Below are 44,161 nucleotides of genomic sequence, written 5' to 3'. Positions count from 1 at the left end.
CATTCTGTGTTTGTGTACTGATATTCCCAACAACATCTTTATAAGTCCAGGTAACAACAGTAGTTCCTTGTGTAGTTATTGGCAAACTTGCATCGTTAGTTACTGTTACAGCAGAACAATTATCTGTCGCACTTGGTGCAGTTAAAGTCGTTACCTCACACTCTGCAGTTACGTTTGGCAATGAAGCCAAATCTGCAACCGGTGCTGTAGCATCAGTAATGATTACATTCTGTGTTTGTGTACTGGTATTCCCAACAACATCTTTATATGTCCAAGTAACAACAGTAGTTCCTTGTGCTGTAATTGGCAAACTTGCATCATTAGTTACAGTAACTGATGAACAGTTATCTGTTGCACTTGGTGCTGTTAAACTAGTCACCTCACACTCTGCAGTTACGTTTGGCAAAGAAGCCAAATCTGCAACCGGTGCAGTAGCATCAGTAATGATTACATTCTGTGTTTGTGTACTGATATTCCCAACAACATCTTTATAAGTCCAGGTAACAACAGTAGTTCCTTGTGCAGTGATTGGCAAACTTGCATCGTTAGTTACTGTAACTGATGAACAGTTATCTGTTGCACTTGGTGCAGTTAAAGTCGTTACCTCACACTCTGCAGTTACGTTTGGCAAAGAAGCCAAATCTGCAACCGGTGCAGTAGCATCAGTAATGATTACATTCTGTGTTTGTGTACTGGTATTCCCAACTACATCTTTATAAGTCCAGGTAACAACTGTAGTGCCTTGTGCAGTGATTGGCAAACTTGCATCGTTAGTTACTGTTACGGCAGAACAATTATCTGTTGCTGTTGGTGCTGTTAAACTAGTCACCTCACACTCTGCAGTTACGTTTGGCAATGAAGCCAAATCTGCAACTGGTGCAGTAGCATCAGTAATAATTACATTCTGTGTTTGTGTACTGATATTCCCAACAACATCTTTATAAGTCCAGGTCACAACAGTAGTTCCTTGTGTAGTTATTGGCAAACTTGCATCGTTAGTTACTGTTACAGCAGAACAATTATCTGTCGCACTTGGTGCAGTTAAAGTCGTTACCTCACACTCTGCAGTTACGTTTGGCAAAGAAGCCAAATCTGCAACTGGTGCAGTAGCATCAGTAATGATTACATTCTGTGTTTGTGTACTGGTATTCCCAACTACATCTTTATAAGTCCAAGTCACAACTGTAGTTCCTTGAGTAGTTATTGGTAAACTTGCATCGTTAGTTACTGTTACAGCAGAACAATTATCTGTTGCACTTGGTGCTGTTAAACTAGTCACCTCACACTCTGCAGTTACGTTTGGCAAAGAAGCCAAATCTGCAACCGGTGCTGTAGCATCAGTAATGATTACATTCTGTATTACATCAATATCATTTCCATGACCATCATCAAAGTTCCATGTAATTACATGAGTCCCTTGCGTTGTATAAATTAATGGATCACTTGTTGTTCCTGTGATTGTACCTCCACAAACATCTGTCGTAGTTGGTGCAACCGCTGTTGCTGAACACTCACCTGTTATATTGGCTAATGTTGGTGTTACTGGATCGGTTACATCTTCAACCGTTACTGTTGCAGTACATGTGGAAACCTGACCATTATTATCGGTTACCGTTAATGTTACTGTATTAGGTCCAACATTTGAACAACTGAATGTGCTTGGGCTTACACTTAAATCTGAAATCCCAGAAGCATCGCTTGATCCATTATCTATTTGTAATGCTGTAATACTAGCATTACCACTTGCATCTAGCTGAATTGTAATATCTTGACAAACCGCCGTTGGTGCCACATCATCTTCAACCGTTACTATTGCATCACAAGTAGATACATTACTGTTATTATCAGTTACTGTTAATGTTACTGTATTTTCTCCAACATTAGCCGCGGTGAATGAGGTCATACTTGCAGTCATACTTAATATTCCACAAGCATCACTTGATCCTCCATCAATATCACTGGCTACAATACTTGCATTTCCTGTTGCATCCAATTGAATTGTAATATCCTTACATATCGCCGTTGGTGCAATATTATCCTCAACAGACACGTTTGCACTACATGTTGAGGTATTCCCAGAATTATCAACTACTGTCAGTTCAATGGTATTAGGAGATGATAATGGTGAAGATATAGTTTGATCAGGAATACCGGGTCCATTAATTTTTATAGAAGCATCTGTACAACCCAAAATCTCAGGTGTGATTGTTGCACAATCAGAAGAACTCCTCCAATTCTGTGATGTCTCAACCGTTCCACTTCCACCACCATTAGGTAAATTAAAATAAGTATTACCACAATCTAAAGTCCCTTGTAGTGTATACAAATTTGATGGAATATTTGAACCAGAAAAACTTATATCATAACCAACCGTTACTTTATAATTATAGCCATATTCGCAAGTAGTGCCAACAGGATTAACTGAAATAGGCCATACTTTTATACTAACAGCATAATCGTCAGTTGAAGCAACAACCAAATTAGTAGAAACATCATCACAATTAAAATCTGTCTTTGACAATGACATTGATGCGATACCACAGTTATCACTTGATCCATTATCTATTTGCGCTGCTGTTATTGTAGCATTTCCACTTGCATCCAACTGAATCGTTATATCTTTACAAATTGCAATAGGATCAACTAGATCTTCAACTCTTACCGTACTTAAATCATCCAATTCTACTCCACAATCCGAACTAGCTCCTTTAGCATATACATTATACACTGTAGTAACTGCAGGAGTTACAGCGAAAGTAATAGTACCTCCTGTTCCTGCAACAACAGATCCAACATTACTATCATCACTATTTAAACGCAATTGATAATCAACACCTAATTCACTATTGGAAAGTAGTATTGATGCGGTTCCTGAAGGACAAATAGAAGGATCGCTTAAGCTAAGACTTTGATCAGGTAAATCACTTACAGTAACAGTTAACTCCATATCAGACGAAACACATAGACTCGATGTTTCTTCATAAGCTGTAAGCTTATAATCTCCTGCCGTAACATTCCATAAAATTCCAATTATACTTTCACCAGACACAACAGTCTCGCTGTACTGAATTCCAGATGCGGTTGCATCCTCATCAGCAACAGGAGAACCTCCATTATATATAGCTCCCCCTTCTACGGACCAATAAATTGTCGAACCAGCTAATCCTTCTACTTTATATTGTCTCAACTCACCAGCACAAACATCTTCCGTAGAAGATAATACTGTTTGAGCATAAAGATCAACTTTTACCAAAGTAATCAGAATAACCAGTATGAAAATTTTTATGTGTAAAAGTCTTATCAAGCGTTATATTTTTAAGATGAAACTTATTTGTCAATTAGCAAAGCAACTCATTTTTCATTACAACTACTCATTGATACGGCAATTGTTAAAAAGTGTTTTGTTTTTTTATAATAAACAAGGCTTTTATTAACTTAAATCATCAATAAACATATATAAATCAATGATTTCGGACCTGTTTTAATACTCTTTTTATTCCCTTATCTACAAAATAATCATTTTAATCAACAAACGAACAACTTTAATCTAAAATGAGTAAAGAAACACAATTCAGTACATTTAAACTTTCATATTCCTTTTCGTTCGAACTCTTTTTTATTAGTTAGCCTCCATTTCTCGAAATGTTAAACTCTCTACTCATGATAGATTCCTTTAGGTTCTGGTTCGGTCGCAACATCATAAGTTGCAATACTTGAACATGATTTTGCATCGGTAACAGTAATTGTATAGTTCCCAGCACCAAGTCCTGTAGCATCTGGTGAATTTAAAGAACCATTATGACTCCAAGAAAAATCATAGAATGGACTAGTACCCATTCGAGTGCCACCCGTAACATTAACATTCAATACCCCATCACTTCCATTAGAGCATGTATTACTGCTTGCTTTAAGAGACAAAACAGGATGCGGATTAATTAATACTCCCGATATGTACTCTGTATTTTTACAACCATTCGATTTCGTAATTGTAAGAGAAAAATCTTTAGCACTTAACACGGTTGTGCTATAACTCGCTGTAGTATTAGCCGAAGTTGGGCTATCAATACCACCAAGAGGAGTCCAAGAATAAGAATCGCCACCACTACTATTCAAAATAGTAGAAGACAAATTAATTACCTCACCACTGCAATATTCTGTTTTATCGGATATTATTGAGAAGTGTGAATTTTCGTTTACCGTAAGAACCATAAAATCTGTATCGACACAAGAAGCTGTTGCTGAGTTAGACTCTTTAACTGTTAGCGTAAAAGTATATGTACCAAAAGGGATATCAGCAGAAACAGTTGGATTTGATGCATTTATATTACTCAAATATGTCTCTCCAGATTTGGGGGAACATGACCATTCGTAATAGATACCTCCACTTCCATCCAGATTTACTGTTTTTCCCTCGCAAATAGTTTTAGAAGGACCAGCTTCTGCGGCAATTGGAGTAACAGCTGGCATAACAATTTCGAAACTAGCAGACTGACAAGCAAATCGATCCTGTACCGTCACTGTATGTGATTCTCCAACAGTAGGATTGCTCAAAGTAAAAACATTATTATCCTGAAAAGAACCACCATCTATACTATACTGATAGTCAGATGGATCTAATCCAGACTTCAAATCGATAGTAATTGTTGCAACTGGAGTGGCACCTAAACAAGACACCAGACTAGTTGGAGAAGCCTGAATTTCAGGAATATCAATTATTGTCACCACTTTTTCGTAATAATCTGGAGCAGAACAAGGACAATTCTTTAAAAAAGACAAGCGCAATTCTTCATCACCCTCAATATTTGAATCAGAAACGGCTTTGTAGTAATAAACCAATTCATCTAAACCTGCTGGTAAAGTTACGGTAGTTGGAATTTTACCATCACCAATTTGATTTCCATATTGATCCACATACAAATAATCAACTCCATTTGCAGCAGTACCTGAGATATTCAATTCGAAAGTCATTTCATCCTCAAAATCCTCTTTTCGAACAAATTTAATGTAACTACCGCCACAACCTTCATACATAAAATCAACATCGTCCTCAACACCAATTCCATTTTGAATTTCCACTTCGTTTGATTTAAAACTTTCTGCCTCAAGAAAAACGGCTGAATTTATCTTATTATCCGACACATCGGAAATAATTAAACGAATGTGATAAGTTTCGCAAGGAGTAACACTTGCACGAGCAGTTAAAACCGTTGTCCTTCCATCAAAGCTAGTGGCGAAATCAGCAGGAGTATCTACATAATACAAAGAATTTGAACTCCTATTTACATTATTTATCGATACATTATCAGTACTACTAGGGATTAAAGCAATATTTTCACCCCCATTTGAAAACGAACCATTAATTCCAGGACCACTTAAAATAAAACCGAACACATCATTATATGCACTTCCAACAAATTCATGATATTCATCAGATGCAAATATATAATTGAACTCTAATTGATCCCCTGCAGGAACAAAATCAAACTCTAAAATTTGCGCATCTTGCGCTGAATATCCTGCCAAACGAAAAACATCTGGATCATAAGCAGACCCATCAATATTATCACTTTTATTACCTCCATCATTTTCTCCCTCAGCATTTCGGACTTTACCTGTAGATATAATCACTCCTGATGATAATGGAAAATCAGAATCCCCTGCACTAAAATAACCAACTCCATCTTTGTCATCACCTGAATAAGTGATATTATCTGCTTTTAAACAGCCCGTAACTAAAACATCACTGACTAATTTTTCAGGCGTATCATAAAGTCCGTTTGCTTGTCTGTTAACTTCAATTGATTCTTCAGATGGAAAATCATCATCAACTATTGTGATCATCACCATTTGAGTTCCACCACCAGTACCTCCTGTAATACTTGAAATGTTAACATTCAATATTTCGTTTCCTTCAATAATAGCATCATTCACCGAACTAATCGTGACGCTAGCACTTAAACTCCCCGCAGGTATTTTAATTTGTAGTTTGGATATTGAATAATCTGAAGTTGAAGCCGTCCCAGACATAATTAGATTAACAAGAACATCGGTTGAAGCAATTCCTGTTAATGTAGCTGTAACAAAAGTGTTTCCACCATTCTCAATAATTGAACTTGGGGATACGGACAAAACGACTTCAGGAGTGGAAGGTTCAACAATTACTGTTACATTAATACTAGTAGAATTGCCACTATCATCTTTAACCGTTAATACTACCGTATTCGTTCCTACATCTGCAGTTGTAAAATTTGTTTTACTGAGAGTTCTAGAAGTTACCCCGCAATTATCAAGAAAACCTGGATCTACATCTGTCGCAGCAAGTGTTGCAGTACCAGATGTATTTAATTTCAAAGTAGTTTCAATTACAGTACTATTTAAAATAGACGTTTTAGAAAAAATCTGCTTGGAAACCCCTGCATCTACCGATTCCCATCTCAATTCAATAACTGCACCACCTGAATTTTCAAAATATTCCAACTTAATGGTGTGTTGTCCTGAAGCCAAATTTATAGTGCCCTGTTTTTCTGTTGGAGCTTGGTAATTCCAATTATCAACAACGGTGGTACCATCAACTACAAGTCGTACACCATCATCGGAGTTGGTATAAAAAGTATAATTTCCAGCTACTGGAACAACGAAAGTTCCACTGTAACGAATAGTAAAATAGTCAAGCCCTACAAGACTCTCATTAGGTGAGCCATATGCCCAACTATTATTAATCTCCGATACCGATTCTGAATATTTTAACTCGCCAAAATTTATTCCTGTGTAATAGTCGGCATTCAAATTTAGCAACGATGGAGCTACCTGATCTTGAACGGTAACTGTGGCGGTACAAGTTGATACATTTCCATCCTCATCCTCAACCGATAACACTACATCATTAGTCCCAATATCTGAACAATCAAAAGTACTTTTATCCAAACTTAAAATAAGACTAGCTGTAGAAGTTTCAACATCACTACTCCCATTATTTATATCTGCTGCACTTATACTAGCATTCCCTAAAGCATCTAATTGAATTGTTTGATCCTTACATTTTGCTACTGGCATTGCACCATTAGAAACTATATTTAAAGTATAATCTTCGACTTCACCATCAAAATTATTCTCACAAGCTGTTGGCTCGACATCCCATTTTGCAGAAATTCGCATACGAGTAGCACCCAACAATGCACTTGACGGAACAGAAATTGAATAAGGAGATCCACTTGTTGGTCCGTTAGTCGTATTATAGGCGGTTCCTAAATGATAAATTTCGGAATTCTCAAAGTCTGCATTTTGATTCCAGTCAATCCAAGCAACTGCATATACTGTATATGCGCCATAATCAGTATTTAAATTGACTGTTAAATTGTAAGAATTTCCAACAATAACATCTGTTGATTCTGAGGTAAAATCATTATAACCACTCGTTTTATTACTTGGTGTAACTTTATTTATCGTATTGATAGTTACTCCTGTGATGCTAGTATCATAACTTATATTTCCAGAAGAAGAACAATACGATAAAGCCCCCGCTACAAGACTTAAAGTCTCCTCTGAAATTTTCATCCAATTTTTTCCTACCTTCTCCCAATACTCAAATACGTAATCTCCCTCATCTAACCCGCTAAAATCCACTACATTTTTCACTTGCCAATCTCCATCTATCACAATTCTTCTTTTATTACCAGACCAATCACTTATCGTAATACTTCCATCCTTACTTACGCTAGTTGTAGGATGTACTAAAGTAGCAGTCTGCCCCAAAAGGGAACCACTTAGAGAAAGAAAGAAAATCAGTAAAGATAATTTTATAAAAATATTTTGAGTAGAATCTTTCATAGGCTAATTTTCAGAGATATCAGGCAGATTAAATAGTCGGGGCCAAAAATAGTTAATTATTCTTAATTGATACATACGCCTAAAAAACGATTTTGTTTAATTTTTTCTGAACTTTACGCTTGCCAAACAAATAGATTTAGATTGTTGATTAACAAAACATTACTCATGATATATTCCAGTTGGAGTTGGAATACCTTGTAATACAAGCACTGCAGTATTTGTGAGGTCGGAAAAACAAGCGCCACTTTGTGCTTTAAAACTAATTGTATTATTTCCTTCCGAAAAGCCTGTTGTGGAAATACTTAAAAGAATATCCGAACCATTTCCCGTTACAGAGCTTCCAATTTGGACTCCATCTTTATAGGCAGTATACACAACCCCACTCTCACTGGCTTGTATGGTAAGATCGGCATCGGAACCAACACATTCAGTAGCTCCAAGCACAGCAAGATCAATTGCTGGTCCTCCAATCACAATTACATCTATTACACAATTTGAAGAATTACCATTTACATCAGTAACCGTGAGAGTCACCGAATTTGCACCTAAATCATTACAAGTAAAAGTCGTTTTACTAAGAATTCGTGAAGCGATTCCACACTCGTCCGAATATCCAGGATCCACCTCATCTACGGTAAGATTATAAGAACCTGTAGTACTAACATCCACAGTAACATCTTGACAGACCCCTGATCCAGAACCATTACTAGTTACAAATTGACGTGAAACGCCTGGCCCCACCCATTCTAATTTGATAACTGCACCACCACCACGCTCATAATACTCCAATACAATTGGAGCAATTTGTCCTGCCGACAAAGTAATTGTACCAGAATTTGTAGTAGTTCCATGATCCGTCCAATTATTTACGACTTGTTGTCCTGCAACCCACAGACGAACACCATCGTCTGAAGTTGTATAAAAGGTATAAGTTCCTGCATTAACAGCCTGAACACTCCCTTGAAATCGCACTGAAAAATTATCAGTTCCAACCAAAGTCGATTCTGGTGCACCTGTTCCCCAAGAGTAGTTTAATTCATCAACCTCTAAGGTTTCTTTAAATGTATCGAAACTTCTACCATCATAATAATCTGCCCGTAAAGCAGAAATGGCAGGAGGAGTAATATCCTTAACAATTACACTAAAACTATGCGTTGCAGTATTACCAGCATTGTCGGTTGCTACAAACGTATTTACCGTAGTACCCACAGGAAATAAAGAACCTGAAGGTAATCCTGTGGTTTGCGTAACCAAAGCTCCTTCAAATTCTACCACATATCTTCTAGTGTATGTATCTGGCAAATCATTCCATTTACCAGTGCTGTACATTTCGGTATAGTCTTCGCCAGTACCATAATCATTTGGTTCAACACCATTCCAATTGGTAAAAGAAACAGCTTCTCCGTTAGACCAAACAAAAGTACCTTCGCTGGCAGCATCGTTTAAGCCTATCCAAACACCATCAACTAAGTTATCGACAAAATCATTTTCGGCCTGACTGGTAATAGTTACTAAATGGCCTCCCACATTAGCCGCCGCCAACATAGCATTTTGTGCCGTAGCTGTTCCATTGGAATAGTAATAGGTATGATTATTTAATTCTCCCAAGTAAGAAAATCCGGCTAAAGTTCCAACATAAGCAGAACAATTATCTGTAGCCACAGGAATAACATAATCAACGATCTCTCCACATGCATCACCAGATGCATTTATGGCAATATCTGTTTGAGGGTTTTGAAAAACAGGATTTTGAGTATCCGATGCAACAATAGTATGGTTTCCATTATAAATAATATTCCATGCATTTATTCTACGATACACGATAACTTGGTAAGTCGTTTCAGGCAAGTTTGAAAAAGTATGATTAGATGAAAAATACTCATAACCATACCAAACTCCACCAACCTGTAATCCAACAAAATATGTTCCAGATGGATTAACAGAAACTGATATTTCACCAGTACCACCTTTACATTGAGGATTTGTAACAATAACAGTTTGCGCTGTTACAGCTCCTACAAATAGAATCAATAATAGAGTGGTAATTAAAATTTTATTCATTTAAACAATCTTGGGTTCAAAATAAAACTCATTTATTACTTATTCTTACGCAAAATTATCATTTTTGTTTAATTATATTAAGGTAACGACTCCAAACGAAGTTTCAAAAAAAGCAGGTTAAATGACAAACTCAAAATACAAACACATATTTTTCGATCTAGACCGCACTCTTTGGGATTTCAATAAAAACTCTGAGGTTAGTCTACACCAACTATACCGAGATTACCAACTGCAAACAAACTTTGGGAGTTTTCTATTTTTTAAATCCCGCTACGAATATCATAACGGAAAACTGTGGAATGCCTACTATCAAGACAGAATAAAAAAGGAAGACCTGATGTATCGGAGGTTTTATCTAACATTAAAGGAAGCAGGGAATGATGATTTAGATTTGGCAAAAGAAATAGCGCAGGATTTCATTGATATAAGTCCCTTGCAAACAGCTACATTCCCAAATACACTTCTCATTCTCGAGTATTTAAAAAACAAAGCATACCAATTGCATATTATTACCAATGGTTTTAATGAGGTACAAGGGAAAAAATTAAAAAACTCAAAATTAGCTCCCTACTTCACCGAAATAATAACATCGGAAGATGCAGGGGCAAACAAACCAACTACACAAATATTTGAATATGCATTTGCTAAGACTGGTGCTACTGCAAACAATAGTATAATGATTGGAGACGATCTCACTACTGACATTGCAGGGGCAAAAAAGGTGAAAATGGATCAAGTTTTTTTTAATTCAAACAAAATCAAGCACAAAGACAAGCCAACTTTTGAGATCAATGATTTATTAGAAATTAAGCAGATACTATAACCTGCTCACCAACATACCCACATTGCAATTTGTAATCAAATTTTCATGTTATTCAACAATTCACAACGAAAAAGAACAATTAACCAATCAATAGTAAGAAAAGATCTATTATATTTGTATCGGTAATCAACAAGACTTGATATGCAAACAAGTTTTGTTGCCAACATCGGTTTGTACTGTGACTTTCATAAATAATTCTAAAGGGTTAGTGAAGTTACTAAGGTTAATAGATTACAAATGGTTAATAATATATTGAGTAAATCAGGTATTTAACCGATGTTGAAATTTGAAGGCTGCGTTTAGGGGACGCAGCCTTTTTTTTGCTTTAAATTCTGCAAAAAAATCTAAGAAAAACATAAAGAAACAAGGTTAAAGGAGGAAGTACCAAGAAAAAAGTTAAAAAACGAAGGAATATGAACCATTGATCATTTGACTTTGCGACCTTTCTAGACTTTTGAACTCTCCTTAGGTTTTACGTTTTTTCTTTTTTGCCGCTGGAAATAATACATTATTCAGAATTAGTCGATAACCTGCCGAATTCTTTTTCAAATTAAGATCGGTAGGTGGATCTCCAACCAAGTGTTGGTAATCTTCCGGATCGTGTCCACCATAAAAAGTCCAGGTTCCCTTTCCTAAGTTTCCATGAATATACCGAGCTTCGCCGGCAGCCTTATTTTCGCCCATTACAAGCACATTAGGCTTAATTAATTCTAATTTAAAAGCTGTTGTCTGCCCCATAAAACCTTTTATCAAATTTTTATGATTCTGACACAGCATACTTGGCACAGGATCCCATTTCGCCGAAAAGTCAAATAGAGAAAAATAGTCCTCCTCCTGCTTTAGCTTCCTGCTTAAAGTTACGTCGATATCCGAATACTCGTATATACCAGGATTTGTTTCGATGGTAAAATTCTGAAAAGCGAAAGTTTGTGAAAAATCAAGATGCGACTGAGCATCTGGTTCCATTGGATCTCCATCGAATACGGCATCACAAATATCATGATCTCCCGCAGCCAATGAGATATCAAAAGTATCGGTAGCAGAGCACATGGCAAACAAAAACCCTCCAGCCTCAACAAAGTTTCTTATTTTAATCGACACAGCTTTTTTTAAATCGGAAACCTTAGCAAAACCATAACGATTCGCCATTTCCATATTCGACTGCACTTCATCTTTATACCATTTCATATTCCGATAGGAGGCATAAAATTTTCCAAACTGACCCGTAAAATCTTCATGATGTAAATGCAACCAATCATATTTCGACAACTTTCCAGTCATTACCTCATCATCATATATTATATCGTAGGGAATTTCGGCATAACTAAGTGCCATAGTAACAGCATCATCCCAAGGTTTTTTACCTTTGGGAGAATAAACAGCTATTAAAGGTGATTTTTCGAGTTTAACAGCATCCATATTCACTTCATCACTCGAAATCTCTGTCAATATTTGCTGGGTTGAAATATCGCTGAGAACGGAAAAACTAACGCCACGTATCTGACATTCGTCTTGAATTTCTTTCTGGAAAGGCAATAAAAAAGACCCGCCGCGATAATTTAGCAACCAATGAATCTCATACTTTTTTTCCAGTGTCCAAAAAGCAATCCCATAAGCCTTCAGATGATTCTTCTGAGTATCATCCATCTGAATTAATAAACTTGCAGCATAGGAATTATAAGAAAATAAGCCTACAAAAAGTAAGAGTACTAATTTGCGACTATATTTTTTCAAGAATGTTTTATCTTCAATCATAAAAACAAGATAAGAAATTCTATTTGCTAAGTTGTTTTCGCAAGTAGTTAAAATGGAGGAGCATCATCAAAATCATTTCCACCATTAAAACCGGCATTAAAATCATCAAAACCGGAAGGTTCCTGATTCATACTAGAACTGAATGTTTTCACATCATCTAAACCCGGTGTCGCAAATGGATTGGCGGATTCCCCCTCCAAATCGGTAAATCGTGCCAATTGATTTCGGAATCGAAGCTGAATTTCTCCTACCGCACCATTACGGTGTTTGGCAATAATAATATCGGCAATACCTATTAGTGAATTTCCTTCCGCATCCTCGGTGATTCCATATCGCTCGGGGCGATGAATAAACAGTACCATATCGGCATCCTGCTCAATCGCTCCAGATTCACGTAAATCGGAAAGCATTGGTTTTTTTGCATCTCCAGTTCTTTGTTCCACACCACGGTTCAACTGAGAAAGTGCAATTACCGGAACGTTTAATTCCTTCGCAATAATTTTTAACTGTCGCGAAATTAAACTCACCTCCTGCTCACGATTTCCTCTCATATCGGAACCAGCTGTCATCAGCTGCAAATAATCAATTACAATACAACTAATGTCGTGTTTAGCCTTTAATCGTCGACATTTTGATCGCAATTCATAGATCGATAAACCTGGAGTATCATCCACATAGATTGGAGCCTCTACCAAGTCTTTAATTTTAACATGAAGTTGTTCCCATTCAAAATCTTCCAAGCGACCACTTCTCAGCTTCTCCGAACCCAATTCTGTTTCGCTGGAAATTAAACGTTTCACCAACTGGTCGCCTCCCATCTCGAGCGAGAAAATAGCGATAGGAGCTTTATGATCGACTGCCATATTTCGTGCCATCGACAAAACGAATGCTGTTTTTCCCATAGATGGACGAGCAGCAATAATTACCAAATCGGATTTTTGCCATCCAGATGTAATTCGATCCAAAGCAGTAAAACCAGAAGGAACACCACTTAAACCATCGGTACGTTTTCCTGCCTCAACAATTTGATTAATCACCTCATCGGCAAGAGGACGAATATGGGAAGATTCTTTTTTGATATTTCCTTCGGCAATTTCAAAAACATCCTGCTGAGCTCTATCTAATAAATCTGCAACATCAACACTCTCGTCGAAAGCTTGGGTTTGAATTTCGGAAGAAACCCGAATTAATTCGCGCTGAATAAACTTTTGAGCAATAATTCTTGCATGAAACTCGATGTGAGCAGCCGATGCAACCCTATTCGTAAGTTGGGTAATATAAAAAGGACCACCTACTGCGTCCAAGTTACCATGTCGTTTCAACTCCTCAGTGACCGTTAGAATATCAACTGGTTCCTCGTTAATTGAAAGAGATAGAATTGCTTTATAAATTTTTTGGTGGGCATCCTTATAAAAAGACTCTGCATTTAAAATATCTCCCACAGAAATCATGGCATCTTTTTCGAGCATTAATGCTCCCAGAACAGCTTCCTCAAGCTCTAAGGCCTGTGGAGGAACTTTTCCGTAATCAAGATCTACTTTATTCTTCGGTTGATTGTTATATTTATTTGCGCCAGCCATAAAAATATTAAATTCTAATAATACACTTTCCCTTTAAAATTAGCACTTTCAGCATTTTCTTAGAATCGAAAAAGATCTAAAAAAAAAATTTAGAATGCAAAAACAAAGATAGAAAATAAAAATGCTTCTAATTGATTTTTTTTGCTCTTATAAATCGAGTATTTTTACCCCTCAATCATAAAACTTATTACTTGTGCTTCATTTTCCAAATGCTAAAATTAACATCGGATTAAATATCGTTGCAAAAAGACCCGACGGCTTTCACAATATAGAAACCATATTTTATCCTATTCCACTTACCGATGGATTAGAAATCGCAACATCCGACAAGAAAGAAAATTACACATTTAGTTCCTCGGGAATACCTATTCGGATAGCCGATCGGGACAATATTGTTTGTAAAGCATATGAATTGCTACGTACCCAATATCAGATCCCGTCAAGCACTATTCATTTGCACAAAAATATTCCGTTTGGTGCCGGATTAGGAGGCGGATCTTCGGATGCTGCCTTTATGATTAAAATGTTGAATGAACAATACCAACTAAAGCTTTCGTACGAAAGCATGGAAAATTTAGCAGGACAACTAGGTAGCGATTGTCCATTTTTCATTCAAAACAAACCAGTTTTCGCAACAGGAAAAGGAGATATTTTCTCCGAAGTGCTTATTAATCTTTCGGGATATCATCTACTTCTAATAAAGCCAGATGTTCATATCAGCACTCCTGAAGCTTATTCAAAAGTTCAACCAGTACAACCATCTAAATCCTTAAAGGAGCTAATTAAAGAACCAATTCAAAATTGGAAAAATTCAATATTTAATGATTTTGAAAATAGTATATTCCCCGCTCATCCCGAACTGGAAAAAATAAAATCGCACTTATATAGCATGGGCGCATTATATGCGTCTATGTCGGGAAGTGGCTCTTCTCTGTTTGGAATTTTCAAGAACGAACCCATTTGTCCAAAAATATGGGAAGAGTACTTTTGTTGGAAAGGAAAATTATAAAAGCATAAATCTAAAAAAAAGAATGAGCCCAATCATTACGAAAGGGCTCATTTTTTATTTCAATACAGAAGAACTACTCAATTTCCACCATTAACAAACGGTTGGGAACCTTTTCTCCTTCAGCAACATAAATTTTGGCAATTTTACCATCAAAAGGCATTTTAATCTGATTCTTCATCTTCATTGCTTCAAGAATCATCAGGCTTTCACCTTCCTTAACTTCCTGCCCTTCTTTAACTAAAATTTCAACAATTGTACCAGGAATGAATGAATTGATGTGTTTTGGATTTGGTCGAACCCAAGGTTTTCTATTCTCAAACTTTTTGGTTAGTTCTGTTCTATAAACAGTACCATCAACATTGAATTTTTTAAAATTTCCCATATCGAATAAATTTTAAAATGGAGGAATACCGTGTTTTTTCGCTGGTCTACCATCAACTTTGTTGCTGGAAACCTCAATCGAGTGTAACAACATATTACGAGTCTCTTGTGGCTCAATAACCGTATCGATATACCCTTTGGCTGCCGCAACATAAGGATTGGCAAACTTCTCTCTATATTCAGCTACTTTTTCTTTTCTCATAGCCTCTGGATCGGCTGCTGCCAAAATCTCTTTTCTAAAGATAATGTTAGCTGCACCATCAGGACCCATCACTGCGATTTCTGCATTTGGCCATGCAAACATGAAATCTGCTTTCATATGACGAGAGTTCATAGCAATATAACCTCCACCATAAGCTTTACGCACAATCACAGTAATTTTAGGCACTGTTGCTTCACTATAAGCATACAAAATTTTAGCACCGTGACGAATAACCCCCATATGCTCCTGATCCACACCTGGTAAATAACCTGGCATATCCTCAAGAGTTACTATTGGAATATTAAAAGAATCGCAGTAACGAATAAAACGAGCTGCTTTATCGGATGAATCACAATCCAAAACACCTGCTAATACAAGTGGTTGATTTGCAACAAAACCAACAGTTTCGCCATTCATTCTACCAAAACCAATAACAATGTTACGGGCAAAATTCTCCATACTCTCGAAGAAATCCGAATCATCAACAATTGCTTTAATCACATTACGAATATCGTAAGGTTGAGTAGGATCAGAAGGAACAATCTCTTCAATTTTGTACTCTGGTCTTGGTGGCTTAGGAGGAAATGCTTTCGCTTTTTTAGCGTTGTGCCATGGTATAAAGGTGAGTAGCTTCTTAATTTGTTCGAAGCATTCGTATTCGCTTAAAGCGTAGAAATGAGCATTCCCTGTAATTTCGCTATGAACTTTAGCTCCACCCAGTTCTTCCATACTAATTTCTTCACCCAAAACTGTTTTAATTACCTCAGGACCGGTAATGAACATTTTAGAAATGTTCTCAACCACAAACACAAAATCGGTAAGTGCAGGAGAATAAACAGCACCTCCGGCACAAGGACCTAGGATTACTGACAATTGAGGAATTACTCCAGATGCTAACGTATTTCGGAAAAAGATTTCTCCATATCCGGCAAGTGAATTAACACCTTCCTGAATACGAGCTCCACCCGAATCATTAATACCAATCAAAGGTACACGCATTTTTAATGCATGATCCATGATTTTTGTAATCTTACGCGCGTGCATCAGACCAAGAGAACCTCCCGCAACGGTAAAATCCTGTGCGAAAATACACACTGGCTCTCCGTAAATTGTTCCGGTTCCAATAATAACACCATCGCCATGAAGTTCTTTCTTTTCCATACCAAAGTCGCGAGCTTCGTGCTCAACAAACATATCGTATTCATGAAAAGAATCTTCATCTAAAATAGATGTTACTCTTTCTCTGGCAGTCAATTTCCCCATCGCAACTTGCTTCTGAATGGCTTTTTCACCGCCACCTTGAAGCACTTTTTCTTTTCTCTTTCTAAGATCAAGAATGTTTCGTTTCAATGACATAATTTGTACATTTAGTTAGAAAATATATACTCTCATATATATAATTGAATTTCGTGAGCTCACAAAATTCCAAGATACAACGTTACTAATTTTTAGGATAGAAAAAAACTCTACGTAACTTCACCCTACAATTAGCTTTCTATAAAATAAGCTCTTTTGCTTGATAATCAAATATATTCGCGAAAAATAATTTGGATTTTTTTCTACTTTGGTGCAATTCGATATAAATACACCGCTATAACTGCGAATACAATATTAGGCAACCAAACAGCTAATATCGGATTCATACTTCCATTTGTTGCAAAAACTATAGATATCTGCATAAAAAGGATAAAAGAGAAACTTAGCAGTAGGCCTATACCAATATGCAAGCCCATTCCTCCCCGAATTTTACGGGATGCCAGGGATACACCAATAAGTGTTAGAATAAAGGTTGAAAATGGATTTGCCATCCGTTTGTATTTTTCAATCTTATAGGCTTCTATATTACTGTCGCCTCGCATCGACTGCTGTTCAATAAAATCATTTAATTGAGGTAAATTCATTGCCTCTACAATATTTTTTTTTGAACCAAACTCTTCCGGTCCAAAATTAAAGGTCGTATCCTTCGTTCTTCCGTGCTCAAACGATTCTTTCTCTCCATCTATCGTACGAATAAAAAAATCGTTAATAGTCCATTTATTCTTCTCATTACTCCAACGAATCGACCGCGATGATAATTTAGACACCAATTCTTTTCCTTCGAATCTTTCCAAGGCGAATTTGTAACCCGTATTACTTGCAACCTCGTAATTAATCATGTAGATAAAAACACCTGGTTCAATCTGCCTGTGAATATTACGTTCGTTATTTCGAAACTGTTTGCTAATGTAGGTTGCTGTAAAATCAAGTCTTTTTTGATTGGCAGGAGGAATTATATAATTGCTTAAAACAAATGAAAAGATTCCTATTATTAGTGCAGATATAAAGTACGGATACATCATTCTCCGAAAACTCACACCACTACTTAAAATCGCAATAATCTCGGTATCGTAAGCCATTTTCGAAGTGAAAAAGATTACCGCAATAAATGTGAATAAAGCACTAAAAAGATTCGCAAAATAGGGAATGAAATTCAGATAATAATCGAATATAATTGCCTTAAGCGGAGCTTCCTTATCGATGTATTCATCGATATGTTCCGAAAAATCGAAAATAACCGAAATGCTGATTATTAGAACAATCGCAAAGAAGAAAGTTCCCAAAAACTTCCGGATAATGTATAAATCTAATTTTCTCAAAATCTGAATTTTAAATTCCTTATTTCCCGAAAATTGCAGAATAACAACTTTCGGAATAAAAGTATAACTTATTCTTCAATTACCAATCGAGCAGGATCTATTGTAAGCTTTTTTAACAGTTACAAACGAGTTGCTAATTTCTTCACCATGATTTCTTTCCAAGACGCAAAAGTTCCTGCATTAATATGCTCTCTTGCTTCCCGCACTAGCCACAAATAAAAAGCCAGATTGTGAATGCTACAAATTTGAGAACCCAATAACTCCCCTGAATGAATCAAATGTCGCACGTATGCTTTTGAATAATTCTGATCCACATACGAAGTTCCATTTGGATCTATCGGTGAAAAATCATCATACCATTTCTTATTTTTAATATTAATAGTTCCTTCGCTAGTAAAAATCATTCCATTTCGCCCATTTCGGGTCGGCATTACGCAATCGAACATATCCACCCCTCTCGAAATAGCTTCCAATATATTAACAGGAGTACCTACTCCCATCAAGTATCTTGGTTTGTCTTTCGGCAACACCTCATTCACTACTTCAATCATCGAGTACATATCCTCTACCGGTTCGCCAACTGCCAACCCTCCAATTGCATATCCCTCTCGATTAAGCGAGGCCGCATGTTCTGCAGCCTTAATACGTAAATCGTTGTAAACACATCCCTGCACAATAGGAAATAATGTTTGCGAGTAGCCATATTTAGGTTCTGTTTCATCGAATCGTTTTACACAACGCTCTAACCACCTTTGAGTAAGCTCCAATGAATTTTTCGAATACTCGTAGGTTGAAGTTCCTGGAGGACATTCATCAAATGCCATAATAATATCGGCACCAATGGTTCTTTGAGTATCCATAACATTTTCAGGAGTAAAGAAATGCTTTGAACCATCGATATGCGAACGAAACATTGCACCTTCTTCAGTCAACTTTCTATTTTCAGCCAAAGAAAACACCTGAAAACCACCACTATCGGTTAAAATAGGACGTTCCCAACCATTAAATTTATGCAGGCCTCCTGCCTTCTCTAACACATCCAATCCCGGACGCAAATACAAATGATAGGTATTTCCTAAAATTATTTCGGCATTAATATCGTCTCTTAATTCTCTTTGATGCACACCTTTTACAGAACCAAGTGTTCCCACCGGCATAAAAATGGGTGTTTGAATTTTCCCATGATCCGTAGTCAACTCCCCTGTCCTCGCCGAAGACTTAGGATCTGTATTCAGTAATTTAAAATCCATATGTACTATTTATATTTGCTTACAATTAAGCGTTTCCACCAAATTTGTAAAAAAATCAGGGGGCAAAGATACTAATTAATCTTATTTCTGAATCACTAAGAATGTCCGAAGGAAAATTACGGTTTGTTATCGTAAGAATATCAGCAATATAAATATTCGTCTTTTACAACAGATATCAATCTTGCTATCAAAGTTTTTTAATCGGTAAGAATCTCGTATTTTTGATGCACATAAATAAAGTTAAATTTGGAAACAATAATTACTCTACCTACTTCTGTTGTTCAATGGGTTTTACTCACTGCACTTTTTTTTGCTTTTTGCATACAATTATTCTATCACCTACGTTACATTCAACTATTTAAAAGAGAGAAAAAAAACAGCTTCAACACTAAGGTGGAACCTGTCTCGATCGTAATTTCGGTGAAAAATGAAGAGGACTATTTACAAGAAAATCTTTCTCTTTTTTTAGAACAAGAATATCCCAATTTTGAATTGATTTTAGTGGATGATGGCAGTGAAGATGACACTCAAAGCATAATTGCAGGCTTTCAAAAAAGGTATCCTCATCTGCGTGCTACAAAAATTCCTATGGATGCAAAGTTTCAACACAACAAGAAACTTGCTCTAAGTATAGGGATAAAGGCAGCTAAAAATGAAAAAATAATTTTCGCAAACATTGAAAGTAAACCCGAAAGTAATAACTGGCTGCACACATTTGTAAATTCCTGGGACAAGGGAGTACATTTCGGCTACGTTAATTTTGAGCACAAAAAAGGATTTCTTTACAATTTTCTCCGATTCGATATGCATAAAAAGAACCTTAAAAGTGCAAGCTTTGCATTATCGGGGAATGCTTATTCTGGAAACGGAGCAAATTTAGGATATAATAAATCGGATTTTTTTGCAAACAAAGGATTTGCTAAACATTCTCATTTTGAAGCGGGATACGATCATCTTATGATTCTTCAACTTAATAAAATTTCGGGAACCTCTGTTTGTCTTCATCCAGAAGCAAAAATCAATTTGTCGTCGGTATCTGCTTATAGTAATTGGCTTCAACTTAATAAGAATTATTACAAATGCCGAAAACAACTCCCTTTAAAAATTCGCCTACTTATCGATATAGAACCGTTAAGTAAATTAGTTCTATATTGCGTTAGCATTTCCCTTTTATTATTCACGCATTTATACATTTTCCTTGCTATTGTATACTTAACAAGATTTATCATACTTGGAAGCATGTTTAAAATAAGTAATAGGCATTTGAAGGAAGAAAATTTATTTTTATCTTCGTATATATATGAGATTTTTGTGTTATTTTCAAAAATATATTTTTTGTGTGCAAATTTCTCTTTTAGTAAAAGCAACCAATGGAAATAAACCCTAATCTCTCGGAAAAAGCCCAATACGATTACAGGCTTGTTTTATCCGCCATTAACGGTACCCAAAAAGCATATGAAGAGCTTTTTAAAAGGTATAAAGATGCGATATTCTTCATGTTGCTTAAAATGGTGAATAACAAAAACGACGCCGAAGATTTAACCTTTGAAGCATTTGGAAAAGCATTCAGAAACATTAAACAGTATTCCCCAAAATATGCATTTAGCACTTGGCTGTTTAAGATTGCTTCTAACAACTGCATCGATTTTCTTCGGAAAAAGAAAGGCAATACAATTTCTATTGATGGAAAAGATGGCTCGGACAATGAACGAAGTATTTCTTTAGAGTCGAATACACTTAATCCGGAGCAAGAATTTATAAGAGATCAAAAAGCAAAAATAATGCGCACCGAGGTAGCTCGTTTAAAAGAACGCTACCGAAGATTAATTGAACTTCGTTATTTTGAAGAATTTTCGTACGAGGAAATAGCAAAGGAACTTAACCTGCCTATTGGTACGGTAAAAGCGCAACTATTTAGAGCACGAGAATTACTTTTTAACACGTTAAAAGATTCTGAAGTGAAAATTGATAAGAAAAGAGAGTAAGGTCTTTATCGCTTACTGTTTTATAACAAGATCTTCAAAATTTAGTCTATCTTTGCCGACCTTAAAATTTACACTGGCATGGAAATCATTAAAAAATATTTTCCCAATTTAACTGAAGAGCAGGAACAAAAACTCTACCGGTTAAAGGAACTATACACTTTTTGGAACGAACAAATTAATGTAATCTCCAGAAAAGATATGGATTCGTTATACGAGCATCACGTTTTACATTCTCTGGCAATAGCCAAAGTAATTCAGTTTACTCCTGGAACAAAAGTAATGGACGTAGGTACAGGAGGTGGTTTCCCAGGAATTCCATTAGCCATTTTATTTCCTGAAAGCGATTTTTATTTGATCGATTCGATCGGAAAAAAGATAAAAGTGGTTACCGAGGTAGCAAATGCTTTAAATCTAAACAATGTAAAAGCTGAACACATTCGCGTACAACAAGTTAAAGATAAATTTGATTTTATTGTAAGTAGAGCAGTTACCGCATTTCCGAAATTTGTGAACATGGTTCTTAAAAACAGCAAGGCTAAAGATCAAAATAGTTTACCCAATGGAATAATTTATTTAAAGGGTGGTGATTTTGAAGATGAAATCTCGGGGTATGGTAGTAGAATCAGTATTTACAAGTGCTCCAATTATTTCTCAGAAGAGTTTTTTGAGACAAAAAAAGTAGTACATCTTGATATTTAATTAAAATAAAAGCGCTGATCTTTTTGATAGATTAAAAAAAACCCTATTTTTGCAATCCGAAATCAACGCATATAATAACTTTATTCGATAAAAATTTTTCGCGATGAAAAGAACATTTCAACCTTCAAATAGAAAAAGAAGAAACAAGCACGGATTCAGAGAGAGAATGGCTTCAGCAAACGGACGCGCAGTATTATCTCGCAGAAGAGCCAAGGGCAGAAAAAAACTAACTGTTTCTTGCGAGCACAAACACAAGGCTTAATTTTAAATTAAGTTGCCGATATACAGAAAGTAAAGAATTCTATATTCTTTACTTTTTTGTATTTAATAGAGTATGCATTATTCTATTATAGATGAAGATAGAGTTCCAGAGGAGCTCTTTTTTTATGGATTATTCTCAAATCAACTATTTAGTTTCGGTTTACTCTGATTTTTTCTATAATCTAAAAAATCTCTGCTATTTTTGTATCTGGTAAAAGACATTGCCAACCGAGCAATATTTTCTTTTGCAAGTAGTTGTTTATTAAGAATACTAAAGCCCATAATGAAGATGAAATCAGTAAATTTCTTCAAGAGTAAGTTATTTCTAATACAAGTTGGAATCGCTCTATTAATTACAACAGTTCTAATTTGGATCACCTTAATTAGTTTAAGGTGGTATACCCATCATGGAGAAGAACTAGAAGTTCCGGATTTATACGGCATGAGTATTGAAAAAGCCGGAAATGAATTGGAAACCGAACAATTAGTTTTCTCTATCTACGACTCTATTTACAACCCGAAATATGCTCCAGGAACTGTTCTTGATCAAAGACCATTAGCTGGTGCCATAGTAAAAAGAGGCCGAAGCTTGTTCTTAACCATTAATGCAAACAAACCGGAGCAAATTCGCTTTCCTAATTTGGTAGATAATTCGTTCCGACAAGCATACGAGTTACTAGTAACCAATGGTTTTCAAATAGGAAAATTAGAATATGCCAACAACCAATTTTTTAATTTAGTGCTATACCCTAAATACAATGGCGATTCGATACATGCCGGTAGTATGGTTGATAAAGGAGCAAGCATAGATCTTGTTCTGGGAAGAGGTGACAACAATGAAGTTACTGCTCCAAATCTAATTGGAAGAACAAACACTCAGGCTAAAGAAAAAATAATTCTATCCAACTTGAATTTAGGCAACGTACGATTCGATCAATCAATAAGTACACATTTTGATTCAATTCAAGCTAAAGTATGGCAACAAAATCCGTCCGTTACTAATAATCAAAGGCTTAGTCCAGGATCAAGAATCGATATCTGGCTAACACGAGATTCAGTTAAATTACAACAAGCTGATTCTTTGTTGCAAAAAAGCTTAAGCAACTTGATTTTCTAAAACAACTGAAAAAAATGACTGAAAAAGAACCATTAGATAATTTTAATACTGACGACGAATTAGAAGCAAATCAAGAACAATTCGAGCATTTTCGTTTTGAAGCAGATCCGGGGCAAAACCCACTTCGAATTGATAAATTTTTAGTTGACCGGATGTTAAACTCCTCCAGAAATAAAATTCAAGAGGCAGCTAACAATGGAAATATTTTGGTGAATGATGTACCCGTTAAGAGAAACTATAAGGTAAAGCCAAAAGACGTTATCACTGTTGTATTAAGTTATCCTCCTAGGGAGATTGAAATTATTCCCCAGGATATTCCTTTAAATATTGTTTACGAAGATGATGCTTTTTTAATCATTAATAAAGAACCAGGAATGGTTGTACACCCTTCCTACGGGCATTATTCAGGCACACTCGTGAATGCTTTGGCGTTTCATTTACAGAACCTGCCATTGTTTAATGCAAAAGATCCTCGTCCGGGTTTAGTGCATCGTATTGATAAAAATACATCTGGAATTTTGGTAATTGCCAAAACCGAAGATGCTAAAACCAAATTAGGTCTTCAGTTTTTTAACAAAACCAGCGATCGAAAATACAGAGCATTGGTATGGGGAAATATGGAAGACGACGAAGGAACAATAACTGGTCATATTGGAAGAAACCTTAAAAATAGAAAAGTTATGGATGTTTTTCCTGATGGAGATTACGGAAAACATGCGGTTACTCATTACAGGGTTTTGGAAAGACTTGGATATGTAAATTTGGTTGAATGTATTTTGGAAACAGGAAGAACACACCAAATTCGCGCCCATTTTAAAAGTATTGGCCATCCGCTATTCAACGATGCCGAATACGGAGGTGATGAAATTAGAAAAGGAACCACCTTTACTAAATACAAACAATTTGTACAAAACTGTTTTAAAATTTGTCCGCGACAAGCCTTGCATGCGAAAACATTAGGCTTCGATCATCCGGTAACCGGTGAATATATCTCATTCGATTCGGAGATTCCTGATGATATGGCTACTTTAATCCAGAAATGGAGAGACTACACCTCTAACAGGCCCTTAGAAGCCGATGAAGAATAAAACTATAATTTCGCAATGAAAAGAACAATCGCTGTAATTGCAGGTGGAGACTCTGCAGAATTTGAGATCTCCTTGCAAACCTCAAATCATATTTTCTCGATCTTGGATACTGAGAAATACATTCCGTACCTAGTTATTCTTAAAGGAACAGATTGGAATGTGAAAATTGACAATGAATATTATCCAGTCGATAAAAATGATTTTAGTTTTAGTATAAAAGATAAAAAAGTAAAGTTTGATTTTGCATATATTGGAATTCATGGAACGCCAGGTGAAAATGGAATTCTGCAAGGATATTTAAATTTACTTTCCGTTCCCCACTCAACCTGCGATGTATTTAGCAGTTCGCTCAGCTTTAATAAGCATGCTTGTAATTCCTACTTAAAATCCTTAGGTTTTAGAGTAGCACAGTCGATACTTCTGAAAAAAAATCAAAACTATTCCACTCAAGTGATAAATGATCATTTAGGAATGCCCTGTTTTGTGAAACCAAATGCCGATGGTTCCAGCTTTGGCATCACTAAAGTGAAAAGGATTGATGAGCTGAATGAAGCCATTGCAAAAGCTTTTGGCGAAGGAAAAGAGGTGATTATTGAGGAATTTATAGACGGTTTAGAATTTACCTGTGGCTTGGTGAAAACAAAAAGTGAATCCATTATATTTCCGGTAACAGAAGTATTACCTAAAAAAGAATTTTTCGATTTCGAAGCCAAATACGATCCAAGTATGGCCGATGAAATTACACCAGCCAGAATATCAGAAGAACTAACTCTTCGAATACAAAATTTATCGTCGGAAATTTACGATGCCTTAAAATGTAAAGGAATTGTTCGGGTGGATTACATGATTCGGAAAAATGAAATTTTTATTCTAGAAGCCAATACTGTTCCAGGAATGACAACTAATAGTTTTATCCCTAAACAGGTGGAAGCCATGAATAAAGACTTAAAAGACATTTTAACTTTAGTGATTGAAAATGAATTTTAATTTACCGTTTGCTCCACTTTAAATTAACTTAAACATTTGTACTACTGATTCTTATGGCATTCTGTTAAATAAAGAGAATTTTGTCTTTTTTTTCATTTTTTTTCGTACGAAGGAAAGACTTGTAATAAAAGGAAAGAAGTCTTTTTTATGAAAATCAGCATCACTCATTTGATACTGTAAGTGGTTCAAAACTAAAACTTTTTACTAAGTCTCACGTAAATAGAAGTAGATTTAATGAATTTATTCAGTTCATTATTTTCATAGTTAAATTTTAGGGTTAGTAATAGAACAATAAAAGGAGGCCGGGGCAGCCTCCTTTTTTGCGTTCTATAGTTAGAAAGTATTAAAAAAATCCGATGAGAATAAACTCACCGGATTTTTATTTTTTATGCTTTTCGATATTTAATCAACATCAATACATTCTTCGTTGTACGCCTCAAGAGGAGCACAAGTACACATCAAATTTCTATCTCCATAAGCATCATCAACACGACCAACCGAAGGCCAGAATTTATTATCAGCAACCCAACTCAACGGATATGCTGCTTTTTTACGGCTATAGGTATGATTCCATTCATCAGCGGTTAATACTTGGTGTGTATGAGGTGCATTTTTCAATACATTATCGGAAACATCAGCAATACCATCTTCAATCTCTTTCATTTCTTCATTGATTTTCGCCAATGCTTCAATAAAACGATCCATCTCTTCCAATGGCTCACTTTCCGTTGGTTCTACCATTAATGTTCCATGAACAGGGAAAGACAAAGTTGGAGCATGAAATCCATAATCCATTAATCGCTTCGCAATATCGGTATCGGTAATTCCTACCGATTTATTAAACTCGCGACAATCAAAAATCATTTCGTGACCAACGCGACCTTGTGCGCCTTTATACAATATTTTGAAACCCATTTTCTGGAAAGAGGAGGCCAAATAATTAGCATTTAAGATTGCCATTTTAGTAACCTGCTCCAAACCTTCGGCGCCTAACATTGCAATATATCCATAAGTAATTGGCAATACACTAGCCGATCCAAATGGAGCCGCAGCAACTGCAGTAATTCCATTCTCGCCACCAGTCTTCACAAATTTATGAGATGGTAAGAATTGAACTAAATGAGACGCTACACAAATTGGACCAACACCCGGTCCACCACCTCCGTGAGGAATAGCAAATGTTTTATGAAGATTTAAATGGCAAACATCAGCACCAATTGTACCTGGATTGGTTAAACCAACCTGAGCATTCATATTCGCTCCATCCATATAAACCTGACCACCATTATCGTGAATCAAATTCATCATCGCTTTAATTCCTGTTTCGAATACACCATGCGTAGATGGATAAGTGATCATGTAAGCACACAATACGTCTTTATACTTTTCAGCTTTCGCTTTTAAGTCTTCAAATTCCACGTTTCCGTCAGCATCGCAATTCACGATAACCACATTCATCCCCGACATGGTTACCGATGCAGGATTTGTACCGTGAGCCGATGATGGAATTAAAACAACATTTCGATGGCCATCACCTCTTGAAATATGATATTGACGAATCACCATTAATCCGGTATACTCGCCAGCCGCACCTGAATTTGGTTGCAAGGTACAACCTGCAAATCCAGTAATTACCGAAAGCCATTTTTCGAGGTCTTCAATAATTTTTTTATAACCAAGAGCCTGATCAACAGGAACGAATGGATGAATTCCACCAATTTCTGGCCAGCTAATAGGCAACATTTCTACAGCTGCATTCAACTTCATGGTACACGATCCCAAAGAAATCATGGAAGTATTCAATCCAATATCTTTCTTTTCCAAGCTTTTAATATAACGCATTAAAGCTGTTTCGGAACGGTAACGTTTAAATACATCAAGCGTTAAAAATTCGCTTGTTCTTGTATATTTTGAATCGAAAGAAATTTTCTCTTCGATACTATCGATAACTACCGCTTTCTTTCCCACCGCTTTCGCAAAAATGCTAAGCATTGTACTTAATTCGGCCGCGCTAATTTTTTCATCAATAGAAATTCCAATTGTTGTATCATTTCTATAGCAAAAATTGAATTCGGCTTGCAATGCTGCTTTACGAATTTCCTCAACAGAAACTCCAGTTGGAACTACAATCTGCAAAGTATCAAAGAAGTTGTGAACAGTTTGTTGATAACCCAAAGATTTTAATCCTTCGGAAAGAATACTTGTTGCAGAATGAATATGGGCAGCAATTCTCTTCAACCCCTCTTGTCCGTGATAAACTCCATAAAAACTAGCCATTGTAGCTAGTAAAGCCTGAGCAGTACAAATGTTCGAAGTTGCTTTTTCGCGCTTAATATGCTGTTCGCGGGTTTGCAAAGCCAAACGCAAAGCATTATTTCCCTGAGCATCTTTGGTTACCCCTATAATACGTCCAGGAATACTTCTTTTGTAAGCTTCGCGACAAGCCATATATGCGGCATGTGGCCCACCATATCCCATTGGTATCCCAAAACGTTGAGAAGTACCAACAACAATATCAGCACCCCATTCTCCCGGAGGTGTTAAAAGTACCAAACTCATTAAATCGGCAGCTACAGCAACTAAAGACTCTGCCTGATGAGCACGCTCTACAAAAGCAGAATAATCTTCTATACTACCATTTGAATTAGGATACTGAACGATAGCTCCAAATACTTGATCGGTAAATTCAAAAGTTTTGAAATTGCCAATTACCAATTCTATTCCCAGAGGAGTAGCACGAGTCGTTAGCACATCTAAAGTATGAGCAAAAACGTTCTCATCAACAAAAAATTGATTTGCTTCCGCTTTTTTCTTAGCACGAGAGCGCAAGGCTTGCATCATGTACATCGACTCCCCAACTGCAGTAGCTTCGTCTAAAAGAGAACTATTCGCCAACTCCATTTTGGTCAAATCCAAAATCATGGTTTGAAAGTTCAATAAAGCCTCTAGTCTACCCTGAGATACTTCAGCCTGATAAGGAGTATAAGGAGTGTACCATCCTGGATTTTCTAATACATTTCGCTGAATAGCAGCTGGTGTAATGGTATCGTAATATCCTTGTCCTATAAATGTTCGGAATACTTTGTTCTGAGCAGCAATTCCTTTCATCTTCGAAAAATATTCGTATTCTGATAATGCTTTAGGAAGCTCTAAGGCTTTTTCCAGACGAATACCTGAAGGTATTGTTTCGTCAATTAGGGCTTCCAAAGAAGGAGCACCAACAGTTTCCAACATTGTTTTAATATCGCCATTGCGAGGTCCAATGTGACGGGAAACAAACTTTTCAGTTGCCATATTATTGTGTAAATTAGGTGTTGTTTATAAAATATTTGTGAACGTAAAAGTAGTAAAAGATTTAAATTTACTAGAAGGTTAAACATTGAATTTAATTCCTGTTTTTCAACATTCTTCTCATTCCCAACAATCCTTCTTAACAAATTGTTTTACAGAATGATATAAATATGATTTTTGTCATATTTACTAGAAATAAACCCATGAATACCGGATACGAAAAAACCAGTTGATAAATCTCAACTGGTTCTATATAAATTTTATAAGTAACATCAATTTTTTCGATATCCTACCCTTCTATTTCCTTTTAGCTCAATCCTTTTAAAAACACATTCTTAGCTCGCTCGTGTCCAATAGACGTTACCGGTCCATGTCCTGGATAAACACTAACTTCATCATCAAGCACCAATAATTTGGTTTTAATTCCTTCAATTAGTTGGTCGAAATTACCATAAGGTAAATCGGTGCGACCAATGCTTTCGCGGAATAAAACATCACCTGCAATTAAGAATTTTTGCTTTTCATTATAGAATACTACATGTCCGGGAGAATGTCCGGGAACATGAATCACTTTTAGCTCCGAATTTCCAAAGGTTATAAGATCACCTTCCTGAATCAACTTTCCAATTGGAGGTGGTTCCACCACATTTTCGAGTCCCAATCGAACTGCATAATTAGGAGCTTCAGCCAATAAAAACTCATCATCTTTATGTGCTTCTGTAAGTAAACCAAACTGATCCTTCATAAATTGATTTCCTAAAACGTGATCAATATGTAGGTGCGTATTTAGTTGTTTTACCAGTTTTATCCCCTTCTTCTCTACAAAATCAATTAGCTTTCCCCCTTCATCTTTAAAGAAAACGCCACAATCAATTAAGACTCCTTCTCCTGTTTCATCGTGTAATATGTATGTGTTTTCCTGCCAATGATTAAACACAAATGTTTCTATTGTTATCATATTCAAATATTTTTTTTAAGTAATTCAAATTTACATCTATTCCTTTAATTTTAAAAAATCCTAAAAAAAGAAAAACACTTTTTTACTTTTCATTTTATTAAATCGCCATTGTGTAAAAGACGAAACTACAAAAAACAATTTATTTTTTTAGTGGCAAATATTCCAAAACCCTATAAATAGCTCCTTGTTTGGTACGTGTGCTTTCCATTAATACCAACTTTTCAATCAATAAGTCACGATCCTCCCAATCTTTCAAATTTAAAAGGCTTTTTTTTCCCTTTACGAAATATTTCACCCCTCCTTTACTTCTGCCAATAGTCACATGAGGGGTATAATTATAGTCATCGGCAGGTTTATTTTTCAGCAACTGAGCATGAATTTCCTTTTGCAGTTCAAATAAGCCAGCCTCGGCTTGTATTCCAATCCATAAAATAGTTGCTTGTTCAAGAGATGGAAATGCACCTAACGATTTTAAATTTAAATGAAAAGCCCGAAACTCACTAACAATTATTCTCAATTTGTCTGTAATTGCCTCAATTTCTTCCACATCTGTTTCTCCTATAAAAAGAAGAGTGAGATGAAGACCCTTCTTATCCACCCATTTTATTCTTTCCTTTATTAAATCAAATCCAACTTCACGAAAAACCTTATTAATTTCATTGGTATTATCTATCTTTATTGCAACAAATATACGTTTCGTCTTCATTCTTTTCGTTCATTAAAAAAAGTAGAATTAGCTAGCCGTAATTCAATAATGAAATATAAAGAACAGCTATTCGTTTATTTAAAACAAACATCTTAAACAATAAAAAAGTATTAAAAAATGAATTCAAAGAAAAAATTTGCAGTTGTTCTGGCAGGTTCAGGTGTCTATGATGGTTCTGAAATTCATGAAGCAACCTTAGCCTTATACTCGATTTCAAAAAACGGAGGAAGCTATCAGATTTTTGCTCCAAACATTAATCAATATCATGTAATTAACCATATTACAGGAGAAGAAATGCCCGAAACGCGAAATGTATTGGTAGAAGCAGCTCGAATTGCACGTGGAGATATCAAGGATTTAAAAGATTTTTCGGCAGACGATTTTGATGCTATTCTTTTCCCTGGCGGATTTGGAGTTGCAAAAAACCTATGCACATTTGCTTTCGACGGTGTGGATTGCAAAGTGAATCCTGATGCAGAACTTGCTTTAAAAGCAATGCACAAAGCAAAAAAACCAATTGGCGCATTGTGTATTTCTCCTGCCCTAATTGCAAAAGTATTGGGCGAGGTTGAACTTACTATTGGAGAAGACGAGGAAACCGCTGCTGCAATTACAGCAATGGGAGCAACTCATGTTACAACCACGCATGGCGAAATTGTATTCGATAAAGAAAATAAAATTGTAACAACTCCCTGTTACATGCTCGATGCAAGCATTGCTCAAATTGGCGATGGTGCTGATAATGTAGTAAAAACGATTATGGCATTATAAATTAGTTGTTGGCTTTAAGTAGTATCTACTTTTAGCCAACATCAATATTCCTTTTATGAAAAACCGAAATACCAAAGATGTAGCCGAAAATCACATCTACCCTTTTATAATCTCCAATTTTATTCTCTTTGCTGCAATTTTTTTCTCTTTAAACAATGCTGACGAAGCTGCTATTCTACTATATAGTATGGCACTCAACCTATTTACCAACTGGTTTATATTTTATGCTTTTCAAAAAAAGAAATTGATTCATTTTTCGGAGTACTACAACAACCTGGTAATTGGAATATTCAGTATTGCAGCCATTTTACCCGTTTTTCTGCTAATCGTTCCAATTGTTCTTTTTCCTGAAATATCGCATTTGCTTTTGCTATTCGCAAGTTGGATACTTGCTTTGCTATTCAATAAAATAATCCTAAAAAACTACACTTGGGAAAAAAAAGCAGAACAACACATGAATAAGTATAGAATGAATATTGAAGAATCTAAAGAAAAAGCTTTTGTGAATTTAAAACAATTCATTGATCAATCGGGACGAGATAAGTTCGCCAATTACCTTGAAAAAAACCAAATGTTCGATCGCAGAATGGAAGCGTATCTGAACACCTAATCATTTAATCCATCTGTAATAGAATGTGGATATTTACACGTCCTTCGCAAGTTTTAGGCTCCCTTCCTATTAAGTAAGCCTCCCTTTGCAATAAATACCCGCCCTTCTGTTTTGTAAGCCTTCCTTCGGAAATGTAAGCGCTCTTCTAGGGGCTTTCAGAAGCTTTTCATTTTTAATTAATCCTTTTCATCGGTAATTTTGCGGGTGAAGGGAGTTCGTGTCGTTTCATCCGATCTAGTATTTCTTCCACCATCCAATCTTCGCCCAAAGGATCGTATTCTGCTTTTAGCGATGAACCAAACAAAGTGGCCATCGATTGCCAAAAGATAGCTGTAAACGATCCTTTCAACTCTTTTAAATGATTATAGCTTGTGTTTCCAGTTTCCCGATCAATTAATTTCATCAAAAGTTTCCCTTGAGAAATTTTCAACTTCATCAGAGGCTTTTTATACTCTTTCATCAAACCATCGTATTCTTTTCGAATTAGCTTCCGACGTTCCTTTTTACTCTCAATTCCATCCAATTCCTTCGAAAGTTTTGCAATGGTTTCGGTAGCCCCTTCGGCATATGGATAAACGATTTGAATATTTCGAACCATTCGCCAGTACTGTCTTGTATTTCGGTAATGTTTCCCCTTCTTTTTTTTGTAACGTAAAATTTTAACCTCGTCGAGATTTACATGTAAATTGGTATCCAAAAATATCGTTGTATCCTGATGTAAGGTAGAAGGAGTACGGCACACATCCTTAGCAGATGCTGCACCAGCAAAAGCAAAGAAAATAATCCAAGCTATTTTAAAACAACGTGTCATAATCAAAATTCCTTATCAAAGATAATCTTTCCTATCTTTAAGTGTATTCATACTAACAAACTAATCTGTTAAAAAAACATCAAAAATGAAAAAGAGATTACTCCTTTACTTTCTATTCTTACTTCCATTTACAAACTTTTCCCAAGACCGCGTAACTGGATTAAATTTTGCCAGCCGATCGGAAGTTATTGCACAAAATGGAATGGCTTGTACTAGCCAACCCCTTGCCACACAGGTAGCTATTGACATACTAAAATCGGGTGGAAATGCTATTGATGCGGCAATTGCAGCCAATGCTTGCCTAGGATTAATGGAACCTACGGGAAGTGGAATTGGAGGAGATATTTTTGTTATTCTTTGGGATGCGAAAACAAAAAAATTATATGGTTTAAATGGAAGCGGACGTTCTCCAAAATCGCTAAGTTTGGAATATTTTAAAGAAAATAATTACACTTCAATACCCTCTTTTGGAGCTTTACCAGTTTCTGTTCCCGGTTGTGTGGATGGCTGGTTTACCATGCATAGTAGATTTGGAAAAATGAATATGGAACAAATTCTAAATCCTGCTATTCAATACGCCCGAAACGGATTTCCTGTAAGTGAATTAATTGCCTACTACATGAATGCCAGTGCTGATAGATTAAAAAAATACAAAGGATTTGCAGCAACATACATGCCCAATGGTAAAATGCCACAAAAAGGAGACATTTTTAAGAATCCATATTTGGCAAACACCTTAGAGAAAATTGCAAAAGGTGGTCGCGATGCCTTTTACAAAGGAGATATTGCCAAAACCATTGCAAACTATATAAAAGAGCAAGGTGGTTTTTTATCTTACGATGATTTGGCTTCCCATAGATCGGAATGGGTAGAACCAGTTTCTATTAATTACCGTGGTTATGACGTATGGGAACTTCCTCCTAACGGACAAGGTACGGCAGCACTTCAAATGTTAACCATTTTAGAAGAATATAATATTGCACAAATGGGATTTGGAAGTAGCGACTATTTGCATACGTTTATCGAAGCGAAAAAACTTGCTTTCGAGGATAGAGCAAAATATTACTGCGATCCAGATTTCTCTAACATCCCTTTAAAACAACTACTATCAAAAGAGTACGCAAAAGAAAGAAAAGCCTTCATCCATCCAGATCGCGCGGCCAAAGAATATCCTGCTGGCGAGTTAGAACAAGGCAATACCATTTACTTAACGGTTGCCGATAAAGAAGGGAATATGGTTTCCTTAATTCAGAGCAACTACCGAGGCATGGGTTCTGGAATGACTCCTGATGATTTAGGTTTTGTATTGCAAGATAGAGGAGAACTATTCAGCTTGGAAGAAGGACATGCCAATGTATTTGAGCCCGGAAAACGTCCGTTTCATACCATTATTCCTGCCTTTATAACCAAAGATGGCAAGCCATTTATTAGTTTCGGACTAATGGGTGGTGCCATGCAACCACAAGGACATGCGCAAATTGTGGCCAATTTAATTGACTTTAAAATGAATCTTCAGGAAGCTGGTGATGCACCCCGAATTCGTCATGAAGGATCGTCGCAACCAACCGGAGAAAAAATGACCGACGGAGGTTGGGTAAATTTAGAATCAGGAATTAGCTACCAAAGTATTCGGGAACTATTGCAAAAGGGACACAAAATAAAATTTGACATGGGTGGTTATGGTGGTTATCAGGCTATTCTATTCGATGCTGAAAGAGCTGTGTATTTTGGCGCTTCGGAATCGAGAAAGGATGGACAAGCTGCAGGATATTAAAATGGGAAGCAATGCTTTCTTGAGGAGCTGCGTTAAGGATTGAAGCGGCTACCCCACAGCTTTGCTTGTAACGAAGTGGAAAGAAATGGCGAGGAGTAATAGCGAAAAGCCTGACCTAAGTTCCCAAAAACAAGTAGGTTTGGGAACTTAGGAAACGCCAAAAAATCAAAAATTTAAATTCGTTCAAATCTAATAGACTGCACCTGCCATAGTGTACATAACGCAACAAGTAACTTGTATATTGAAATACTTCGTACCAATCATGATTTTAATGATTTCATACCCCTACAAGGAATTTTGAAATTTACTTAACGCAATCCTTTTCAATGCCCTAAATTTTCACTTCTTTTGCAAATCTAAAAACGTGAATTTTTAGACACAAACAACTTAAACAAACGATGCTTTAATAAAGAGGTATGACAAAGTATGTAGAATTAAATGTGAGGTCGGAAATAGGAGAATTGGAAGGTGTTATCCTTCATACTCCAGGATCGGAAGTTGAAAACATGACTCCTGAAAATGCCGAAAGAGCTCTTTACAGTGATATTTTAAATCTATCGGTTGCCAGAGATGAATACAAACAGTTAAGTCGTGTTCTTTCGGAGATTTCTGAAACCTATCAGGTGAAAGACTTGCTGGCAAATGTGCTTTCGGATGACACTGCTAAAGAGAATATTATCGACAAAATAGCTTGCATGGAGCCTCAGATTAGTGTAAAAGGAAACACTTATTGCATAAAAGATTTCCTATTAGAACAAAATCCCACAGAGCTTGCTTCACTCCTAATTGAAGGCGTACCTTTAAAAAGAGATAACTTAACAAAGTTTTTAAGCAAGGAACGATATGCATTACGCCCATTGCACAATTTTTTCTTTACCAGAGATGCTTCGATGTCGGTTCTCGACGAGGTGTTAATTGGTAAAATGGCCAGTTCGGTTCGCGATAGAGAATCCTTAATTATGCAAGCGATTTTCGATTACACTCCTGAATTTAAAACTAAAACGGTTAATCCTATTGATAATCTTACAATGGATCCTAGCTGTACCATTGAAGGTGGTGATGTATTAATTGCACGCGAAGATATCCTAATTATAGGAAATGGAACTCGTACTTCGACTCAGGGAATTGACTTTATTTTGGCTCAGTTACTAAGTCAAAAAGAGAAAACACAACGTCACTTACTAATACAGGAATTACCAAGCCATCCAGAATCTTTTATTCATTTGGATATGGTATTTACTCTTTTAGATGTTGATAAATGTATGGTTTACGAACCATTAATTATTCGTCCGAACAAATACCAAACGGTTCATATTACTATTGATAATGGCCAAGTTTCTTCCATTACCCGTGAGAACAATCTACTTCAAGCCCTTAAAAAATTAGGGATGGATTTAAAACCTATTTATTGCGGAGGAAATGGTGATCCTTGGAATCAGGAAAGAGAACAATGGCATAGTGGCGCTAACTTTTTTGCTGTAGGACCTGGAAAAGTTATTGGCTACGGACGAAATGTGCATACCATGGATGCAATGAATAAAAATGGGTTCGAGATTCTTCGTGCCAAAGATATTATTCGCCATAAGATAGAGCTTTCTGATTACGACAAATATGTAATTACATTGGAAGGTTCGGAATTACCACGAGGCGGTGGTGGCGCAAGATGCATGACCATGCCTATTCGTCGTAAACCTGTTAATTGGTAAAATAATAGATCGTTAGATAGGAGATTGGAGATGTGAGATTAGAGATGTGAGATTGGAAAGTAATCCTCTTAGTTTCGCACAGAAAATTCCTTAGTTCTTCATTCTAAATTTCAGTAATTTCCAATAGAAGCTCAAACTATTCTACTAATTCAAACAAAATAAAGCAAAGGAATCCCAAAAGGATTCCTTTTTTTATACTTTTGTGTCAAATTCGAATAGGTACTATATACATTCTATAACCAGCAATGAGAAAACTAAAGAACAGCGAGCTAATCCGAAAAAGTATTGATGAGTTTAAAGAGTCAGAAAAAACACCTATAATTATTGTTTTGGATAATGTTAGAAGCCTAAACAATATAGGATCGGTATTTAGAACCTCGGATGCACTTTTAGTAGAAGCTGTATATCTTTGTGGCATTACTGCTACTCCTCCTCACCGCGAATTACACAAAACTGCATTAGGTGCAGAAGATTCTGTTCATTGGGAATATTTCGAAAAAACCGAAGATGCTCTCGCTAAATTAAAGACCAAAGGTTTCGATGTTTACTCGGTTGAACAAGCAGAAAATAGTACTTCTTTAGAAAATTTTAAAATGGATTCTTTGAAGAAATATGCATTGGTTTTTGGAAATGAAGTAAAAGGAGTTCAACAGAATATAGTAAGTTTATCCGAAGGTTGCATTGAAATACCGCAGTTTGGTACCAAGCACTCTTTTAACGTATCGGTAAGTTGCGGAATTGTACTTTGGGATCTTTTCTCGAAACTATACCATCAGCAAAAATAAGCTTACTCCTGTAAATTAAACTCTAAGGTAATAACGGATCCTGGGAATTCTTTTTCATATAATTTGGAAAAGCTACGATGTTTCACCTGCTTCCAAACCCCATCGCCCGACATAATTTGAATTTTACCTTGATTTTGTTTTATAAACTGACGAATGGTGTACAAACCGATTCCTTTATGAGTTTCTTTCTCGGTAGTATTGCCACTCTCTACAGCCCATTCAATAGCTCCAACCCCATTTAGCCTCTTATTAAGTGTTTTATTCACTAGTAAACTAAACGGTCGTCCCTGACTCACAATACTAACTAGTAGCTTCTTGTTATAAACGGAATAGTAGTGAGCAATAAAAACCTCTTTGCAATTACTGTGTGCAAATGCATTCCGATACACTTCGGCAACGCACAATTGAACAGCCATTTTTAGTTGCTGATTTAACTTCACTTCCGGACGCTCGGGAAAGATTCTCTTTTCTAAATAATCAGCCAAAGCTTCTTCATCGACAGATGCGAATTGTTGGCACTTCACAAAACATTTCCATAAATATTTGCGGGCCGAACCATTAATTAGTTTTTTAGAATTAAATAAATTTAGAATAGGATCCTGCATATTTACCAATCGCACTTTATTCTTTCTACGCTCTAAACTAGCAATAACACTTCCCAGAATAGCAAACAAATTGGACTCAATCACCTTTGTATTGGCAAAATTTAGCACAATACGATCCTCGAAACAATTTTTCGTTTGATGATGCATTTCCGAAAAGAAAACGTAAGCTTGAAAATTATTTACGAGCTTATATGGGAATTGGATTTCCATTCTACAATCAATTTAATTCGTCTCTTTACTAAATATAGCGAAGAGACGAAGTTAAAAAATCTACGGAACAAATCGCTTTCAAAAATAAAAAAAAGCGACCCATAAATGGGTCGCTTTTAAATATTGTTACGAATAACGAATTATTCAACGATAGCTTTGAATTTAGCATCTTCGAAAACTTTAGCAAATTCCATATCGGTTTTTGCAGCTGCTTTTAAAGAAGCATCTTTAGAAACAGCAGTTTCAAGATTTGTGAAAACAAGATTGTTGTTATCAGTTCTTGCGCCAACTACAGCTTTCAAATAGTAAATAATTGCAGCATCACTAGTGTTAGCATTAAGCTTATCTAAAGCAACATTGTATTTTCCAACAAGGATGTTAGCCAATGCAGCATTAGCAGCAGTACACTCACCAAATTGCTTAACAGCTGTATCGTATTGCGCTTTTTTAACAGCAACAATACCTAAGTTGTAATTAACTTCATTTCCAGCACCAGTAGCAGCACCAAAAAGAACTTCAGCTTCGCTTACATTACCATTTACTAACTCAACAGCACCTAAATTGTTTTTCACAACAGGATTGTTAGCAGATAATTGATCTGCTTTATCGAAGTTTGATTTAGCATCAGCTACTTTATCCATTCCGAATAAAATCATACCAGCATCATTAAAACCTCTCCAATCGTTAGAGAATTGTTTTTTAGCAGTTTCGTAAATCGCTAATTTTTCCTCGTTAGATTCTACTAGAGTAGCCGCGAATAATAATTCTTCCGCATTTAACTCAGCAGGATTAGATACAGCAAGAGATTTCAATTCTGCATCAGTTTTTCCAATAAGATCAACGTTAACAGTGAATTTAGCTCTTCTTAATTTAGGAAGTACTTCTTTTTTAACTTCGTCAAAAGCTGCAGAAATATTTCTGATTTCTTTCTCACGTACTTCAGGATCTGAGTACATTGAAAGAACGCGTAAAATTAACTCTTTATCTTGAATGTTAGACGCTTTCATTAATTCTTGGAATCCAGCCCAATCTTCAGGAGTTACTTTACTTTTAAAGAATTCTTCAGCAGCATACTCACCCATTTTAGCATTCTTCATTTCTTTTTTAATATACTTTGAAGAAGAACCTTCACGTTTAGTAGCTAAAGCCTCGTTAAAATCCTGTTTTCCATCTGGAGATGCATAAGCAGCAACTTCAACTCCTTTGTATTCTTTATTTTCATCTTTCTTTGCAGCATCTAAATATGCTTTCAAAGCAGCAACATCATCACCTTTCATTTCCGACCAACGAACATCAGAGCTGTTAATCAAGTAATGAAGATCAGCTTCTTTACTTTCAGGAATAATTCTTTGGAAAGCATCTTTTCCAACGATGTTACGTGGAGAATTTTGAACTAAAGTAGCCGTAGCAATAACACCATCAGCAACTTTATAAGGATCAAATTCTTGAGAGTTTTCACCTTTACTTCCAACCATTCTTACTTCAAGGTCAGAGATTCTCATCGCTTGTTCGTAAGGAATTTTTCCAGTATAGGTAATTGTTTTACCTGTTTCGTAAGGTACTACTGTATTGTTTCCTTGTACTTTTTCTCCTTGCAAAGTTTTTGAAGGGAAAGCTTTTTCTCCTGAATCAAACTTTAAAACCGGAGTTGCAACTAAAACAACATTCTTGTTGAAATACTTTGCAGGAATATTAACAGTGATTTTAACATCAACCATATCCGCGTGAGCTTCCAAAACTTCCGGAGTCACTTGATATTTAATTTTACTCGCTTCTTTCTTCATTTTGCTTAATCCTGCACAACTCGTTAGAACTGCAACCGATAACAGCAAAGAAGCTAGGGAAATAACCTTTGATCTTTTCATAACAACTACTTAATTATTTTAACTTTAAACATTATAATCTAGTTCAGTAACAAATTTAAGAAAATTTTATGCAAATTAAATCTATTCGATAATTTTATTTGATACTCCCGAACTTTCAGAGAATAATTCTATTCACCCCTTTTTTACAGTCGAAAGCAAAAATAGCATCTGAAACTTTCCTGTAATCCTCAGGACGATTTACAAAATCAATATTGTTTGTATCTATAACAAGAAAGCTAAGCTCCTGTTGTTGTTTGAAGAACTCAAAATAACTATCCTGAATTTTCTGTAAGTAATTCCCCGTAATTTCTTGTTCGTAATCTCTTCCTCTGCTTTTTATGTTGCTTAATAGTTTATCAACACTAGAATGCAAATAGACATATAAATCGGGTTTTGGCAAAGAGTTATAAATAATATGGAAGAACTGTCGATACAAGCTATACTCATCATCCTTAAGGGTTTGCTTCGAAAAAATTAACGATTTCATGAAATAATAATCGGCAATTGTGAAGCTTTTAAACAGATCTCTCTCGCTTAATTCCTTTTTTAGTTGATTGTATCGATCTGCTAAAAATGACATTTCCAAAGGAAACGAATACTTCTCTGGATCCTGATAGAACTTAGGCAAAAAAGGATTATTTGCGAACTGTTCCAATATTAGTTTTGCATTATATTCTTCAGCTATCTTATGAGATAGAGATGTTTTACCTGCACCAATATTTCCTTCTATTACAATAAATTTATAATCCATTAATAGCGCGTTACAGATTTGGAGACATAAAAATAGAAAATGAGGCACAAATATCAGACTTTTTTAAAAAAAAGGAAGAGTCATTACCAATAAAATATTAACAATGACTCATCACATAAAAAAAAACAATATTTTTATCTATACATTTTGCATTCTATGTGTGCATTAACAGGATTATTTATCAGCTAAATTTGTTTTCCATCCCGAATACAAACTTTGTCCTTCCGGTTTCCCAAAATATTACCAACAAACATTCCCAATCCTGCAGTAAAAAAGAACACGGACGAATGAAAGCTATAAAAAAATCCATACGACAAAATAAGTCCAAAACCGGCCCCAACCAATGTGTATATTGCCGAATAGGTATAGGTAAAATGATGAGCTTGATACACTTTGTGCTTATCCTTTAAATGTACAATCAATTTTTCCACTCTATTTTCGTATTCGCTTCGGTTAACTCCTGATTTATTTATTAATCGATCCAAGTCCTGCACAATTGTCTTCAACTCCTTTTTTGCATATTTACATTCCATGCAATTCTCCTGACTATCAAGTAGCTTGGCAACCCTTTTCAATTTTTCAATTTGATAAAATCGATAGTCGCGCACTGATATATAAAGATCGATTTGTTGATCAATTTCATTTGAAATTTTACTGCTCCAATTTTCATCCATAAAGTCGGTTCAATTTTAGAAGTGTTAAAGTTAGACATTCGGTTAACAGCAAAAAAAAATCCCGGAATAAATCCGGGATTTTCAATCATATTTTAGATTTATTTTTTATCATCCTTCTCAGGCTTAGGTAGTAAAGCTTTTCTAGAAAGTTTTAATTTACCAGACTTCGCATCCACTTCAATCAGTTTCACCTCAATAATCTGCCCTTCCTTCAAAACTTCATCTACTGTATTTAGTCTTCTGTGTTCTATTTCAGAAATATGAAGCAATCCATCTTTACCAGGAAGAACTTCAACAAAAGCACCAAAGGCAACAATTGATTTTACTTTTCCTTGATAAATTTCTCCCACTTCAGGAATTGCAACAATACCTTTAATACGAGCCAAAGCAGCATCGATAGCTTCTTTATTACTGGCAGAGATATCCACAACACCTTTATTATCAATTTCTTCAATTACAAGAACAGCACCAGTCGACTCTTGTATTTCTTGAATAATTTTTCCTCCTGGTCCGATTACCGCACCAATCATATCTTTTGGAATTTCAATAGATACAATTCTAGGAGCATGAGGTTTTAGATCTTCTCTAGGAGCTTCAATAGTTTCTTGTACTTTACCAAGAATATGAAGACGACCTTCACGTGCTTGATTTAAAGCTTGAGCCAATACTTCGTATGGAAGTCCGTCCACTTTAATATCCATTTGAGTAGCAGTAATACCATCTTTAGTACCTGTTACTTTAAAATCCATATCTCCCAAGTGATCTTCATCTCCTAAAATATCCGACAATACAGCATATTTTTCAGCACCTTTAGTCGAAATCAATCCCATAGCAATACCTGTTACCGGATTTTTGATCTTAATACCTGCATCCATCAAAGCTAATGTACCGGCACAAACCGTAGCCATTGATGATGATCCATTTGACTCCAAGATATCCGAAACAACACGAATTGCGTAAGGAGAATCAGCAGGAATCATCCCTTTTAAAGCTCTAAAAGCTAAATTTCCATGACCAACTTCTCTACGACTAACTCCTCTATTTGGACGAGCATCACCAGTTGAGAAAGAAGGAAAATTATAATGAAGTACAAACTTCTCTTTTCCTCTATATAAAACATCATCTACCATTTTCTCATCTAACTTAGTACCTAAAGTAACTGAAGTTAAAGACTGAGTTTCACCTCTAGTAAAGATAGCAGAACCGTGAGCTCCTGGTAAATAATCTACTTCTGACCAAATAGGACGAATTTCATCTGTTTTACGACCATCCAAACGAACACGATCTTCTAGAACCATTTCTCTTACGGCATCTTTCTCCACATCGTGATAGTAACGACCAATCAAAGACATGTTAATCTCTGAAGCCTCTTTACCTTCTGAATATTCAGCAACGAACTCTTCTTTTACTGCCGCAAATGCGTCAGAACGTTCGTGTTTATTTGGGTTTTGCAGTCTTGCAACCGCTAATACTTTTGCATAAGTTTTATCAACAATTAATTGACGAAGTTCTTCATCATTAACTTCATGACAATACTCTCTTTTAACAGTTTTACCTGTTAGTTCAGCCAACTCAATTTGAGCTTGACATTGAACTTTAATTGCTTCATGACCGAATTTAATCGCTTCTAACATTTCTGCTTCCGAAATTTCAGACATTTCGCCTTCTACCATCATGATATTATCCATGGTAGCAGCAATAATCATATCCAAATCAGCAGTTTCCAACTCAGTACGAGAAGGATTAATCATCATTTTGCCATCAATTCTAGCAACACGAACTTCAGAAATAGGTTCTGAAAATGGCACATCGGATACCGCAAGAGCAGCGGATGCTGCTAAACCTGCAAGTGCATCTGGCATATCATCAGCATCAACCGAAATAAGGTTAATGGTAACAAATGTTTCTGCATGATAATCAGCAGGGAACAATGGACGTAGAGCACGATCCACCAAACGACAAACAAGAATTTCATAATCTGAAGGTCTACCTTCACGTTTCATGAAACCACCAGGAAATCTTCCCAATGCACTAAATTTCTCCTTATATTCTACTGATAAAGGCATGAAATCAACATCAGCTTTTGCATCTTTTGCAGACACAACAGTAGCCAACAACATGGTCTTACCCATTTTAACTACAACAGATCCATCCGCTTGTTTTGCTAATTTCCCTGTTTCAATTGTGATGGACCTTCCATCACCTAATTCAATTATTTTTTCTATCACTTTCATCTTTGTGTAGTTTATTTCAAACTCTTTTTAGGATAAGCAACAAGGTGTCGCTATATATTATAAAAAGCAATCCCGAGTAATCGGGATTGCTTTAATATGATATTATTTACGAATATTTAAAGCTTTAATAATAGCTCTGTATCTTTCAATATCTTTTGCTTTTAAGTAATCCAAGAAGTTTCTTCTTTTACCTACTAGCAATTGCAGTGCACGTTGGGTACTGTAATCTTTTCTGTTTTTCTTTAAGTGTTCAGTTAAATGACTGATACGGTATGAAAACAAAGCTACTTGTGATTCTGCAGTCCCAGTATCTTTGTTAGACTTCCCGTACTTCTCGAAAAGCTCTTGCTTTTTCTCTGCTGATAAATACATAATTCTGTTATTTGAATAATTTAAACTTAATATATCTGATTGCATAACACAACCAGTTCGCAAAATTAAGCAATATTTTCTACAAAGCAAGATATAGTAATAAAAACATCAACTCAAAATGCTGAATTATTGCAAATTACTAATAAGTCCCGCACAAAGTGATTTTATTTTTATTTAAAGAATCCAATAACATTCGTCAACTACTATCCTTTCTGTGATTTTCGGGCAAAAAAAAAGAGTCTCATTCCATTTGGAATAAGACTCTTTTAAAAGTTGGCGTCGACCTACTCTCCCACCTTTCGGCAGTACCATCGGCGCTAACGGGCTTAACTTCTCTGTTCGGAATGGGAAGAGGTGGAACCCCGTTGCAATAGACA

The 44,161-nt window shown here is 35.9% G+C and carries 32 protein-coding genes, 1 rRNA gene and 1 pseudogene; 14 read left to right on the top strand and 20 right to left on the bottom strand.

Annotated elements, in window-relative coordinates; all coding sequences use genetic code 11:
* From BZG02_RS19650 to BZG02_RS19640, 3 genes and pseudogenes are all read right to left on the bottom strand, one after another.
* Nucleotides 1-3,304: pseudogene (locus BZG02_RS19650) on the bottom strand (hypothetical protein); the annotation flags it as partial.
* 350 nt (nt 3,305-3,654) lie between these two features.
* Nucleotides 3,655-7,827: a choice-of-anchor L domain-containing protein gene (locus BZG02_RS19645; protein WP_101263457.1), complete on the bottom strand. Its 4,173-nt coding sequence runs from the start codon at nt 7,825-7,827 to the stop codon at nt 3,655-3,657.
* 159 nt (nt 7,828-7,986) lie between these two features.
* On the bottom strand, nt 7,987-9,888 hold the full coding sequence (locus BZG02_RS19640; protein WP_101263456.1) for a PA14 domain-containing protein: 1,902 nt from the start codon (nt 9,886-9,888) through the stop codon (nt 7,987-7,989).
* Between the two features lie 121 nt (nt 9,889-10,009).
* Here BZG02_RS19640 and BZG02_RS19635 point away from each other — a divergent pair, with 121 nt between their 5' ends.
* Nucleotides 10,010-10,711 (top strand): YjjG family noncanonical pyrimidine nucleotidase, encoded by a 702-nt coding sequence (locus BZG02_RS19635; protein ID WP_101263455.1) that lies wholly within the window; start codon nt 10,010-10,012, stop codon nt 10,709-10,711.
* A gap of 465 nt (nt 10,712-11,176) precedes the next feature.
* On the opposite strand, the gene BZG02_RS19630 is transcribed toward BZG02_RS19635, so the two are convergent.
* Complete coding sequence (locus BZG02_RS19630; RefSeq protein ID WP_101263454.1) at nt 11,177-12,466, bottom strand: asparagine synthetase B; 1,290 nt, start codon at nt 12,464-12,466, stop codon at nt 11,177-11,179.
* 47 nt (nt 12,467-12,513) lie between these two features.
* Nucleotides 12,514-14,046: a replicative DNA helicase gene (dnaB, locus tag BZG02_RS19625; RefSeq protein WP_101263453.1), complete on the bottom strand. Its 1,533-nt coding sequence runs from the start codon at nt 14,044-14,046 to the stop codon at nt 12,514-12,516.
* Nucleotides 14,047-14,239: 193 nt separating this feature from the next.
* Here dnaB and ispE point away from each other — a divergent pair, with 193 nt between their 5' ends.
* On the top strand, nt 14,240-15,055 hold the full coding sequence (gene ispE / locus BZG02_RS19620) for a 4-(cytidine 5'-diphospho)-2-C-methyl-D-erythritol kinase (protein WP_101263452.1): 816 nt from the start codon (nt 14,240-14,242) through the stop codon (nt 15,053-15,055).
* A 73-nt stretch (nt 15,056-15,128) separates the two neighbouring features.
* On the opposite strand, the gene BZG02_RS19615 is transcribed toward ispE, so the two are convergent.
* From BZG02_RS19615 to tgt, 4 genes are all read right to left on the bottom strand, one after another.
* Complete coding sequence (locus BZG02_RS19615; protein WP_101263451.1) at nt 15,129-15,437, bottom strand: biotin/lipoyl-containing protein; 309 nt, start codon at nt 15,435-15,437, stop codon at nt 15,129-15,131.
* Between the two features lie 12 nt (nt 15,438-15,449).
* Nucleotides 15,450-16,994: an acyl-CoA carboxylase subunit beta gene (locus BZG02_RS19610; protein ID WP_101263450.1), complete on the bottom strand. Its 1,545-nt coding sequence runs from the start codon at nt 16,992-16,994 to the stop codon at nt 15,450-15,452.
* A 203-nt stretch (nt 16,995-17,197) separates the two neighbouring features.
* Nucleotides 17,198-18,274, bottom strand: coding sequence for an LptF/LptG family permease (locus tag BZG02_RS19605; protein WP_101263449.1), 1,077 nt, complete (start codon nt 18,272-18,274; stop codon nt 17,198-17,200).
* Between the two features lie 119 nt (nt 18,275-18,393).
* Nucleotides 18,394-19,524: a tRNA guanosine(34) transglycosylase Tgt gene (gene tgt, locus BZG02_RS19600; RefSeq protein WP_101263448.1), complete on the bottom strand. Its 1,131-nt coding sequence runs from the start codon at nt 19,522-19,524 to the stop codon at nt 18,394-18,396.
* A gap of 246 nt (nt 19,525-19,770) precedes the next feature.
* Here tgt and BZG02_RS19595 point away from each other — a divergent pair, with 246 nt between their 5' ends.
* From BZG02_RS19595 to BZG02_RS19565, 7 genes are all read left to right on the top strand, one after another.
* Nucleotides 19,771-20,904: a glycosyltransferase gene (locus BZG02_RS19595; RefSeq protein ID WP_180335794.1), complete on the top strand. Its 1,134-nt coding sequence runs from the start codon at nt 19,771-19,773 to the stop codon at nt 20,902-20,904.
* Entirely contained in the window at nt 20,895-21,509 is a 615-nt protein-coding gene (locus BZG02_RS19590) for an RNA polymerase sigma factor (RefSeq protein ID WP_101263446.1), read from the top strand. The genes BZG02_RS19595 and BZG02_RS19590 overlap by 10 nt, the downstream gene beginning before the upstream one ends.
* Nucleotides 21,510-21,587: 78 nt before the next feature.
* On the top strand, nt 21,588-22,208 hold the full coding sequence (rsmG, locus tag BZG02_RS19585; protein ID WP_101263445.1) for a 16S rRNA (guanine(527)-N(7))-methyltransferase RsmG: 621 nt from the start codon (nt 21,588-21,590) through the stop codon (nt 22,206-22,208).
* A gap of 103 nt (nt 22,209-22,311) precedes the next feature.
* On the top strand, nt 22,312-22,470 hold the full coding sequence (gene rpmH / locus BZG02_RS19580; protein ID WP_101263444.1) for a 50S ribosomal protein L34: 159 nt from the start codon (nt 22,312-22,314) through the stop codon (nt 22,468-22,470).
* 288 nt (nt 22,471-22,758) lie between these two features.
* Complete coding sequence (locus BZG02_RS19575) at nt 22,759-23,586, top strand: PASTA domain-containing protein (RefSeq protein WP_180335793.1); 828 nt, start codon at nt 22,759-22,761, stop codon at nt 23,584-23,586.
* 14 nt (nt 23,587-23,600) lie between these two features.
* Complete coding sequence (locus BZG02_RS19570; protein ID WP_101263442.1) at nt 23,601-24,674, top strand: RluA family pseudouridine synthase; 1,074 nt, start codon at nt 23,601-23,603, stop codon at nt 24,672-24,674.
* A gap of 15 nt (nt 24,675-24,689) precedes the next feature.
* Complete coding sequence (locus BZG02_RS19565) at nt 24,690-25,661, top strand: D-alanine--D-alanine ligase (RefSeq protein WP_101263441.1); 972 nt, start codon at nt 24,690-24,692, stop codon at nt 25,659-25,661.
* A 402-nt stretch (nt 25,662-26,063) separates the two neighbouring features.
* Here BZG02_RS19565 and gcvP read toward each other — a convergent pair whose 3' ends face one another.
* The 3 genes from gcvP to thpR form a co-directional block, all read right to left on the bottom strand.
* Nucleotides 26,064-28,955, bottom strand: coding sequence for an aminomethyl-transferring glycine dehydrogenase (gene gcvP / locus BZG02_RS19560; protein ID WP_101263440.1), 2,892 nt, complete (start codon nt 28,953-28,955; stop codon nt 26,064-26,066).
* Between the two features lie 304 nt (nt 28,956-29,259).
* Nucleotides 29,260-29,910 carry an MBL fold metallo-hydrolase gene (locus BZG02_RS19555; protein ID WP_101263439.1) on the bottom strand — a complete coding sequence of 217 codons (651 nt, stop codon included), beginning with the start codon at nt 29,908-29,910 and terminating at the stop codon, nt 29,260-29,262.
* Between the two features lie 139 nt (nt 29,911-30,049).
* Nucleotides 30,050-30,616 carry an RNA 2',3'-cyclic phosphodiesterase gene (gene thpR, locus BZG02_RS19550; RefSeq protein ID WP_101263438.1) on the bottom strand — a complete coding sequence of 189 codons (567 nt, stop codon included), beginning with the start codon at nt 30,614-30,616 and terminating at the stop codon, nt 30,050-30,052.
* A 117-nt stretch (nt 30,617-30,733) separates the two neighbouring features.
* On the opposite strand from thpR, the gene elbB reads away from it, so the two are divergent.
* Both elbB and BZG02_RS19540 read left to right on the top strand, forming a co-directional pair.
* On the top strand, nt 30,734-31,387 hold the full coding sequence (elbB, locus tag BZG02_RS19545; protein ID WP_101263437.1) for an isoprenoid biosynthesis glyoxalase ElbB: 654 nt from the start codon (nt 30,734-30,736) through the stop codon (nt 31,385-31,387).
* Between the two features lie 55 nt (nt 31,388-31,442).
* Entirely contained in the window at nt 31,443-31,997 is a 555-nt protein-coding gene (locus BZG02_RS19540) for a hypothetical protein (RefSeq protein ID WP_101263436.1), read from the top strand.
* A 172-nt stretch (nt 31,998-32,169) separates the two neighbouring features.
* Here the strand turns inward: BZG02_RS19540 and BZG02_RS19535 are convergent, their stop codons facing one another.
* Nucleotides 32,170-32,808 carry a DUF4294 domain-containing protein gene (locus BZG02_RS19535; RefSeq protein ID WP_101263435.1) on the bottom strand — a complete coding sequence of 213 codons (639 nt, stop codon included), beginning with the start codon at nt 32,806-32,808 and terminating at the stop codon, nt 32,170-32,172.
* A gap of 85 nt (nt 32,809-32,893) precedes the next feature.
* On the opposite strand from BZG02_RS19535, the gene ggt reads away from it, so the two are divergent.
* The 3 genes from ggt to BZG02_RS19520 all read left to right on the top strand — a co-directional run bounded on the left by ggt (nt 32,894) and on the right by BZG02_RS19520 (nt 37,073).
* The gene (gene ggt, locus BZG02_RS19530) at nt 32,894-34,582 is read left to right on the top strand and encodes a gamma-glutamyltransferase (RefSeq protein ID WP_101263434.1); all 1,689 of its coding nucleotides are present in this window, start codon (nt 32,894-32,896) and stop codon (nt 34,580-34,582) included.
* 416 nt (nt 34,583-34,998) lie between these two features.
* Nucleotides 34,999-36,288, top strand: coding sequence for an arginine deiminase (locus tag BZG02_RS19525; RefSeq protein WP_101263433.1), 1,290 nt, complete (start codon nt 34,999-35,001; stop codon nt 36,286-36,288).
* A 245-nt stretch (nt 36,289-36,533) separates the two neighbouring features.
* Entirely contained in the window at nt 36,534-37,073 is a 540-nt protein-coding gene (locus BZG02_RS19520; RefSeq protein WP_101263432.1) for an RNA methyltransferase, read from the top strand.
* A gap of 2 nt (nt 37,074-37,075) precedes the next feature.
* On the opposite strand, the gene BZG02_RS19515 is transcribed toward BZG02_RS19520, so the two are convergent.
* From BZG02_RS19515 to rrf, 7 genes are all read right to left on the bottom strand, one after another.
* Nucleotides 37,076-37,888 (bottom strand): hypothetical protein, encoded by an 813-nt coding sequence (locus tag BZG02_RS19515; RefSeq protein WP_101263431.1) that lies wholly within the window; start codon nt 37,886-37,888, stop codon nt 37,076-37,078.
* A gap of 140 nt (nt 37,889-38,028) precedes the next feature.
* The gene (locus tag BZG02_RS19510) at nt 38,029-39,753 is read right to left on the bottom strand and encodes a tetratricopeptide repeat protein (protein ID WP_101263430.1); all 1,725 of its coding nucleotides are present in this window, start codon (nt 39,751-39,753) and stop codon (nt 38,029-38,031) included.
* 115 nt (nt 39,754-39,868) lie between these two features.
* Nucleotides 39,869-40,504 carry a deoxynucleoside kinase gene (locus tag BZG02_RS19505; protein WP_101263429.1) on the bottom strand — a complete coding sequence of 212 codons (636 nt, stop codon included), beginning with the start codon at nt 40,502-40,504 and terminating at the stop codon, nt 39,869-39,871.
* 185 nt (nt 40,505-40,689) lie between these two features.
* Nucleotides 40,690-41,178: a hypothetical protein gene (locus tag BZG02_RS19500; protein ID WP_101263428.1), complete on the bottom strand. Its 489-nt coding sequence runs from the start codon at nt 41,176-41,178 to the stop codon at nt 40,690-40,692.
* 98 nt (nt 41,179-41,276) lie between these two features.
* Nucleotides 41,277-43,412, bottom strand: coding sequence for a polyribonucleotide nucleotidyltransferase (gene pnp, locus BZG02_RS19495; protein ID WP_101263427.1), 2,136 nt, complete (start codon nt 43,410-43,412; stop codon nt 41,277-41,279).
* A gap of 102 nt (nt 43,413-43,514) precedes the next feature.
* The gene (gene rpsO, locus BZG02_RS19490; RefSeq protein WP_101263426.1) at nt 43,515-43,784 is read right to left on the bottom strand and encodes a 30S ribosomal protein S15; all 270 of its coding nucleotides are present in this window, start codon (nt 43,782-43,784) and stop codon (nt 43,515-43,517) included.
* A gap of 271 nt (nt 43,785-44,055) precedes the next feature.
* Nucleotides 44,056-44,161: ribosomal RNA gene (gene rrf, locus BZG02_RS19485) — 5S ribosomal RNA — on the bottom strand; the annotation flags it as partial.

This window comes from Labilibaculum filiforme, assembly GCF_002843315.1.
Lineage (GTDB): Bacteria > Bacteroidota > Bacteroidia > Bacteroidales > Marinifilaceae > Labilibaculum > Labilibaculum filiforme.
Note: the sequence above shows the minus strand (reverse complement) of the source record. Positions and strands in the feature narration are given on the sequence as shown.

Bases quoted from the DNA above. Each gene is read 5' to 3' on its own strand.
- BZG02_RS19565 (WP_101263441.1), top strand. From the start codon at position 24,690: ATGAAAAGAACAATCGCTGTAATTGCAGGTGGAGACTCTGCAGAATTT.
- BZG02_RS19500 (WP_101263428.1), bottom strand. From the start codon at position 41,178: ATGGATGAAAATTGGAGCAGTAAAATTTCAAATGAAATTGATCAACAA.
- BZG02_RS19510 (WP_101263430.1), bottom strand. From the start codon at position 39,753: ATGAAAAGATCAAAGGTTATTTCCCTAGCTTCTTTGCTGTTATCGGTT.
- rsmG (WP_101263445.1), top strand. From the start codon at position 21,588: ATGGAAATCATTAAAAAATATTTTCCCAATTTAACTGAAGAGCAGGAA.
- BZG02_RS19640 (WP_101263456.1), bottom strand. From the start codon at position 9,888: ATGAATAAAATTTTAATTACCACTCTATTATTGATTCTATTTGTAGGA.
- gcvP (WP_101263440.1), bottom strand. From the start codon at position 28,955: ATGGCAACTGAAAAGTTTGTTTCCCGTCACATTGGACCTCGCAATGGC.
- elbB (WP_101263437.1), top strand. From the start codon at position 30,734: ATGAATTCAAAGAAAAAATTTGCAGTTGTTCTGGCAGGTTCAGGTGTC.
- dnaB (WP_101263453.1), bottom strand. From the start codon at position 14,046: ATGGCTGGCGCAAATAAATATAACAATCAACCGAAGAATAAAGTAGAT.
- BZG02_RS19570 (WP_101263442.1), top strand. From the start codon at position 23,601: ATGACTGAAAAAGAACCATTAGATAATTTTAATACTGACGACGAATTA.
- BZG02_RS19630 (WP_101263454.1), bottom strand. From the start codon at position 12,466: ATGATTGAAGATAAAACATTCTTGAAAAAATATAGTCGCAAATTAGTA.
- tgt (WP_101263448.1), bottom strand. From the start codon at position 19,524: ATGGATTTTAAATTACTGAATACAGATCCTAAGTCTTCGGCGAGGACA.
- BZG02_RS19615 (WP_101263451.1), bottom strand. From the start codon at position 15,437: ATGGGAAATTTTAAAAAATTCAATGTTGATGGTACTGTTTATAGAACA.
- BZG02_RS19590 (WP_101263446.1), top strand. From the start codon at position 20,895: ATGGAAATAAACCCTAATCTCTCGGAAAAAGCCCAATACGATTACAGG.
- BZG02_RS19575 (WP_180335793.1), top strand. From the start codon at position 22,759: ATGAAATCAGTAAATTTCTTCAAGAGTAAGTTATTTCTAATACAAGTT.
- BZG02_RS19505 (WP_101263429.1), bottom strand. From the start codon at position 40,504: ATGGATTATAAATTTATTGTAATAGAAGGAAATATTGGTGCAGGTAAA.
- BZG02_RS19515 (WP_101263431.1), bottom strand. From the start codon at position 37,888: ATGGAAATCCAATTCCCATATAAGCTCGTAAATAATTTTCAAGCTTAC.
- BZG02_RS19525 (WP_101263433.1), top strand. From the start codon at position 34,999: ATGACAAAGTATGTAGAATTAAATGTGAGGTCGGAAATAGGAGAATTG.
- rpsO (WP_101263426.1), bottom strand. From the start codon at position 43,784: ATGTATTTATCAGCAGAGAAAAAGCAAGAGCTTTTCGAGAAGTACGGG.
- BZG02_RS19635 (WP_101263455.1), top strand. From the start codon at position 10,010: ATGACAAACTCAAAATACAAACACATATTTTTCGATCTAGACCGCACT.
- BZG02_RS19520 (WP_101263432.1), top strand. From the start codon at position 36,534: ATGAGAAAACTAAAGAACAGCGAGCTAATCCGAAAAAGTATTGATGAG.
- BZG02_RS19555 (WP_101263439.1), bottom strand. From the start codon at position 29,910: ATGATAACAATAGAAACATTTGTGTTTAATCATTGGCAGGAAAACACA.
- BZG02_RS19540 (WP_101263436.1), top strand. From the start codon at position 31,443: ATGAAAAACCGAAATACCAAAGATGTAGCCGAAAATCACATCTACCCT.
- ggt (WP_101263434.1), top strand. From the start codon at position 32,894: ATGAAAAAGAGATTACTCCTTTACTTTCTATTCTTACTTCCATTTACA.
- BZG02_RS19610 (WP_101263450.1), bottom strand. From the start codon at position 16,994: ATGTCATTGAAACGAAACATTCTTGATCTTAGAAAGAGAAAAGAAAAA.
- pnp (WP_101263427.1), bottom strand. From the start codon at position 43,412: ATGAAAGTGATAGAAAAAATAATTGAATTAGGTGATGGAAGGTCCATC.
- thpR (WP_101263438.1), bottom strand. From the start codon at position 30,616: ATGAAGACGAAACGTATATTTGTTGCAATAAAGATAGATAATACCAAT.
- BZG02_RS19645 (WP_101263457.1), bottom strand. From the start codon at position 7,827: ATGAAAGATTCTACTCAAAATATTTTTATAAAATTATCTTTACTGATT.
- BZG02_RS19535 (WP_101263435.1), bottom strand. From the start codon at position 32,808: ATGACACGTTGTTTTAAAATAGCTTGGATTATTTTCTTTGCTTTTGCT.
- rpmH (WP_101263444.1), top strand. From the start codon at position 22,312: ATGAAAAGAACATTTCAACCTTCAAATAGAAAAAGAAGAAACAAGCAC.